The sequence below is a fragment of the Pedobacter sp. GW456-11-11-14-TSB4 genome (assembly GCF_059424425.1).
Map to the genome: position 1 here is coordinate 230,687 of NZ_JBWKZK010000004.1, position 57,671 is coordinate 288,357.

A 57,671-nucleotide genomic window follows, 5' to 3' on the forward strand; every position below is an offset into this window, starting at 1 on the left:
TAACTAGTCAGATTAAACGATCAACAAGTAGTATTGGCGACAATATATCTGAAGGTTCGGCCAGATTAATTGCCAAAAATAGAGCACATTTTTTTGTTATTGCTTATTCTAGCGCAATAGAAACTGTTAATCATTTAATTGGTGCCTTAGATTTAATGTATATTAAAGAACAAGATTATTAGCTTTAAGACTTAAATTAGAAGAAATTACAAATAAGATTAATTCACTTCATAAAGCTCAATTTAGAGCAAAATCTTAAGTTCTTACCAACTTACCACCACCCAACTAACCATAAATGTCAATTGCAATAAAAGTAGAAAACCTTTCAAAAGCTTACCAGTTAGGCCAAATTGGTACTGGAACTATCAGCAGAGATTTAGAGAGGTGGTATGCCCGCGTGCGTGGTAAAGAAGATCCCTTTTTAAGGATTGGTGAAAGTAATAACCAACACACCAAAAGTACTAGTGATATCGTATGGAGTTTAAAGGACATTAATTTTGAAATAGAACAAGGTGATGCAGTAGGCATTATTGGTAGAAATGGTGCTGGGAAAAGCACATTGCTTAAAATTTTAAGCAAAATTACATCGCCAACTACTGGAAAAATTACTGGAAATGGAAGAATTGCCAGTTTACTTGAAGTCGGTACAGGTTTTCATCCAGAATTAAGCGGACGTGAAAACATCTTTTTAAACGGAGCGATTTTGGGCATGCGTAAAAAAGAAATCCAGCGTAAATTGGATGAAATTGTTGATTTTGCTGGGATTGAACGCTATTTAGATACACCCGTAAAACGCTATAGCAGTGGCATGTATGTACGATTGGCTTTTGCTGTTGCTGCCCATTTAGAAAGTGAAATTTTAATAGTTGATGAAGTGTTGGCTGTGGGCGATGCAGAATTTCAAAAAAAGTGTTTAGGCAAGATGGGCGAAGTGAGTAAAGGTGAAGGTAGAACGGTATTGTTTGTGAGTCATAATATGACAGCTATTTTAGAGCTGTGTAAATATGGTTTAGTTTTAGAAAATGGCACTTTAGCTTTTAATGGTACAGTCCAATCATCAATAGATAATTATTTAAAAAATCAGAATTTTTTAAACAATTCATACTCTAATGAAAACAAAACTGATAAGCCTATTTTTACCAAAATTAATCTTAAAGTTTTAGGCAAACAACCGAAACAAATTTTAGTAATACAGTTCCAAATAAATAAGAGTAGTGCACCTCCTGCATTTGTTACCTTCGGGATAAAGAATAGTGCAGGTTCAACTATTACAGAAGCTTATCCATCTTCGATGCTTCCTTCAATCTCCTTTAATAACCCTGATAAAATTTACACGTGTGAAATTGAATTAAATAATTTTATTCCAGATCAATATGTTATATATGCATGGTTAGGACCAAATGCAAACGAAGAATATGATTTTTTAAAAGATCATTTGGGATTTGAACTATTTGACTCTCCCATGCCTAATAGAACGTTCCCGTTTTCGACTAGCCTTGGTTCTTTCATAGCAGATTCTAAATTTATAAATAGTGAAAATGACCTTAAAGACACTGATTAGAAACTCTATCGAACGAATATTGAATAAATACGGTTTTCGCCTCCAAAGAACAGGTATGGGATACTTTGAACCATCTGATGTTGTACCGAAAGCAGAGGAAATGAGTCTCAGCTTATGTGAGTATTTAGAACAAAACAATTTAGGAGGCGTTGGAGTTAGAAGAGACTATATTGTAAAAGAAATATTTGAAACTGTTCGTCTATATTCACCAAAAGTATTAGAAATTGGAACTGGAACAGGTATGTTCTTAGAAAAATTCGTTTCAAATTACAAACCAGAGAATTATGAAGTTTATGAAACCAACCTCAAATGGGTAGAATATCTGAAAAAAGAATATTCTTCAAAAAGTAAAATTAAATTTCATCATTCTGATGGATTCTCATTGCATCAATCAGCATCTAGCAGTGTTGATATCTTAACCATGCATGGGGTTACTGTATACATTCCGTTTATAAATTCAATTCATTATCTTAATGAAATGTATCGAGTTTGTAAAACTGATGGATTTATTATTTTTGATTGTTTCACCGATGAAAATTTTACGCTCAAAACTGTAAATAGGTGGCTTGAAGATGAGCATGAACATAGGTTTCCAGTTATTGTTCCCTTAAGAATACTAAACGAATTTTGTGAAAAAAATAAACTTAGACTTGTTAAAAAGTTTGATGTAAATTATCACGCCTCTAACTCTACATATTTTATATATAAAAAGCTGTAATGATTGAAAAAATAACTCATCTAGAACAGATTTTGGCCATTATTATTCGTGCTAATTACCATAAGGAAGGTATTTCTTTTTTTACCCCTGGAGATTTTTCGCAGCAGCTGGGTTACATGAATAGGCCTAAAGGTTATATCATTGATCCACATGTACATAATTTGGTAGAGCGCAAAGTAACCCTTACACAAGAAGTGCTCTACATCAAATGTGGCAAGGTAAGGGTAGATTTTTATGATGATGAGCGTAATTATTTAGAAAGTAGTACTGTATCTACGGGCGACGTGATTCTACTTGCCGCAGGGGGACATGGTTTTGAAATGATGGAGGAAACTCAAATGATTGAGATCAAACAAGGACCATACTGTGGAGATGAAGATAAGGTGAGATTTGAGCATCAACCAGGAGCCATTAAATTTAATACACATGAATAATTTTGAGTTGTATAGCCAATACTATGATTTGCTTTATCAGGATAAAAACTATGAGGCAGAGGCAAAATATATTGATGAGGTGATCAAAAGGGATCTGCCGAATGCTAAAAGCATTTTGGAGTTAGGCTCTGGAACTGGTAAACATGCATTTCTTTTGGCAGATTTGGGCTACGAAATCTTTGGTTTAGAGAGAAGTGAGGCTATGGTAAATTTAGCCAATAACAGGGCTCATGAAAATGTTAAGTTCAAGGTAGCCGATATTACCGACTTTAAGCTTGACCAGCGATTCGATGTGACAATCTCTCTATTCCATGTAATCAGCTATTTAACTGATACTAAAAGTTTAATTCAAGCTTTTAGCAACGTAAACCAACAATTAAATGCTGAGGGTTTATTTATTTTTGATGTATGGCACAGTCCTGCAGTATATGATCAAAAACCTGAAAAAAGAACAAAAAAACTAGAAAGTGAAACCTTAGCAATTGTTCGAGAAGCAGATCCAATTATACTGAGCGAAAAAAATGTTGTTGAAGTAAATTATACGATTAACATTACTCAGCTAAAAGACAATAGCAAAACTCAATTTTCGGAGAAACATCCTATGCGCCATTTTAGTAAACCAGAGCTAGAAATATTGGCTTCATCAACTGGTTTCGAAATACTTTATAGCGAAGAATTCGAAACAAAAAATAAACCTTCGTCAGCTACATGGGGTGTATGCTATGTATTGAGAAAAATAAAAGAATAATCTAGTATGACGAATATTCCTATTCCTGTAAATACCCCATTGCTAAATGGAAATGAACTGAAATACCTTACTGAATGTATTGAAACTGGTTGGATTAGTAGCGAAGGCCCATTTATCAAAAAATTTGAAGATCGTTTTAGTTCATATATTGGATGTAAATATGGAATAGCTGTAAGTAATGGATCAGCTGCATTAGATATTGCCATAAAAGCCTTAAATATTGGTGTAGGTGATGAAGTAATCATGCCTACATTTACCATCATCTCCCCTGCTCAATCTGTTATAACCGCAGGGGCAATTCCTGTTTTAATAGATAGTGAGCTTGATACTTGGAACATGGATATAAGTGAGATTGAGTCTAAGATCACTGCAAAAACGAAAGCCATTTTAGTGGTTCACATTTATGGCTTACCTGTAGATATGGATCCTGTATTAGAATTGGCAAAAAAATATAATTTAAAAATAATTGAGGATGCTGCAGAAATGCATGGGCAAACCTACAAGGGTAAAATGTGCGGAAGTTTTGGAGACATCAGCATTTTTAGTTTTTACCCAAATAAGCATATCACTACGGGTGAGGGTGGAATGATTTTAACAAACGATCAACTTCTTGCAGAGCGATGCCAAAAATTACGCAATCTATGTTTTGAGCCTAATGGACCACGTTTTGTGCATCATGAGTTGGGATGGAATTATCGAATGACAAATTTACAAGCCGCTTTAGGCTTGGCACAATTAGAGCAGATTGAAAATTTTATTATTATTAAGAGAAAAATGGGAGATGATTATCAAAATGGACTTCAATTCTTAAAAGATACAGGCTTTCAGTTACCCTTAGCTAAGACCGAATTTGCTTCAAACATTTACTGGGTTTTTGGTTTAGTTGCGCCAAGTGTAGCAAAAAAGGAAAAAATGGTTGCTCATTTAGCGGAAAATAAAATTGGAACACGACCTTTCTTTTGGTGCATGCATGAACAACCTGTGTTTAAAAAAATGGGGCTATTTGATAATGAAATTTATCCCGTAGCCGAGAAATTAGCCAGAAATGGGTTTTATTTACCTAGTGGGTTAGGTTTAACTGATGAAAATTTAGAGGTAATTGTAAATAAAATAAGTTTGCGATAGCTATGAGTAAAAAAATAGCTTATTTCACAAATTCAAAAACACTTTTCACAAATAATACTGTACTTGCTGTATTTAGAGAATTTCTTGACCAAGGAGTTGAAATTCATTTGATATGCCCAGATGGGAATATCAAATTACCTGATGACTTATCAAAAATTAAAAAACATAAAATTCCAAATCCCTTAATCATATTTCCAAAAAATCCTTTTAAAATAATTTCAGCAATAGCTGATTATATTTCTTTAACCAAATTTTTATATCAAGAAAAGGTAAAAACACTAATTGGACAAGATCATGTTGGGCTAATTATAGCTGGTCGACTGAACAAAATTTTAAAATGCAAAAAACTAGTTTATTTTTCGTTTGAAATCTATTTTCAAGATGAGCTTAATACATTACGGGACAAAAAATTAAAGGAAAAAGAATTAAAATATTCCCATCAGGTAACCGATATTCTAATACAAGATAAAGTGCGAATGTCTCTTTTAAAAACGGAGAACAATATTTCTGAAGACACTAAATGGCATCTTATTCCTGTTGCAACAACTTCAGATATATCTCATCTATCAAAATATGTAAAGTCATTAAAAAAGAAGCTCTCCATACAAGATCACTATAAATTAGCAATTCATTCTGGAAGTGTTGAGGCTTGGAGTGGTGCTCAATTATTTATAGATGCATTAAAAGAAGATTGGCCATCAGAAGTTTGGCTTGTAATTCATAGTTTCGAAGAGTTTTCTGATAATCACAAGGCACATTTCGAACTTAAAGAGCTACAGAAAAAAGGCATTAATGTTACATTATATCATCATATTTTTGAAAATGATGATGAGTATTTCGGATTTTTAGCATGCTTTGATGTTGGGTTTGCATTGTATGCTGCTCAGCCTCAAAATGGATTAGGAAAAAATATTGGAGAAATTGGGTTGGCTTCTGGTAAATTTTCTAATTTAATGATGCTCGGCATTCCAACAATTGTTACAAATAGCACTTTTTACCCTGAATTATTCGATAAATATTTAGCTGGAGAAGTAATAAAGGAATATTCGCAAATAAATACTGCACTTAGAAAAATTGTTAATGCTAATCAGGATAATTACGCTAAAGAGGCTAAAAAGCTTTACGACGAAGTATTAAATCCAAAAAGAACAATACAAGAAATGGTAACACTATTGGTTTGAAATATGTCGAAAAAATTTATTAAAATAAAATTTCAAAATGGATTGTCATTCAATGATTTCGTAAAAGAGGTTTTTGAAGTCAATAAAATTACAGATGAATTTGATTTTGAAGAATCTGATCAGCCAGACTTCATCGTTTTCGGCCCTTATGGCAATAATATTCCACCAATAGGAAATTATACAAGGATTGGCTATTTCTGTGAAAATATGACTCCAGATTTAACTACTTGCGAATACGCATTCGGTATCCCTCTGGAAAAGGAAATTAATAATCCTAATTATAAAAGAATTCAATGGCATGGTGTAAATCCTGAGCTATTTATAAAAAATTTTACAGATAATGATATTGATCGTATTGTTAATGAAAAAACATGCTTTTGTAATTTCTTGTATTCAAACAAAGTTCCATATAGAGAAGAATTCTTTAGGCAATTATCAAAGTATAAAAAAGTTGATGCTCCTGGCAAATCAATGAATAATACAGGCGCTATTGATAGTTTGTATAAAGGGAATACATGGGAAAGGAAACGCCAATTCCTTTCTAAATATAAGTTTACCATTGCATTTGAAAACTATGCATATCCTGGTTATCAAACTGAAAAACTATATGATGCTATTCAAGTAAATAGCTTACCTATTTACAGTGGAGATATAAATGTGAATGAAATTTTCAATGTGAAAAGCTTTTTAAACGCTAATGAATATATTAAAATTAAAAACAATGAAATCATCAGATCTTTAGAAGAATCTTCGCAACAAAACTTTGTCGATTTTCGACCTCAAGAATTTAGAAAACCTCAACATCATTTAAGTAGGAAATTAAAATCTTATGGTAGAATACTAAAGATGTATTTAAATTATAACAACTTAAATTTCGAACCATTAATAGAAAAAATCATCGAAATAGATAATAACAAAGATTTATATATTAATTATTTGAAAGAACCCTGGTTAAACAATAATCAAGTTCCATTAAATTCATATAGTAAAAACACGTGGCTAAAAATATTTAATGCAGGAAAATCATAAAGGATTTATTCAAAGCATTCAGTTTTTAAGAGGTTTTGCTGCATTAGCTGTGGTATTATGTCATTATGGATCTACTTTAATAGCCTATAAAACTTTATCAAAGGTTTTAAATTATGGACAATATGGTGTACATGTATTTTTTTTTGTAAGTGGTTATGTAATCTGCCTCGCTTTAATAAAGAATAATTATCATCCAAAACATTTTTTTAGTTTTTTATTAAAACGATCAATCAGAATAGACCCTGCTTATTTAACAACAATTATTTTAACATTGTTATCATTTTGGCTATTCACCTCCATCCCATCGTTTAGAGGGCACAGCATTCCATTTATTCCAGCGCAATTTTTAGCTCATGTTTTTTATATAGTGCCTTTCACAAATTTTGGTTTTTACAATCACGTTTTTTGGACGTTATGCGTTGAATTTCAATTTTATATTTTAATTGGAGGTTTATATTTCCTAAATACTAATCTCAAATATAGAATAGGTTTTCTGTTATTATTCTCATTAACTTCTTTCATTCCATTTGCAAATTCTGGTTATTTAGTTACTACCTATGCTCCTATTTTTGCTATGGGCATTGCAACTATGCATTATCATTCAACTAAAGAAAAAGAATATTTGATAGTTATTGCATTCAGCGCAGTAAGCATATTTTTAAATTTTAATATGGGTGTATTTCTGCTCATATTTGGCGTGGTACTTTTTGTTTCTTTTATAAAGAAAATCGCAAAAGTATTCGATTTTTTAGGCAAAATATCATATTCCTTATACATCATCCATCCATTAGTGCTAATTTATTTGCTTGGAATTTATAAAAAACTGTCAATACCGAAAAATTTAGAGCTTTTGACATTAACAAGTCAACTATTAATTGCGATAATTTGCGCTTATATATTTTACGTTTTAATTGAAAAACCTTCAATTAAATTATCCAAAAAAATCGCCTATAAAAACAAATGAAATCACCACTCGTTTCGATAATTATTCCATCTTATAATGCAGAAAATCATTTGGCGGAAGCGATAGAGTGTGTAATTAATCAAACTTGGCCAAATAAAGAAATTATTATTATTGATGACGGCTCTATTGACAATTCATATCAAATTGCTAAAAAATACAAGTCAGACAATATAAATGTTATAAAACAAGAAAATAAAGGTGCCAGTGCGGCCAGAAATGCCGGTTTAGCTATAGCAAAAGGAGACTATATTCAATTTTTAGATGCTGATGATCTAATAAATCCAGGAAAAATTGAACTCCAAGTCAAGTTATTAGAACAGAATGAAGGATACTTGAGCATTTGTTCAACCATTTACTTTAATGATGGAGACAATATACTTTTAAAAGAGCCAATAAAAACTTGGACTGATGGTTATTGTGGTGATAATCTAGACTTCGCAAATAAATTATATGCTGGAGAATTTATCGGAACCAACTATGGAGGAATGGTTACTATACACTCTTGGTTGTGTCCAAAATATATACTAGACAGCGTTGGGCCATGGAACGAAAGTTTAAGTATGGATGACGATGGAGAATATTTCTGCAGGGTAATTTTAGCATCAAAAGGCATTTGTTTTGCGCATGAAGCAGTTAGTTATTATCGGCAACATTCTAACAATAAAAACCTATCTGCCCAGCTAACCCATAAAGGCTATGAGTCTATGTATAAAGCTACTGAATTAAAATACATTCACTTAAAGGATAAGTTTCCTGCTGATATGCTTAATAAAATTTTTTCAGTCCATTATCAACAGATTGCAACAGCTAGTTATCCGAAATTTAAGGATATTTCTAAAAAAGCCGTTAATAAAGCAAAAGGAATTGGGCTAAAAAAAGTAAAGTATGTTGCTGGCCCCTTAAGTACATTGATAGGCAATTTTTTCGGTTGGAAAACTGTTAGACTCATAAATTATTGGCGTTTTAAATAATTATGTATCCGAATTAATAAAAACTTTATTCTACTATAATTTATAATGAAAAAACTGAATTTAGATTGGACTGGCGAAAGATTAGTAACAGAAGTTGAGGATGTTGATACTATCTATCACCTACATCGTTATGCAATTCCTTTAAATTATATAGCTGATAAAATTGTGGTAGATATTGCTTCAGGAGAGGGGTATGGATGCAATTTAATGGCTAAAACCGCCCAAAAAGTATATGGTGTTGATATTTCAAGTGATGCTATAGCGTTTGCCAGTTCAAAATATATAAAAACAAAAAATTTAAAATTTTTAGAAGGATCTGTAGATAAAATTCCTTTAGAAAATTCTTTTGCTGACGTTGTGGTAAGTTTTGAAACTTTAGAACACACAGACAAACATGAAGAAATGTTAATTGAAATAAAGAGGATTTTAAAACCTAATGGAATCCTTATCATTTCTTCGCCAGACAAAGCTAATTATTCAGATCGTTTTAACCGAATTAATGAGTTTCATATTAAAGAATTATATATGTACGAATTTAAGATGCTAATTAATAAACACTTTAAAAAAAGTTACTTTTATTATCAAGCATTTTTAACAGGATCTTTTATTGTGAAAGAGAATTTTTCAGCAAATAGTATTTGTGAATACAGTGGCGACTATACTAAAATTGATTCGAACACTAATATTCAATTTCCATTATTTAATATAGCGGTTGCCTGTAATGATGATTTTGTAGAACCTGAAGCAAGTTATTTTGAAGGTGGAGATATTGTGAGAAAAATGTATTTTAAATTAGTAATGAGTTTTACACCATATAGATTGGGTAATCTCATTCTTCGTCCTTTAAGGTTTTTTCTTAATAAAAAATGATCAGCATAGATATAATTATTCTGAGCTATGCTAAAAATGAAACTTTAAGAAAAGTTACTGAAACTGCAATACAAAGCTTATTAAATTCAGAAGATAGCAACACTATAACCTTTAACATCTTAATTATAGAAAGTGAAAGGAAAACCCCCAAGTATGAATTCCCTTTCGTAAATACAATTTATCCTAACTCGGCATTTAATTATAATAAATTTTTAAACATCGGGATTGAGAAAACCTCAAGTAAATACATCTGTTTTTGTAATAATGATTTATATTTTGAAAAGAATTGGGCATCGAAAATAATGCAAGCATTGATGAGCGATGACCAGATTGTTAGCGCTTCTCCTATTTGCCCTTTATTTCATCCTACATTAAACATAAACCCTAACACAGGGATTTATGAGGGTAAAGAAATAAGAAAAGCAATAGCAGGTTGGTGCTTTTTAATTAAGAGAGATATATTAGCGCTAATAGGTAATTTCGACGAGCGATTTAATTTTTGGTATGCAGATGCGGATTATTCTAGAACGCTTCAAAAATATAATTTAAAACATGTGCTAGTAACAGACTCTATAGTTAAGCATTTAGATAGCTTAACAACAAAAGAGTTAAGTGATAAAAAGAGGAAAGCGATGACGGTTGAACAAATTTGGCTGTTTCAATACAAATGGGAGCACAAAAATTATGCTCTTTATTGCTATCGTGTTTTAAGATCTAAAATGAGGATTTTATTTACATATTATAATGGAAAATAGGAGTATAACTTTAGTTATTTTTACTTGTGAAAATAGAGAACATCTTTTACTTAAAACATTTAACTCTTTTCTAGAGAATTGCAATTATACCTTTGATAAAATAATCATAGGGGTAGATGGAAAATTTAATTACGAAATTTTAAATCAAATTTCCCCACATATTATTGTACAGAATATAAACAGAGGTGGTTATGTAAATAACATAATAAACACTTTAAAAGTAATCAATACCCCTTACTTCTTTTGGTTAGAAGACGACTGGAAATTTCATACAGAACTTGATTTAAGTCCGCTCATATTTGCATTGCAATCTAACCCTAGCTGGAGTGAAATTGTACTTAGCAAAACTGGGCCATTAAATACGGACCAAAAAATCAAAAAAATTTCGCAAAACTTATACCAAACAACTTTTGGTTTTTCAGCTAATCCTAGTTTATGTAATACAGGTCTAATACAATCTGCTTTTGATGCACTAGAAAAAGCACCAAAAGGCAGTAAATTAGGTGAAGATGGTTTTGAAAATTTTCTAACAAAAAAATTTCACCAGGATAATATTAAATGTATTATTTTGGATCCTGTTGACCATTTACAAATTTCTCATGAAGGTTATTTGGAAAGTACGCCTCGAAACTTTCACATGACCAACTCTATTGAAAATATCACAAAAGAGCATCTATTTATTTTCCCTGTTCCTTCTTTTTCTAGACGCTTATTAATGATTATCAAACTATTTACTACGTTAATAACTTTGGCTTTTAAGCAATTTACTAGTAATAAAGTATATGAATATTGTTTCAGAGTGGTTACCGGATATCAAACACTTAAATAATTCAAATGAAATCAGCTTCAGATAATTATAAGTATCCTATATTTTGTGAGTTGGCCTCCGATCAAGAAGAAGTATTTACTAATTTTAGAAAAAACGAACATTATCAAGAAATTTTAGAGCATTTTAGTTTTGAAAACGGGCTGCATAATATTTCTGTAATCAAATCTGAAAATCCCCATTTGTTAAATCAAATAAAAGACTTTAAAACAAGTGGCAATTTCGGAGGTCCAGAACTTTTTGATTATGGTATATATGGGAAAATTAGTTCTTCAACATTACATTATATTAGGCAATTAAGCTATCTTGAAACATATTTTGGCGATTTAAGCAGCAAAGATTTAGTTGAAATTGGTGGGGGTTGTGGAGGTCTTGCCAAAGTAATCATGGATAGATTTAATATTGAAAATTATGCTATTTACGACCTGCCTGAAGTAAATAAACTAACAAAAAAGTATTTAGGTAAATTTGGTGACAAGTATTTAAGTAAAATTAAATTTGGTGACACAGACTGTACTTCACAAGTTAAATATGACATCTTAATCAGTAACTGTGCTTTCACTGAATGTGTACCTCAAGTATAAGACCAATATTTAGATAATGTTATCAGATATGCAAAACGTGGCTTTATGATTTATAATTTTAGAGCTGAGTCATACCTTCAAGTAATGTTGTTAACTAAGCTCGAAAGAGCGGGTTTAGAAAAGCTAGGAGCAACTTATGTGAAAAATACAGAACTATATTTCATTCTTGCGTGGAACAGTCAATTAAAATTAAAATCCTTACCCTATCGCAGGAGATTTTTTTATAAGATCTCACCAATCTTATATCATATCCTTTTAAAAACATTCAGATTATTTGCACGATAAGGGTGATTGTTAAACTTCAGATATCTTTTTTATTTTGCAACAAAATGTATTGACAATTGCCACAGGCAAGCCTGTATATCTAAGACTTGCAGAGAATATGGCAAGGTCATTTTATTATTGGAATAAAAACACCAACATAAAATTTTATTTAGCGACCGATCAGCCAGATCTTCTTTGTGAAGATGTAAAAAATTACATAAACATTATCCGCATAAAGAGTGGTGAATTTGGTTATGGGTTCTCTACTAAATTACACTTAGACTATATCGCTCCAGAAGGAAAAACTTTATTTATTGATAGTGACTGCTTGATATATGGTAATATTCAATGGATTTTTGATAAATTTAATGGACATTCTGTTTCGGTAGTAGGAAGTTATATTTCAGATGGAGAATGGTTTGGCAATATAAAGCAAATCTGCAAACAATTTAATATTGAAAGACTGCCAAAGTTTAATGGTGGGATATACTACTTGGAAAGCGGGAGGAACAGCAGTATAATCTATCAAACCGCGAGAGATTTAGAGAAGAAATATGATGAAATTGGTTTTTTAAGGCTAAGAAATACACCCAATGATGAAGTATTAATGGCAGTAGCGATTGCAATAAACAATCAGTCCATAATATATGATGATGGTAATATGATGAGTGATCCGCAAGCATGTCAGGGCAAGCATAAATTGGACATTTTAAAAGGTAAAACAAAAATGATCAATCCACCGTTCCCTAACCCATTACACCAAAGTTGGTATCCACATCATATTGTAAGACCAAGTATTATTCATTTTTTAGGTTCATATACAGAAAACCCGACCTACATATTAGAAGCCTATAAGCTAAAAAAAGCCCTAGAAGGCAAATCAATTTTTTTTTATTCTGTATGGGGTAATCTGAAAATTAAATATCCATATTTATTTAAGACTTTTTTCAAAAATGTATTTAGACCTTTATATCATTTGACCTTTGGTACGAGAAAAATTAAATCTTCACCTAGAATAAATTGAATGTGGCAAAGCTGGAATATATTAAAGAATTAGATGTTTTGCGTGCATTCGCAGTGCTTTTAGTACTAATACAACATTGGGGACCTTGGAATTTTAGCTCTCCATTTTTTTCAAGTATACTACACATATTTCTACCTAATGGACTTTTTGGAGTAGATCTATTCTTCGTAATCAGCGGATATTTGATTACAAGGATTTTGTTGAATGCAAAAATTGAAAATGGTTTAACTTCAAACACACATATAATAAAGGCTTTTTATGTTAGGAGATTATTAAGAATATTCCCAGGTTATTACATTTTAATAATCATATTCATAATTTTGAATGTAGCATATGTTAGAGAGAATTTATCATACTATATCACATACACTTCAAATTTTTTAGCTTTAAAGAAAGGCGGAATGGATAACACAGATCACACATGGTCTTTAGCCGTAGAAGAACAATTTTATTTAATTTGGCCCTGGGTGATTTTATATTCTCCGAAAAAAAATGTTTTCAAGATAATCGCTATATTTTTTATTATAGGTGTTTTAAGCAGTTTTATATTTCATGCACTATTTGGCATTGTTTTCTATACTATTACTATAACCTGCTTCATTGCATTTTCGTTAGGTTCATTATTTGCATTCATTCAAATTGAAAAAGATAACTATAAAAAATTTGCCAAAATTTTAAAAATAGCTTTATTAATATGTGTCCCGATTTTCTTAATAAATCAACTAAATCCACAAAACATACTAATTAGACTTGTTAATTCAGTCATTGCTTTGAGCCTAATTGTTTATGTTGTCAACAAAAAGTATAATCTAATCACAGGCTTTATTCTTAAAAATCAATTCTTTATGCATATTGGAAAAATTAGTTATGGTATTTATTTATATCATTATTACATTCCATCTTATTATATGAAAATTTTAAACAAAGTTAGTTTACTTTTAGAATTTGATAATGCGACTGTTGATTTACTTAAATATCCTCCATTACGCTATGTCATATCATTATTATTCTTATTAATACTCTCCTATTTATCTTTTCATTATTTTGAGGCTGCTTTTATAAAATTAAAAAGTCGTTTCAATTATAATAAGTCTAAAAAGTTAACACTACAAAATGCTTGACGTAAGTATAATAATCCCAACTTATAATAGACTATGGTGCTTACCTGAAGCCATTTTGAGTTGTAGAACAACACAGTGCAAAGCTGAAATTATTGTTATTGATGATGGCAGCACTGATGGAACGTGGGAATGGTTACGAAGCCAAAAAGAAATAGTATCCTTAAGTCAAGAAAATTGGGGCAAATGCTGGGCTGTTAATAAAGGATTTGAAATAGCAAGGGGAAAATACATCAAGTTTTTAGACTCAGATGATATGTTAGGCAAAGGTTCTATTGATGAACAATTTGAATTAGCAGAAAAAGGTAATTTTGATATGGTTGTTAGTGGTTATAAGCTTGTAAGTGATAACGGAAAAGTACTAAAAGAACAATTATGGATCAATTCTGACGACATTATTGCTCAACAACTTGGTGAATCCGACTCATCTCACTATTCAGCTTATCTTTTTAAAAAGGAGTTCATTCAAGACATACCTCATCGACCAGACTATTCACTAAGAGATGATAGATTATTTGTGCTAGAGGCAGTTATAAAAAAACCAAATGTAGGTTTTCATTATGATTATGCACTATTGCATAGAATGCATAAAAATGAAAGATTACAATTCTCTTCAAATAAAATTCTTCAAAACATTCAGCATTTTAATATCTATAAAAAGATATTAAGTAAGTTGAATGATCAGGGAGAGCTAACTGAAAGAAGGAAAAAGGCAAGTATAAGTATATTATGGGAATTAGCACAGTGGATGTCAATAGATAGTATTAAACAGGCGATAGGTATTATTAATTATATTTTTTATTTAGATCCTGAATTCACTATACCTAAAAACGGGTTCAAAGGAATTTTATATCGGACAATTGGTTTTAAGAAAACTTCACAAATATTAAATATGCTACGTTTTATAAAATATAAATGAACATCTCAAAAAACTTATCTTCAAATCGCTATCAATGGGCTTCAAGCTTAATTAACAGCATGAATGAAGATTCTATTAAAGTATTTGACATTGGTGCAAGAGACGGTATAATTTTTAATCTGATTCAAAAAAAGATAGAGTATACCGCTTTTGATTTAGATCCTAAAGATAAATATATAATTCCTTGGGATCTAAATTCAAAGCCTCCTGAAGGAATACGTAAATGCAACGTGATTCTTTTTTTAGATGTACTTGAACATCTAAATAATCCATGGATTTGCATTAAAAACCTTGTAAGCACTTTAGAAGTTGGTGGAAAGTTAATTTTAACTACGCCAAACCCTTTTCATAGTGAAGCAAGGTTTACACTTTTCGCAAAGGGCTGGATGCCTTGCTTTTCAGAAAATGATTTACTTTTAAATCATCACGTTTTTACGCCATGGCCACATATTGTTAAGCAACTTTTGGAAGATAATGGTTTGGTATTAGAAGAAATTTTAACGCTAGATGGCAAGACTATTATTTTTGATAAGAAATTGCTAAATAATCCCTTTAGGATTTTAAAAAGATTGATAAAGTGGAAAATGGAAAAAAAAAATAAATTTGCAGGAGGGATGAGTATAGGTATAATTGCAAAGAAGGTTAATGAATAAACTCAATCTTTTTTACGAAGAACCAAATCCAGATCGTTGGTTTAAGTATGATCGTTACTTAAGGAAAATTATTCGTCGAATAATCCGTGGCCCTGAAAAAATCGGTGGAGTACATCTAGTTGCCTTGGCATTAATGAAAGGGTTAGATAATCTAGGTATAGCATATCGATTTAATGATTATGCCTACGCTAAGAAAAATCCAAATGAATTAATAGGTGTTATTGGTAAGCCTCATTTAATTTTTGATAGGCGATTCAAAAATCCAATTCTTTTTGGAGCAGGGGTATTTTCTCACCCCATAGAATGTCCGAATTTATTTAGTATTTATCCTAACGTGAAAAAGATGTTGGTTCCAGGGAAATGGATGGAGAAGATGTGTAAGCCATATTATGGAGATAGTGTTACTACTTGGGCAGTTGGCATTGATACTAACATCTGGAACGAAGATTTAAAAAATGAACAACCTAATATCGATTTTCTAATTTATGATAAAATTAGATGGGAACATGATTTTTATGAGAAGGAGTTGATTTTGCCAATCATTTGCTACTTAGAAAGTCAAAATTTAACTTATGAGACTATAAAATATGGCCATTATAACCATGAAGAATTAAAACAAGGATTAGCTCGTTGTAAGGCAGTTATTTTCTTATGTGAACATGAGACACAAGGACAAGCCTATCAACAAATATTATCAACAAACACGCCAATATTTGCTTGGGAAAGAGGAGGCTTTTGGCAAGATCCATCATTTTATCCCGCAATAAAGTTTGAACCAGTAAGTGCTGTTCCATATTGGGACAATAGGTGTGGATTGAAATTTGAACATCAAGCAGATTTCAAGGTTAAACTGTTAAATTTTATAAATGCTCAAAACACAAATCAGTTCTTTCCGCGGCAGTACATTTTAGAAAATTTAACACTTGAAATTTGTGCACGAAAATATGTTGAAACATATCATTCACTTATTAAATGAAAATACTTCAAATACTTAACCCCGTAATACCGTTACCCGTAAAAACTATAGGAGGGACTGAACGAGTTGTAGAATCTTTAATTGAAGAGCTTCTAAAGGATGGACACCAAATTACAGTTATGGGTCATAAAGACAGCAAAGTTCCAGAGAATGTTAAATTCATTCCAATAGGTGAATACTTAGATCAAAAAAACACTACAAAAATAATTTGGAAACATCTGATATTTAATACTTATGATGTCATCCATAATCATGGTCGTCTGATTTATTTCTTGCCCAATATTTGGGGTAGTACAAAAAAAATTCATACTTTCCATATGGTTAATTTAGCGACAAAATCTTTTTTCAGATTTTTACAGCTAAAACCTAGAAACCTAATTTTGAGCCCATGTGCAAAATGGATACAGGAAAAATATGTTAACCTACCAGGCAATTGGAAATATGTTAATAATGGCATTCCATTATCAAAATACCAGTTCAAACACAGCCAAATCAATGAATCCTCACCTATGGTAATAATTTGTAGGATCGCAGAACCCAAAGGAGTATTAGATGCCATTGAAATAGCTAAAAAATCAAAAAAGAATTTGGTAATAGCTGGTATTGGAGGAGATTACCCTCACGAGGTTGAATGGTTTAATAACGTTTTTTTGAAATTATGTGATGGGAAACAGATAAAATATTTTGGACCAGCAAATGATGTCCAAAAACAGGAATTGTTGGAAAACGCTTGTTGCCTCCTAATGTTAACGATTGAGACAGAAGCATTTAATTTAACAATGTTAGAAGCTAATGCTTGTGGATGCCCTGTTATAAGTTATAATCGCTATTTTGCTCCTCATTTTATTAAAGAGAATGTTAATGGTTTTATCGGTGAAACACAGCAAGATCTTATTGAAAAAGTAAAACTGATACCTCAAATTAATCGTGATAATTGCCGCAGAGAATTTGAAAAACAGTATACTTCAAAGATCATGGCAGATTGCTATATGGAATTGTATAAAAGCTAAATTAATTTAAAATTTAAAATAGATGAAAATAGCAATAATTGCAGATCCATTTATTCCAATACCTCCTATAAATTATGGTGGAATTGAGCGTATTATTCATTTTTTAATTGTTGGGCTTAAAGAAAGAGGGCATCAAGTAATTTTAATTGCCCATGCGGATTCTAAGGTAGATGTCCCTTTAATCAAATATAAAAATCAAAACACAAGGCTGTCAACAATCCATAATATACTAACCATAAATAAGTTAAAGAGTTACAAACCAGATATTATTCATAGTTTTGGTCGGTTGATAAATCTTTTACCATTTTTAAGTTCAAGTATACCTAAGATAATGTCCTATCAGCGGGAACCAACTTTATCGCAAATTAAAAAAGCGGTGTTGTTAAGCAAAAAACAGACGTTAAGTTTTACAGGATGTAGCGATTACATCTCTAATAAAATTAAACCTTTCGCAGTTGCTGAAACCGTTTATAATGGTTTTCCTGTACATACTTATGATCCAAAATTTGATGTTAAGGAAGATGCCCCCTTAGTTTTTTTAGGTAGAATAGAATTTATAAAAGGAACACATATTGCAATTGAAATCGCTAAAAAAACAAATAAAAAATTAATTATTGCTGGTAATATTCCACCAGATGGAGAAGAGTATTTTAATGAAAAAGTTAAACCTTTTCTTTCAGGAGAAATTGAATATATCGGTCCAGTGGATGATATAGAAAAAAACACTTTATTAGGTAATGCATTAGCATTTTTAATGCCTGTTCAATGGAATGAGCCTTTTGGTATTGTAATGGCAGAAGCTATGGCATGCGGTACACCAGTAATAGGATTTTCTCGAGGATCTGTTCCAGAAGTGGTGAAGGATAATCTTACGGGCTTTGTTTGTAATACAACTGATGAAATGGTTCTTGCGATTTGCAAATTAGATGCTATTAACAGAGAAACTGTTTGGAAAACAGCTATGCGTAGATTTAGTAGTGATAGCATTGTTTCTGAATATCTAAAACTATATGAAGCACGGATTAATAAAAATTAATTTACAACACAACTTAAGTGTCTAAAACTGTTATTCTTATCACATCCGGCCAACCCTCTTTAAACCCACGGCTGGTAAAAGAGTCAGATGCATTAGTTCAAGCGGGATATAACGTTTGTGTTATTTATCAATATTGGAATACTTGGGCAACGAATTTAGATGAAAAATTACTCCCTCAAAAAAAGTGGAAAGCAATAAGAATTGGCGGCGATCCTTTAAAAGAAAAAGCAGTCTATTGGCGAACACGTATTACTTTAAAAATTGCTCGAAAACTAGCTAAATTATTTGGTTTTAGTGGTAATTTAGCCGAATTGGCTATAGGTCGGTGTACTTTTCAGTTAACTAAAAAAGCAAAGAATACACCTGGAGATCTTTATATTGCCCATAATTTAGCAGCATTACCTGCCGCAGTTTTAGCTGCAAAATACAACAATGCTAAATGTGGTTTTGATGCGGAAGATTTACATCGTTATGAAATGAGCGATGATGATTTTAACGACGATGTTCGCTTAAAAAAATACCTTGAGGAAAAATATTTTCCTTTAGTTGATTATTTAACGGCAAGCAGCCCGGAGATTGCAAAAAAATATGAAGTATTTTTTCCATCTCTAAAATTCAACACGTTATTAAATGTTTTTCCGAAAAACGAAAGAGAATTAATTACGAAGAATGATGAAGAATCATTGAAGTTATTCTGGTTCTCACAAAACGTTGGATTATCTAGAGGTTTGCAAGATGTTTTAGGTGCCTTAAAAATAATAGAAAATAAAAAAGTTGAATTTCATATACTTGGGTTTTTAAGTCTACAAGTTAAAACGGAATTAGAGCATATCATACAAAATCTCAATTTTATTCATTCTCCTAAAATTATATTTCATACACCTATTGAATCTACAGAACTAACCAAATTTGCAAGCAAATTTGATATAGGTTTAGCTACTGAACCTGGATTTTCTATCAATAATGACGTCGCTCTGAGTAATAAAATTTTCACCTATGCGCAAGCTGGTTTGGCTATTATTGCATCTAATACAACTGCTCAAAAACAGTTCATGGAGGCATATCCCAATATGGGAACTACTTATGAAAAGAATAATTCAGATAGCCTAGCTTCAATTTTAAAAAACTACATTGAACACAAAAAACTGTTAACTCTACATCAAGCTCAGTCTTCTTTGTACGCAAAAGAAAAATTAAATTGGGAATTCGAAAAAGAAAAATTCTTAAAAGTTGTATCTAAAACCCTTAGTCAGTCTTAATTGAAACGTCTACTCATCATTTCTCCTCATTTTGCTCCTTCCAATACTGCAGACATGCAAAGAATTAGAATGAGCTTACCCTATTTTGCAGATTTTGGCTGGGAGGTAGAAGTCATCAGCGTATGTGCAGGTTATGACGATGTAGTAAAAGATGACTTGTTACTAAAATCAATTCCTTCTGGAATTAGTGTACATTACACTAAAGCGCTTTCAAAAAAATGGACTAGCAAATTGGGTTTGGGTAGTTTAGCACTAAGGTCGCTCTTGTTCTTAAAAAGAAAAGGAAACCAATTGTTAGAGGAAAAAAAGTTTGATCTCATTTATTTTTCTACTACTGAGTTTCCAGTTTGCATTTTGGGCAGTTATTGGAAAAAGAAATTCGGAATACCTTATGTGATTGATATGCAAGATCCATGGCATAGCGATTTTTATAAAAACAAACCAAAAAATGAACGCCCTAAAAAGTATTGGTTTTCTTACCGGCTACATAAATATTTAGAACCCATTGCCATGAAAGATGTGGCAGGCTTAATTAGTGTATCAAATAGTTATATTGAGAATTTACATCAAAGGTATCCCGCTCTAAAGCAACGGCCATCTGCTACAATTACTTTTGGTGCTTTTGATCTAGATCTAAAAATAACTCAACAAAATACACATCTATTTAAAACAACTTTTGAAAATAAAAAGGGTCAACTTAATTTAGTTTATGTTGGAAGAGGTGGATTTGACATGCATAATGCGATTGAAACTTTATTTAATGGATTTAAACATGGCTTAAAATATGACCACTCCTTATTTAGCACTGTAAAAATGCATTTTATTGGCACCAGTTATGCCCCAAGCGGCAAAGGTGTTGCTACCATTAAACCAGTAGCAGAGGCAATGGGTATAGGTGAATATGTTATTGAATATACCGATAGGATAGGTTTCTATGAAAGTTTAAATAATTTAAATAATGCCGATGGCCTTATTATTATTGGATCAAATGAAGCCGCTTATACAGCCTCTAAGATATATCCATATATATTATGTTCGAAACCTTTATTGGCTATACTACATCCAGAAAGCAGTGCTTCATATATCATTAAAGAATGCAGAGCCGGAGATTTGATTAACATTGGAGAACCAATTATGGAGAGTTATTTTAAATTAAAAAATTACTTAGAAAATATTCAAGCATCATCTGTTCCTCGTATAAATTGGCAAATTTTTGAGCAATATACTGCTAAACATTTGACCGGAAAACAAGTGGAATTATTTAACGAGGTTTTAGCCCAAGAAATAAAATGATCATCCACCACATTTTTAGATTTTTATTAAGAAGACCTTCATTCAGAGGTCAGGATAGATTATTTAATTATCTGTTTACGCATGAGAAACTGATAAAAGATGATTTAATTGTTGAGCCGCTAAATGGTAACTTTAAGATTAAATGCAAGCCAACTACCTGGATTGGTGCTAAGGTAATTTACACTGGCGATTATGAACCTGAACTTAAAAAAGTATTCAAATCAGTAATTCGAAAAGGTGACAGTATCTTAGATATTGGCGCCAACATAGGATTTCATACCTTATACTTTGCAGATTTAAGCGGAGCGAATGGCAAAGTGACTGCTTTTGAGCCAGTGCCGAGTAATTTTGATTTATTAATATCTAATATCAAGCTAAATCAATTCCAAAACATTTATCCAAAAAATATTGCGCTAAGTAATAAAAATGAGGTTATTACTATTGCTGCAGATGTTAACAGTTCCAATCCTGGAGCTTATCACCTATTTGATCAGAGTGGTGATATTCCCATTGAATGTAAAATTGGTGATGATGTGATTGCTGATAAAAAGATTGATTTCATTAAAATTGATGTGGAGGGGTTTGAAAGCTTTGTGATTGATGGCTTATTAAAATGCATCAAAGGTAACCAACCAAAAATCGTTTTCGAATACGATCAATTTTATCATCAAAAAACCGGCAGAGCCGAAGATTACATTTTCACTTTGCTTTCTTCTTTAGGTTATCAACTGTATCTTGTAAGCAAAGATGGTCCTCAGCTAATTACAAATTTTAAAAACTTAAAATCTGGTAATATTTTAGCTTTACCCAATGCCTAAAAAATTAGCAATTATTAGCACTCATCCTATTCAGTACTATGCTCCTATTTTCAGATTGTTAGCAAAGCATATAGACATAAAGGTTTTTTATACTTTAGGTAATGCAAAGATTGATCAATATGATTATGGGTTCAATCAAAAAATAAGCTGGGATATTCCTTTGTTAGAAGGGTATCATTATGAGTTTTTGAATAATACGGCCAAAAAAGTGGGTAGCCATCATTTTAGCGGCATTGCGAATCCTGATGCTATGAATAGAATTAAAAGCTATCAACCAGATGCAATTTTAATTTATGGTTGGGCATACTCCAGTCACCTTAAAATCATCAAATACTTTAGTAAGAAATTGCCTGTTTATTTTAGAGGAGACTCTACCCTACTTAATGAAAAATCTGGATTAAAAAGTTTTCTTAAATCTATTTTCTTAAAATGGGTTTATCAAAGTGTGGATTCATCATTTTATGTTGGTTCTAAAAATAAGTCTTATTTTAAAAAATATGGCCTAAGAGAAGAACAATTGATATTTGCTCCACATGCCATAGATAACAACAGATTTGCTGAAAATCGATTAACTGAAGCACAACAATTAAAAGATCAATTAGGGATTAGACCATCTGATGTTGTCATTTTATTTGCTGGAAAATTAATCGCTGTCAAAAACCCAACATTGTTATTGAGAGCTTTTCAAGAATTGAGTATACCAGGGGCACATTTGCTTTTCGTAGGAAATGGAAATCTGGAAGCGGAACTTAAAAAAATGAGCGATACTTCTAGTACAATCACCACGACAAAAATTCATTTTATGGATTTTCAAAATCAGACACAAATGCCTGTTATTTATCAAGCCTGCGATTTGTTTTGTTTACCTTCTGTGAGTGAGACCTGGGGATTGGGTGTTAATGAGGCTATGGCAGCGGGCAAGGCAATTTTAGTTTCTGATCAAGTTGGATGTGCAAGTGATTTAGTATCTGAGGACAATGGTGCTATTTTTAAAAGTGGAAATTTAACCGATCTAAAGCAGAAATTATTAGCTTTAAGCATTAATAAAGCTGAACTAAAAAAAATGGGTGAAAAATCAAAAAAAATAATAAAAAACTGGAGTTTCGAGCAACAAGTAGCCGCTATTCTGAATTATGTTAACAGATAAAGACCCTAATTTTTCTCGCCAAAAAGTTTTAATACTAGTGTACTTGCCTTGGGTGATTTCGATTATGACCCAATTAGATCCAATCATATCTTATTTTGTGGCTTGGCTAGGTTCATTTTTTATTTTTTATTGGACTTTACTTTCACGAGTTAAATTTGTTCCTCATGATATTCCTCTGAGCAAAATGGTAATGCGACCGATTGTTTTGGTACAGCTAATTTTTGCGGGATTTATGTGCTGTACTTCTATCTTCTATTTCTTGGATCATATGGGTTATGAATATTTTAACAAGACCTCAGTTATTCCATTTGTAGAAAATGAGCAGACTTATCTTATTGCCAAATGCCAAAGAATGGCTGTATTGGCTCATGCCGCATTGGTAACTGGCATGATTGTACAAATCAAACAATTCCCGCTAATTAAACATAAACTGAATGTAAATTTAGATTTCTTTCTGATTTGGTTATGCGTAGTTTGTTATATTGTTGGTGTGGGTACTTCGCAGATTAAAAGTATCGTTCAGTTCTCTTTTGGCTTAATCAACATCTCCATCACCTGCAGTGCTTTAGTATTTGTGAGAGGGATTGTACAAAGAAAAACTGGTTATACTATTTTCGGCGGCGGTTTGTTTTTATTCAATTTCTTGGCATCAACGCTCACCGGTTATAAAGAAAGTATCATTATCAATGTAATCATCATCAGTTTTTTATTGTATCCCTATTATAAACGCTTGATTTTAACTGTAGCAATACCTACCATTTATATTTTGATTTACGTATTACCTACTTTTGCCACAATCATTAGAGGTCAATCCTGGAGCGGAGAAAAATCTGCATCTGAAGCAAGGGCAGTCGCGATAGAAGCTTTGGTGAATAAGGATGAAAGTGAAATTGATCAAACCAATTGGGGATTCCTTACCCTAAGAATCAGTGAAATATCCATGTTTACCCAATTTGCAAAACATATTCCAGAGGAACATCCTTATTATGGATTAGAAATTCTTGAGAACTCAATTTTGGCAATTATACCAAGAGCAATATGGCCAAATAAATTTATCACTGAAAAGGTTTCTATGGAGCGAGTTTACGAAGCTGGCGTTGCTAACCAAGCTTCAACAGTTTCTGCAAAGACCAGACCTGTTGTTGATGGTTATGTTAGTGCTGGCTTTATTGGAGTTTTAGTCTCCATGTTTTTATACGGTTGGATTACCCAGTGGATGTGTAATAAAGCTGAAGAATGGTTTGGTGGATATGAATTGGGTTGTATTGTGATGTTTAATGCCATTTTTCAACAATTATGGAGAGGTAATAATTTTGAATTTTTGCTCAATAACATCTTTTATGGTTATATATCTATGTATGCCATTTACTGGATTTTAAAACGTTCAAATACCTTGATAGAATTGCAGGTTTACGAAGAAACTGGGAAAGAGGGTTTGGAGGCTTAAGTGTGGATGGTGTTGTTAAATTGGAGAGTGTGGTTGGTTTGACTAGAGGTTTGGAGCTTAGAGTTTAGTTTTGTCGATCAATAAATTGAAAATCGTTCATATCACCGCTGCATACAAGCCTGCATACATTTATGGTGGACCCACTATGTCTGTTGCTAAATTGTGTGAGTGCCTAGAGAGTTGGAAAGTTGGAAAGTCGGAGAGTTGGGAAAGTATTGAATTGGGAAGTGGAGAAGAAAAATTAGACATTGAGGTTTTTACAACCACAGCTAATGGCAAAGATGAACTTCAAGTTGAAACTAACCAACGCGCTATTGTAGATGGAGTTAATGTTACTTATTTTAAAAGACTAACGAAAGACCATAGCCATTTTTCACCAGATTTGTTGAGTGAGTTGAAGAACGTGCTTCGACAAGCTCAGTATCACAATGCGGGATTAAAGACAAACAAGGAACGAACAAGAAAAAACGAATTAATTATTCATATCCATGCTTGGTGGAATTTGGTTTCTGTATTAAGCTGCTTTATAGCCAAGTGGTACCGAATTCCAGTGTTGTTATCTCCACGGGGAATGTTAACTAGTTATACCCAAAGTAATAGAAATTCATTTGCTAAAAAATTAATACATTTAATAATTGGCAAGAATTTACTTAGTTATTGTCATATACACGCTACTAGCGAACAGGAAAAACAAGATATCTTAAATATCATCCAACCAAAAAGTATTAGTATAATCTCTAATTTAGTAGAGATAAGTGAAGCTGCAAAATTAAATACTGATGCGCAAGGCATTGGTATTTTCCAAGAAGTAAATGATAGGAAAAAACCATTTAAACTCATCTTTCTTTCACGCATTGAAGAAAAAAAAGGTTTAGATATTCTGTTTGATGCTTTAGCGATACTAGAATTTGACTTTAGTTTAAGTATAGCTGGTTCTGGAGATGAGAATTATGTAAATAGCTTGAAAGCCAAAGCCATAGATTTAAAAATCAATGATCAAATTACTTGGCTCGGACAGGTTAAAAATGTGGATAAGTTTGCAACGCTTCAGCAAAACGATATGATGGTATTGTGTTCTTACAATGAGAATTTTGCAAATGTTGTGGTAGAGAGTTTAAGCGTTGGCACTCCTGTTCTATTGTCAGATCAAGTTGGCTTATCTACCTATGTGATGGAAAATGATTTAGGTTGGGTTACTCCACTAAATGTGAATGACATCGCCAAAAACTTAAAAATTGCTTATCTTGATGTTGATAAGCGAAATAAAATCAGGAAATTGGCACCATCGTTTGTTGCCAAGGATTTCAACGACAAAACATTAGCTCAAAAATACATCACGCTTTATTCAAATATTGCAAATGGCAGATTATAAAGATTACGGTTATCACAATGCTTTACCTACACATGCTCATCAATATATTGTTGATCCTATAGTTAAGCTCTTAGACAAACAAAATCAGACTATATTAGATTTAGGTTGTGGTAATGGTGCTTTAGTTAATCTGTTGGTTCAAAAAGGATTTAATGCCTATGGTACAGATGCTTCTGAAAAAGGAATTGCAATTGCAAAAAAAAGCTTAGCAGATCGATTTGCTTTGCAAGATTTGTCTACAGATGATTTGCCTGAAAGTTTGAGTAATTTGAATTTTGACACGATCATATCTACAGAAGTAATTGAACATTTATACGATCCAAGAAAATTTATTGCCTTTTGCAAAAAGATTTTGCTTAAAAATGGCGGTGGTGAATTAATCTTAAGTACTCCTTACCATGGCTATATTAAAAATCTAATTTTAGCTTTAGCCGGGAAATGGGATTCACATGCTAATCCATTATGGGATGGCGGCCACATTAAATTATGGTCGAGAAGAACACTAAGCAATTTATTAACAGAGCAAGGTTTTACAGTAACCGACTTTGTTGGATGTGGCAGAGTACCTTATGTATGGAAATCAATGGTAATAAAGGCGAAGATATGATGAGATCCTTCGACAAGCTCAGGATGACAAGTTTCGTGCTTGGTATGAAAAGAAAGTGATGATAGATTTCAGCTTTATCATTCTTACCTATAATGAAGAGGTTCATTTGCCTCGATTGTTAAATTCGATTAAGGATTTGAATGCACCAATCTATATACTAGATTCTGGTAGTACAGATGCTACTTTGCAAATCGCTCAAGATTTTGGAGCGGAAATAAAAATCAACCCATTTGAGAACCACCCCAAACAGTGGGATTTTGCACTCCAAAATTTCGATGTTACTACTCCTTGGATTATCGGACTAGATGCTGATCAAATTGTAACACCTAGCCTATTTACTCATCTAGAAAAGTTTAAGGATTCAAATTATACTGGCATCAATGGTATTTATTTTAATCGCAAAAATTACTTTAAAGGTAGTTGGATTAAATATGGTGGTTTTTACCCTAAATATTTGCTTAAAATGTTTCGGAACGGCATTGGCTATTCTGATTTAAATGAAAATATGGATCATCGCTTTATTGTTAATGGTGAGACCATGATTTGGGATAATGGCCATCTCATCGAGGAAAATCTTAAGGAAAATCAGATTAGTTTCTGGATCAATAAGCATAATCGATACAGCGATTTAATTGCAGAAGAAGAGGTTGAACGTATGAATAACTTGAGAAGTCAAAGTAATCGAGCAGATTTTTTTGGCAACCCTGATGAACGCAATGCTTATTTAAAAAAACTTTGGTGGAAACTGCCTTTAGGATTAAGGCCATTTTTATATTTTGGCTATAGAATATTTTTTAAATTGGGCATATTAGATGGCTCCACAGGCATCTTATTTCATTTTTTACAAGGCTTTTGGTTTAGGCTAATCGTAGATGTAAAAATCAAAGAAATACTAAAATCAAAAGATGTAAATTCGCTTAACCAATAAATTATGCTCAACTAAAATGGAACAAACATTAAATCAAAAGAAAAATGCCAATAAAGCTGCTATACTATTCGTCGTAAAATTGCTCTTTCTTTATCTGATATTTAGTCAGGGTAACCTATTCATGAACAGTGTAATTAGTGAAGGGGCAAAATATTACAACGAATTTATCTCTCAAAACTTCAATTATATTCAAGGAGTAAGAACTATATTAATTACACCTGCAGTATGGATTATTAAACTTTTTGGCTTTTATGCCATATCCAATGAAATGGATGTAATGGTAGTTGAAGGACCATTATTAAGGGTGAATTATTCTTGTTTAGGTTTGGGTGTAATGAGTTTTTTTACTGCGTTTGTTATTTCTTTTCCAGCAAAGCTGAAATCAAAAATCAGACTATTTGTTATTGGTACAATTATGATTTACTTGTTAAATGTTGGCAGAATTGCTGGATTAGGGGTATTGTTAGGTTTTTTTAAATCTCAGCGACAAAATTTCACTTACCATCACGAAATTTTTAATATAATTGTTTATCTCTGCATATTTCTTTTATTGTATTTGTACATAAAAAAAAATACCAGCATTATTGCTACACCCAAAACAAATTCATCAATTGAAAAATCAGACGAGGCTTAGAAAAGATTTTGATAAAAAGGATTTTGATGCAGGAGCTTCAAGCATTAAAATTTTTTGCTGGTACTTTACCAGTATGATTTTTTTTCGCTCTGGGTTAATGCCAGCCAGTTCTATTTTAGTTTGGATCTTACGTTTATTTGGCGCTAAAATTGGCAAAGAAGTTCGCATTAAACCTAATATCTATATTCATTATCCTTGGAAACTAATTATTGGCGACTACGCCTGGCTTGCCGAATGTAGAATTGAAAATTTGGCACAAGTTACTATTGGTAATCATGTTTGCGTTTCACAAAAAGCAATGCTTTTAACAGGCAATCACGATTATAAAAAGGTAGAATTTGATCTTATTATAAAACCCATTGTTTTAGCAGATGGTGTATGGATTGGGGCAAATGCGGTTGTTTGCCCGGGTGTTAGTGCAGCTTCTCATTCCGTTTTAACTGTAGGTTCTATAGCTACAAAAGATTTAGAAGCTTATGCTATTTACCAAGGCAATCCTGCAATCAAGGTTAAAAAGAGGATTATTGAGTAAATACATCCCACTTATTTTGCTTCACAACTTTGCATTTGAATTTCTCTCTATTAAAAGAAATTGATAATATAAACAAATGCAGAAATGAGCCTCCCATTTAATTATAACTTATTGACTAACTATTGATTAAATTAATTGATATCTTTATACAAAATTTTTAAACAAAAATGCGCCATCTAAAATTATTTATTCTCTCCATATTATTTACTACACTTTTAATTGGCATATCAAAAGCAGATGTTGGTTGTGCGCTGAATTATAACAATGCTAGTTCTGAAGTAATTTACTTTACACCAATTGGTACAATTGGTGGGGCAACAAATTATGGAGGGCCTGTTACATACAACAATATTGGTTTTCCTACTGCATGTCCAAGATATACTTATTCAACAGCACTAGCTACATCTGGAACGTGTTGTGTTTTAGGAAATTGTTCAGGTACTACTCGCACACTAGTAAATTTTACACCCATTCCTTGCCCAATTGATGATTATACACCTATGGCAATGCTCCTGGTTGGTTCTGCAGGTATGTTTTTTGTGAGGAGAAGAGCCTTTAAATTTAATATAGTAAGCTAGCTATTGAATTTCGGTTTTACTAACCAAGAAAATTAATTAATTTTCTTCATTAATCGCTTTCCAAAGCATATCCTTAAGTTCGGTAATACCTTGCTGAGCAACTGACGAAATAAAAATGGAAGGAATATTTGGTAAATCTTGGCTCATTTCTGCTTTCAATTCATCATCTAGCATATCAGATTTAGTGATAGCCAATAAATGTGGCTTTTGCATCAACTCCGGATTATACTCCTGCAATTCGTTCAATAATATCTCGTATTCATCTTTTATAGTTCTACTCGTATCAGCCGGAACCATAAAGAGCAATACCGAATTACGCTCTATATGACGTAAAAATCTAAATCCTAATCCTTTTCCTTTTGATGCTCCTTCAATAATTCCAGGAATATCTGCCATTACAAATGACTTTCCATTACGGTAAGATACAATCCCTAAATTCGGCACCAAAGTAGTAAACGGATAATCAGCGATTTCTGGTTTAGCTGCAGACAAAACAGACAATAAAGTTGATTTACCAGCATTCGGAAAGCCTACTAAACCAACATCTGCCAAAACCTTCAATTCTAAAACCATCCACTCCTCTTTACCAGCTTCACCTGGTTGCGCAAAACGTGGGGTTTGTAAAGTTGGTGTTTTAAAATGCCAATTTCCTAATCCGCCTCTACCACCTGGAGTTAAAATTTTAGTTTCTCCATCTTCAGTAATTTCGAATAAAACATGTCCAGTTTCAGCATCACGAGCTATTGTACCCAGTGGCACCTCTAAAATTTCGTCTTTACCAGTTTTACCTGTTTTCTGGCTGCTTCCGCCACTTAAACCATCTTCTGCAATAATATGCTTACGGTACTTTAAATGCAGCAACGTCCAAAATTGTGAGTTCCCCTTTAAAATCACGTGGCCACCTCTACCCCCATCGCCACCATCTGGGCCACCAGTTGAAGTTAATTTATCACGGTGCAAATGTGCAGAACCAGCCCCTCCCTTGCCAGATCGGCAACATATCTTTACGTAATCTACAAAATTTGATCCCTGTGACATATTAATTTTAGATTTTATATTTACGGCTTTAAAATATAAAACCGTTTTGCTCTTAAACAGAAATGAGTATTAAGCACTAAGTCTCAATACTCATCTCCGCATATTCAATACTATTTAATAACTATCAATAACGGTGCAAAGGTTAGTGAAGATCTCTTCAATCTCGCCTATACCATTAATTTTAGTTAGTTTCTTTTGTTCATCGTAATAAGGTAAAACCAAAATGATTTTATTGAAATACTCATCAATTCTTTTTTGAGATTTCTCTGCTTGGTCATCTAATCTACCTGTTTCTTTTTGGCGTAAAGCCACACGTTTTACCAGTTCATCTTTATCAACATCTAAGGCAATAACACCTGCAATGCTACTTCCTTTACTTGCTAAAAACTTATCTAGCTCTACAGCTTGAGGAATAGTTCTCGGAAAACCATCAAAAACAAATCCTTTTGCAGTTGGATTTTTATCAATTTCTTCCTCTAACATTTCAATCGTAATCTGATCAGGCACCAACTCACCATCCGCAATCAATTGACTAACTTTTTGTCCTAAAGCGGTTTGATTTTTAATGTGTGCTCTAAAAAGATCTCCTGTAGAAATATGCACTAACTGATATTTGTTAATCAGTTTTTCAGATTGGGTGCCTTTGCCTGCACCTGGAGGGCCAAAGAGAACTAAATTCAGCATTAAGGTTGTCTTTTAAAGTGAAAAAGCCTCACCGCCTGTGGGCAGCAAGGCTCTTAGAGTTTGTGCACTTGTAGGGATTCGAACCCCAAACCTTCTCATCCGTAGTGAGATGCTCTATCCAGTTGAGCTACAAATGCAATTCCGTATGTTTAACGGACTGCAAAAGTAATGTTTCAAAATTAATTTCGCAATTTTTATTGTAAATAATTAAAAAAGGATTGTTGTTATGCTGCTAATAATTTGAAAATCAGTTGCAATGCTACTATAAATGTTAGTCCCGCTAACGGCTCATGCTCCTGCAGTCCTTAGCGCCACATGGCCGATATCCCTGCCTGCGGCAGGCAGGCGCCTGTATCGGGTTTAGCAAGTAAGTTTTGTGCAATACATAAAGTTTCCTAAACCCGATTGGAGTGTAAATACTTTTTGTCAATCCTACGCTTGGCGAAGGACAAAAAGATTGAAACGGAAAGCGGGATTGCCTTTAAATAGTAGCAGTAACCTTGCTTTTCAAATTATATCAACAATTTTATTAAGCAACAACAGCTTTTATTTTTTCAAAATCTGGCAAATCGCCTGCATTTTCTAAAACTTCAGCAAAAATAATTTTACCTTCTTCATCTATCACAAAAGCAGCACGTTTGGCAACACCCGTCATTCCTAAAAAATCTTCATACAATGCGCCATAAGCTGCAGCTGCTTCTTTATTAAAATCAGACAACAAAGGAAATTGATAAGCTTGTTCTTCCTTAAATTTTGCCAAAGCAAACGGTGAATCTACAGACACACCCAAAACTTGTGCATTTAAGCCATCATAATAGCCAAAGCTATCTCTCATGGTGCAAAGTTGTGTGGTACAAACACCTGTAAATGCCAAGGGGAAAAAGTGTAAAACAACTTTTTTTCCGGTAAAATCGGCTAATGATACTTCTTTAAGTTCGGTACTTTTTAATTTAAAATCTGGGGCTTTATCGCCTACTTGTAAACTCATATTTTTAAATGTTGTAAAGTTATGATGTTGGAATGTTGTAAAGTTTTGAAATTGATTAGCTTGTTAGATGGTTAGCTGATATCTAAAATTTACCAACTTACCTCCTTCTCGACTCTACCAATTTCATCTGTTGATCAACTATCGCTAATCCTTCTTCAAAGCTATGCGGATGATAGTTTAATTCAGTCATTGATTTGTCTAAAATAAAACCAGTTTTTTTTGGTCGTTTTGCTGCTTGATTTAAAGTTGCTGCACTTATTTCGTTAATTAAACTTTTGTCTAATTTCCAATAATCAGCAACTTTGGCCACCAGTTCAGAAATACTCATTAAATCTTTACCAGATGCATTAAAAACACCTTGTGCATCATGCTCAACTGCTAATAAACAAATATCAGCCAAATCTTCGGCCAAGGTTGGCATGCGCCATTGATCGTTTACTATATTTAAAGGATTGCCTTTTTCTAATGCTCCTTTAGCCCAAAGCACAATATTGCTCCTGCTCATATCGCTAACTATACCGTATACGATTATGGTACGTAATATTGCCCATTTAGCCTTAGAGTTTTTAAGTAACTCTTCGGCTTTCAATTTGGTTTCGCCATAATAACTTAAAGGATTTGGTGCTGCTAGTTCATCGTAAGGGCCATCTTCTCCGTCAAAAATAAAATCGGTTGATAAATGTACCAATTGGATATGATGCTCTTCGCATATTGAAACCAAAGTAGCTACAGCGGTAACATTTAGCGCATAAGCCAATTCTTTTTGTTCTTCGCAGGTATCTACATTGGTCATAGCCGCAGTATGTATAATAGCATCGGGTTGGTATTGCTCTACTACAGTTTTAACTTCATCAGGATTTAAGATATCCATAGAAGCATACCGATAACCTTCTTTAACCGGATAACGGTTTGCTCCCACAGATGTGGCTACTAAATTAACGCCGCCTTCCTTTAAAATTTTCTCCGTTAATTTCTGCCCTAAAAGCCCATTGCTGCCTGTTACTAATACTGTTTTCATAGTCGCTAAATTATCAATAAAAAAACTGTGGAAAAACTTTTAATTTATATATAAAATTTTAACAGAAAACTCTTAGCTTTGCAGACCGAAATACAAGCGTTTAAAAGCGCCTTTAACATTTTGATTTTTATAATTTTATCAAAAACAATATATGCCTAACATTGGAAAAATAGCGCAGATCATAGGACCGGTAGTTGACGTAAGTTTTGCTAACGATGCCCATTTACCTAAAATTTTCTCTGCTCTAGAGATTACTAAAGAAAACGGACAAAAGATCGTTCTTGAAGTTCAACAACACCTTGGTGAAGACCGTGTACGTGCCATCTCGATGGACTCTACTGATGGTTTGGTACGTGGTATGGCTGCATTAGATACTGGTGCACCTATTAAAATGCCTGTTGGAGATCAAATTAAAGGTCGTTTATTTAACGTAGTTGGTGATGCCATTGATGGTATCACAGCAGTTGATAAAACTGGTGGTCGCCCTATTCACAATGCTCCTCCTCGTTTCGAAGATTTATCTACAGAAACTGAAGTACTTTTTACAGGGATCAAAGTAATCGATTTGTTAGAACCATATGCAAAAGGTGGTAAAATCGGTTTGTTCGGTGGTGCTGGTGTAGGTAAAACGGTATTGATCATGGAGTTAGTAAACAACATCGCTAAAGCTTATGCTGGTTTATCAGTATTCGCAGGTGTGGGTGAGCGTACTCGTGAGGGTAACGATTTACTACGTGAGTTTATCGAATCAGGCGTTATTAACTATGGTGATGAATTCTTACACTCAATGGAAAAAGGTGGATGGGATTTGAAATCAGTTGATACTGAAAAATTAAAAGAATCTAAAGCAACATTGGTATTCGGTCAAATGAACGAGCCTCCTGGCGCACGTGCACGTGTAGCATTATCAGGATTAACAGTTGCAGAATATTTCCGTGATGGTGATGGCGAAGGCGCTGGAAAGGATATCCTTTTCTTCGTTGATAACATCTTCCGTTTTACTCAGGCAGGTTCTGAGGTATCGGCGCTATTAGGTCGTATGCCATCTGCTGTAGGTTACCAACCAACATTGGCAACTGAGATGGGTTTAATGCAAGAGCGTATTACTTCAACAAAACGTGGTTCAATTACTTCTGTACAGGCAGTATATGTACCTGCAGATGATTTAACTGACCCTGCACCGGCTACAACTTTCGCCCACTTAGATGCAACTACAGTACTTTCACGTAAAATTGCCGAGCTAGGTATTTATCCAGCGGTGGATCCTCTAGATTCTACTTCTCGTATCTTAAACCCAGCAGTTTTAGGCGATGAGCATTACAACACTGCTCAACGTGTTAAAGAAACTTTACAACGTTATAAAGAATTACAAGATATCATCGCGATTTTAGGTATGGACGAATTATCTGAGGAAGATAAATTGGTAGTATCTAGAGCTCGTCGTGTACAACGTTTCTTATCTCAACCTTTCCACGTAGCTGAGCAATTTACAGGCTTAAAAGGTGTGTTGGTTGATATTAAAGACACCATCAAAGGATTTAACATGATCATGGATGGTGAAGTTGACGAATATCCAGAAGCCGCATTTAACTTAGTTGGTAGCATTGATGAGGCTATCGAAAAAGGTAAAAAATTATTGGCAGAATCTAACTAGTATCAAGATTTGAGTATCGAGTATCAAGACAACAATACATCTTGATACTTGATACTAACTACTTGCTACTCAAATCTAACAAGAATGACTTTAGAAATATTAACTCCAGATAAAAAAGTTTTCGAAGGCGATGTAACTGCGGTTACCGTTCCAGGAACTTTAGGTTCTTTTCAGATTTTGAAAGACCACGCTCCTATTATCTCTACTTTAGAAGATGGTCCGGTAATTATTAAAGCAAGCACCGGCGAAGAAACTTTTAACATTAAAGGTGGCGTAGTTGAAGTTCTGGACAATAAAATAATTGTACTAGCAGAAGCTGTTGTAGCTTAAGTTAATTACAAAATAACATTAAAGCCTTTTCGATTAATTTCGGAAAGGCTTTTTTTTTACCTCACCCTTTGAACGATTGTGCTTTGCCTACTGCCTCTTCAGGCCCTCTCCTTAAGGAGAGGGAAACAGAGAAACTGCGTTTAACCATCAACTTTAATAGGGTGAGGTTATAGTTTTAAACCACCTTAAGTTCATTGGAGCTCGACCTTGTATTTTCTTATATGAGTTGTATGGTTATGATTTTCTGAAAAGCAAAAACAGCATTTCATTTTAAAGTTAGTCCTGCTTTTCCCTTTAGCCCTCGTGAAAAACTCGGGGCTGTCGGTTCAATCATGTTTATATTAAAAGCTTTGTGCTGCTATTTTAGTTCTTCTTGCACCGTCTTAAATTATTTAGCCCTGACAGTAACGAGCATCCCGATTTTTCATCGGGATAAAGTGAATGGCAGGACTAACGATAATTATAGCAGAAATTTGCGCTTCCAATTGTCATAAGATTCATCAGTTTTTGAAGCGAACATGAAATTTTAAGCAGAAAAATGACAATTTGCAATGCAAGCATAATAAATAGACCGAATACCGTTTCTGCATTTAGTCTACACCTTGTAAGGTATTACTCTGTAATTAACCTATTATTCGATATTATATTTTGATTAATACAAAATATCAGAATATAATATTTTTTCATTTATTTTTTCATATCCCTTGCTTGTTTCTGAACTAAAAACTAAATTGGTTTTTATAAAACAAAGACAATGTACAACCCAAATAATTTTAGTTTAAGTAGCACAAATAGAGTGGTTTTCGAACCCACTTTGTTAGTCATTCTTATTGCTAACATTATTCTGCTACTTCGTAAGCAGCAAGGGTCGCTATAAAATGAATTAATACTCAACCTACCTAAAGCGTCCCGAATACAAACGGGACGCTTTTTTTAAATATCAAAATTGAAATGCAATACTACAACTCAAACACGGTAATTTATTTAAATGGAGCTTTTGTAAAAGCTGCCGAAGCAAAAACGGATTTGTACGGACAATCGCTACATTACGGTTTAGCTGCGTTTGAAGGTATTAGAGCTTACAAAACACATAATGCAACTCGTGTTTTTAAAATAAAGGAGCATTTCGAACGCTTAAAAAAATCTTGCGAATTAGTAGGTATACCTTATCTATGGGACAATAAAGATTTGATTAAAAAAACTTATCGCTTGCTAGAAAAAAACAATTTGAAAGATGCGTATATCCGCCCTATTGTTTACAGCGAGCCTCAAATGACTTTAATTGCACCAGAAAAAGTAAACATTATGATATGTGCTTGGGAATGGGGAGCTTATTTAGGAGACAAGCAATTAAAAGTTTGCGTTTCTCCTTTCCAACGCCCAAATCCTAAATCAACTTTTGTTGAAGCAAAAATAAGCGGACATTACGTAAACTCGATTTTAGCTACCACAGACGCCAAAAAAAGAGGTTTCGATGAAGCTTTGCTTTTGGATATGAATGAAAATGTTGCTGAAGGATCTGGAGCAAACATTTTCATAGAAAAAGGTGGCAAACTATATACCCCATCATTAGGAAATATTTTAGCAGGTATTACACGGGCAACAGTTATTGAGCTTTGCAAAATGCTAGATATTGAAGTGATTGAAAAACAAATCAGTGTAGAAGAACTAAAAAATGCAGATAGCGCTTTCTTCTGCGGTACAGCAGCAGAAGTAATTGGTATACATACCATTGATGATACTGTTTACAGACAAAGGTGGAGCGATAGCATTGGCTACGTAATGCAAAGAGCTTATAAGAACCTAGTACTAGAAAAAGTGAATTATGAAGTGATTATCTAAGAGATTTTAGAAGTTAGATATGAGATTTGAGATAAAAAGTAACATCTAGCGAGTATCAAGACCAGTGAACGATTGAACTAATGAACTAATGAACCAAACAATGAACGAAATCAATAAATACAGTAAAACATTTACACAAGATCCAACACAACCAGCAGCTCAAGCAATGCTTTACGGAATTGGTTTAACCGATGCCGATATGGCAAAAGCGCAAGTAGGCATCGCAAGCATGGGTTATGATGGCAATACCTGCAATATGCACCTTAATGATTTAGCAAAGGATGTTAAAGCTGGGGTTTGGAAAAATGATTTGGTAGGCTTGGTTTTTAATACCATTGGTGTTAGCGATGGCATGAGCAACGGAACGGATGGCATGCGTTTTTCTTTAGTTAGTAGAGATGTAATTGCAGATAGTATTGAAACCATTTGCGGTGGGCAATATTATGATGGCATTATCTCGATACCAGGTTGCGATAAAAATATGCCAGGCGCAATTATGGCAATGGCTCGTTTAGATCGTCCATCAATTATGGTTTATGGTGGAACAATTGCACCGGGACATTACAAAGGAGAAGAATTAAATATTGTTTCAGCATTTGAGGCTCTAGGCCAAAAAATATGTGGTAATTTATCAGAAGATGATTATCAGGGTATCATAAAACATACTTGTCCGGGTGCTGGAGCTTGCGGTGGAATGTACACTGCAAATACGATGGCATCTGCAATTGAGGCTTTGGGGATGAGTTTGCCTTATTCTTCATCGAACCCAGCAATTAGTGCAGAGAAAAAACAAGAATGCTTAGATGCTGGTAAGTACATCAAAATCTTATTAGAAAAAGATATCAAACCATCAGATATTATGACGAGGAAAGCATTTGAAAATGCAATTCGCTCAATCATTATTTTAGGTGGTAGCACCAACGCTGTATTACACTTTATTGCCATGGGCAAAGCCATTGGCGTAGAAATTACACAAGATGATTTCCAACGCATGAGTGATGTAACTCCAGTTTTAGCTGATTTTAAGCCTAGTGGGAAATACTTAATGCAAGATTTACATCAGTATGGCGGCATACCAGGGGTAATGAAATATTTATTGGATGAAGGTTTATTACATGGAGATTGTTTAACCGTTACAGGTAGAACAGTAGCAGAAAACTTAGCTGATGTAAAATCTATAATGGATTATGATCAGAAAATCATTCACAAATTAAGCGACCCTTTGAAAACAACAGGGCACTTGCAAATTCTTTACGGAAATTTAGCTGAGAAGGGTTCTGTTGCAAAAATCAGCGGAAAAGAAGGTGAGAAATTTGAAGGACCGGCACGTGTATTTGATGGCGAAAAAGATTTAGTTGCAGGTATTTCGTCTGGAAGAATTAAACCAGGCGATGTAGTAGTAATTAAAAACGAAGGCCCAGTTGGTGCTCCAGGTATGCCAGAAATGTTAAAACCAACATCGTTAATTATTGGTGCTGGTTTAGGTAAATCGATCGCACTAATTACTGATGGTCGTTTTTCTGGTGGCACGCATGGTTTTGTGGTTGGTCACATTACACCAGAAGCTTATAAAGGCGGTTTAATTGGTTTAGTTCAAGATGATGACTTGATTGAGATTGATGCGGTAAATAACACCATCAACTTAAAAGTTAGTGAGGAAGTGATTGCTGAGCGAAGAAAAAATTATGTACAGCCAGCGCTTAAAGTGACCAAAGGAGTTTTATATAAATATGCTAAAACAGTTTCAGATGCAGCAAGTGGCTGTGTAACTGATGAATATTAAATACTAAATATGGTTCGTGGAGATACGAACCATGGCGATAGTCATCCCGACAAAAATTATATGTTAAATGAATTACGATGCAAATCATCAACAGTATTCAGAGTAGAATTTATGAAATTCGGGGTGAAAGAGTAATGTTAGATTTCGATTTGGCATCACTTTATGAAGTTGAAACAAAGGTTTTAAATCAAGCTGTAAAACGAAATTTAGATCGTTTTCCAGATGATTTTATGTTCAGGCTTTCTATAAATGAATGGGAAAGTATGCGGTCACAAATTGTGACCGCATGCCAAGAAACACCTGGCATGTCATCACAAATTGTCATGACCAGCCAAAATAAAAGAAATACAAGCATCACGCCCTTCGCTTTTACTGAGCAAGGTGTAGCTATGCTTAGTGGAGTTTTGAGAAGTGAAAAGGCAATTAATATGAATATTGCCATAATGAGGGCTTTTGTTGATGTAAGAAAAATCTTACTCAAACAAAGTAACTTAAATGAGCAGCTTCTGGAAATTAAAGAGCGGCTTGGAGAACATGATGTTCAACTGAATGAATTATATGATGCAATGGACAATCTTTTAGATGAGAAAATTGCACAATTGAAATGGAAAGACAGAGAACGGATTGGGTTTAAAATAAAAGAATAACAGAACCACAAAAATATAATTATGGAAACTGCACAAGATATAATACAGATGGAGGCAAAAGCAGAAACCTCAAAAAAATTATTTAAAGGGACGGGGTCACAAGTTCTTTTAAATGGATTAATTGAAGAAGGAGTAACCACCATTTTCGGTTATCCTGGTGGAGCAATTATGCCTATTTACGATGCACTATACGATTACGCAGATAAATTGGAGCATATTTTAGTTCGTCATGAACAAGGTGGTATACATGCTGCACAAGGTTTTGCCCGTACAAGCGGCAAAGTTGGTGTTTGTTTCGCAACCAGCGGACCAGGAGCTACCAATTTAGTGACTGGTTTGGCCGATGCACAGATTGACAGTACTCCCCTAGTTTGTATCACAGGGCAGGTTTTCGCACATTTATTAGGAACTGATGCTTTTCAAGAAACAGATGTAATTAATATTACTACACCTGTTACCAAATGGAATTATCAGGTTACCGATGCAAAGGAAATACCAGAGGTTTTGGCGAAAGCATTTTACATTGCTAAAAGCGGCAGGCCAGGCCCAGTATTAATTGACATTACAAAAAACGCTCAATTACAGGTTGATGAATTTCCTGAATATATTAAATGTAACCACATCCGCTCTTATCGCCCAAAACCAAAAGTAAGGATTGAATATATTGAACAAGCTGCAACATTAATCAACCAGGCTAAAAAACCATTTGTGTTATTTGGACAGGGTGTAATTTTAGGTAGTGCAGAAGCAGAATTCAAAGCATTTATTGAGAAAAGTGGTATTCCTGCTGCATGGACTATTATGGGCGAAGGTGCAATTCCGACTTCACACCCATTAAATGTAGGTATGTTGGGGATGCATGGCAACTACGGACCAAACGTTTTGACCAACGAATGTGATGTTTTAATTGCTATCGGCATGCGCTTTGATGACCGTGTGACTGGCCGTTTAGATAAATACGCAAAGCAAGCGAAAGTTATTCATTTAGATATTGATCCGGCTGAAATTGATAAAAATGTTAAGGCTGAAATTGGTGTTTGGGGCGATTGCAAAGAAACTTTACCGCTACTAACCAATTTGGTTAACGAAAATAAACATGAAGATTGGTTAGCTAAATTTAGAGATTATAACCAACAAGAGATAGACCAAGTAATTACTCCAGAATTATACCCTACCGGAGATGATATGACGATGGGCGAAGTTTTGCGCAATATCAACGAAATTTGTGGCGGCGATGCAGTAATTGTTACAGATGTTGGTCAGCACCAAATGGTGGCTTGCCGTTATGCAAAATTTAACAACTCCCGTAGTAACATTACTTCTGGTGGTTTGGGCACCATGGGATTTGGTTTGCCAGCAGCAATTGGTGCTAAATATGGTGCACCAAGCAAAACGGTTATCGCAATTATTGGCGATGGAGGTTTCCAGATGACACCACAAGAATTGGGTACGATTATGCAATTTGGTGCAGCCGTAAAAATCCTGATTTTAAATAATCGTTTCTTAGGCATGGTTCGCCAATGGCAACAATTGTTTCATGATAAACGCTACTCTTTTGTGAACATTACCAGCCCTGATTTTGTGGCTTTAGCAAAAGCTTATTATATCGAAGCAGATAAAGTGGAGGAGAGAGCTAACTTAAGACAAGCATTAGAAACGATGATAAATCACGAAGGATCTTATTTACTTGAAGTAATGGTGGGGAGAGAAAATAACGTTTTCCCAATGGTACCACAAGGATGCAGCGTTAGCGAAATTAGATTGAAATAAACCCCTAACCCCTAAAGGGGAGTAAAATAATTTATTATGAGTACTGAAGATACTATAAAATACCAGCCGGCAAAAGCTGATTACGAGGGTAAGCAAGAATATAACATTATTGTTTATGCCGAAAACCGCATTGGTTTGCTTAACCGTATTGCCATCATTTTCTCTAAAAGGAAGATTAATATCGAAAGTTTAAATACTTCTCCTTCTGAAATTGAAGGTATACACCGTTTCAATATTGTAATTACTGAAAGTTATGAGGTGGTTCGCAAGTTAGCTCGCCAGATTGAAAAACAGGTTGAAGTGTTGAAGGTGTATTTTAACACTAACGATGAAATTATTTGGCAAGAATTGGCGCTTTATAAAGTACCAACCGAAGAGATCACGGAAAAAGTAACAGTTGAACGCTTACTGAGACAATATGGTGCAAGTGCAGTGGTAATTCGTAAAGATTACACTGTTTTTGCTGTAACAGGCCATAGGGAAGAAACAGATGCTTTGGTGAAAGCTTTGGAGCCTTATGAACTTATAGAATTTGTGCGTTCGGCAAGGGTTGCTATTATTAAGGATAGCGCAAGTTTCCATGAAAAACTGAAAGAGTTTGAAGCTTTTGAACCGGGAGAAGAATTAGTAGAAAATGAATTCTTAGAAAAAGGAGATAAGATTTTTACCATGTAAGGTGGAGGGCTGGAAGGTAGAAGGCGGATGGTTTTAGAATACTGCTCTGAAACTTTGAGGGGTGTTGGCTTTGGAGGTGGTTTGGGGGAAGATTTTTCCAAGAACTACAAACCCAAGTTATTTAAACCTGATAGCAGTGAAAAATTATTGTCATCTGAGCTTGTTGAAGGACAAAAATTTGAAACGGATAGCAGGACTGAATAAGCCAAGAACTACTTACATTCATTTTCTGAAAAAGAGAACAGAACAAATAAAAATACAAAAAATGGTTCGTGATGACACGAACCATGGCAATTAAAAAAACCAAACAATAAAAATAAAACAAAGCGAAAACAGCAAGGAGATTGCTTCGTGCCTCGCAATAACGATTAAACTTAAATCAACCAATATAAAATAAAAACGATGTCAAATTATTTCAACACATTACCTCTTAGAGAAAAATTAAATCAACTTGGTGTTTGCGATTTCATGGATAGCAACGAATTTCTAGATGGCGTAAGTGCACTAAAAGGCAAAAAACTTGTAATTGTAGGTTGCGGTGCACAAGGCTTAAATCAAGGTTTAAACCTAAGAGATAGTGGTTTAGATGTGAGCTATACCTTGCGTGAAGCAGCGATTGAAGGTAAAAGAGATAGTTGGAAAAATGCAACAGAAAACAACTTCACAGTTGGTACTTATGAAGAATTAATCCCTTCGGCTGATGTGGTAATTAACCTTACACCAGATAAACAACACACTGCTGTAGTAAATGCAATTATGCCTTTGATGAAAGAAGGCGCTACTTTATTGTATTCTCATGGTTTCAATATCGTAGAAGAAGGCATGCAAATTCGGAAGGATTTAACTGTGATTATGGTGGCTCCAAAATGCCCTGGTAGTGAAGTTAGGGCAGAATATGTACGTGGTTTTGGTGTACCAACTTTAATTGCTGTGCATCCAGAAAATGACCCACAAGGCAAAGGCTTAGCACAAGCTAAGGCATATTGCGTAGGTACTGGTGGCCACAGAGCTGGTGTTTTAAAATCATCTTTCGTAGCTGAGGTTAAATCTGATTTAATGGGTGAGCAAACCATTCTTTGTGGTTTGTTGCAAACAGGTTCTATCCTATCTTTCGATAAAATGATAGAAAAAGGAATTGATGCGGGTTACGCATCTAAACTGGTTCAATATGGTGTAGAGGTAATTACCGAAGCCTTAAAACAAGGTGGTATTACCGCAATGATGGACCGTTTAAGCAATGTAGCAAAAATTAAAGCTTTCGAAATTTCTGAAGAATTGAAAGACATTATGCGTCCGTTGTTCCAAAAACACCAAGATGACATTATGAGTGGTGAATTTAGTAGCACAATGATGGAAGATTGGGCGAATGGCGATAAAAATTTGTTGAAGTGGAGAGCTGAAACTGGTGAAACTGCTTTTGAAAAAACGCCTGCTGGAGATGTGAAAATTGGCGAACAAGAATATTTTGACAACTACACTTTAATGGTTGCTTTTGTACGTGCAGGTGTAGAATTGGCTTTCGAAACTATGGTACAAGCTGGTATTAAACCAGAAAGTGCCTACTATGAAAGTTTGCATGAAACACCATTAATTGCTAATACCATTGCACGTAAAAAGTTGTTCGAAATGAACCGTGTAATTTCTGATACTGCAGAGTATGGTTGCTACTTATTTGACCAAGCTTGTAAACCTTTATTGGCAGATTTCATGAAAAAAGTAGATACCGATTTAGTGGGTAAAAACTTTAATGAAGGTAAAGATGGTGCAGTTGATAACAGAAAATTAATTGAGGTAAACGAGGCTATCCGCACACATGAGGTGGAGCAAATTGGGGCAGTTTTGCGCAAAGCGATGACTGCGATGAAGGCGATTAAAACTGCTTAATCCCCAAACCCCCAGAGAGGGCTTTTAAAAATAGAAAACGAAAAATTAACAGAAAATGTTACCACAATCAACAGAAGGTCATTCAGCCCCCTCTCCTGTGGAGAGGGCTGGGGTGAGGACATTAGTAGAAAAAATTTGGGATGCACACGTTGTAAAAAGCGAAGAAGGATTTCCTGATATTTTATATATTGATACACACTTGATACATGAGGTAACCTCTCCGCAAGCTTTTGATGGCTTGCGAAAAAGAGGTTTACCAGTGTTTCGTCCGCAGCAAACAGTGGCAACTGCCGACCATAACGTACCAACTTTAAACCAGTTGCAACCTATTAAAGAGGAGCTATCTCGCTATCAAGTAGATATGCTTACTAAAAACTGTGCTGAATTTGGCATCGAGCTTTATGGGTTGGGTCACCCATTTCAAGGAATTGTACATGTAATTGGCCCAGAATTGGGCATTACCTTACCAGGAAAAACGATGGTCTGTGGCGATAGTCACACTTCTACGCATGGTGCTTTCGGGGCTATTGCTTTCGGTATCGGAACATCACAAGTTGAGCAGGTTTTCGCAACACAATGTTTATTGCAATCGAAGCCCAAAACCATGAAGATTGAAGTAAATGGCGAGTTGGGCAAAGGTGTTGGCGCAAAAGATATTATTCTTTACATTATCTCGCAGATTTCTGCCGCTGGGGGAACAGGATATTTTATTGAATATGCAGGTTCGGCTATTGAGGCTTTAAGTATGGAAGCTCGTATGACGATTTGCAACATGAGTATAGAAATGGGTGCGAGAGGTGGCTTAATTGCGCCAGACCAGACTACATTCGACTACATTAAAGGCAGGGAATTTGCACCAAAAGGCGAAGAATGGGATAAAGCTTTAGCATATTGGAAAACTTTGTACAGTGATGCTGATGCGAAGTTTGATAGTGTTTTAACTTTCGATGCCGCAGCTATTGCACCAATGATTACTTATGGAACCAACCCAGGAATGGGAATGGGCATTCAAGAAAATATTCCGGCAACTCATGCGCAACCAGAAAAGGAAAAACTTTCTTATCAAAAAGCATTGGACTATATGGGTTTTGATGACGATGCCTCTTTAATAGGCAAACCTGTTGATTACGTGTTCATTGGAAGTTGTACCAACTCTCGTATTGAGGATTTACGTGAAGTGGCTGATTTTGTAAAGGATAAACGCAAGGCGGATAATGTAACGGTTTGGATTGTGCCAGGTTCGAAACAAGTAGAACAACAGGCCAAAAATGAAGGTTTAGATAAAATTTTTGAGAATGCAGGCTTCCAGTTACGTGAGCCAGGTTGTAGCGCTTGTTTAGGAATGAATGAGGATAAAATTCCAGCAGGTAAATATTGTGTATCAACATCAAATAGAAATTTTGAAGGTAGGCAAGGGCAAAATGCTAGAACGTTATTGGCTAGTCCGTTAACTGCCGCAGCTGCTGCCGTTGCTGGAGTAATAACTGATGTGAGGGAAATGTTGGAAAAGGTGGAAGGTTAAAAGGCGGAAGTTTTTTGCGACGTGTTTGACCAGCTCGTCATGCTGAATTTATTTCAGCATCTTTCCTGCTAAACCTCCTTGCTATTAAGACCCTGAAATAAATTCAGGGTGACGAACAAAACCTTAGGTTCTAAGGCGGTAAAAAATAAAATAAAAGGTTATGCCAGAAATAGTTTGGGATAGTAAATTATACGATAAACAACATCAATTCGTATCTGATTACGGTGCAGATGTTTTGCAATGGCTCGCTCCTAAACCTGGAGAAGATATTTTGGATGTGGGTTGTGGAACTGGTCAGTTGGCGGCTCAAATTGCAGAAAGTGGAGCTGAAGTTTTTGGAACAGATGCTTCTCCTGATATGATTGAGGCTGCAAAAGCAAGTTATCCTGAAATTGGTTTTGAAGTGGTTGATGCTACAAAATTGCCATACCACCAAATATTCGATGCCATTTTTAGTAACGCTACCTTCCATTGGATTGAAAACCAACCTGCATTAATTGAAGGTTTATTTAATAGTTTAAAACAAGGTGGAAGATTAGTGGCCGAATTTGGCGGAAAAGGCAATGTTAAAAGTATAACTGATGCCATTACAAGTGCTGCAAAAAATTTGGGTCTTGCGGATAAAGTGATTAGTAACTTTTGGTACTTCCCTTCTATTGCAACTTATACCAATTTGTTAGAAAAGCAGGGTTTTGAAGTTGAGCAGGCTTGGTTATTCGACAGACCGACAAAATTGTCTGAGAAAGATGGAATGTTAAAATGGTTAAACCAATTTGCAACCCACGCCTTTAAAAAATTAACAGCAGACGAAGCTGAGGCAATTAAAAGTTTAGCTATAGAAATCCTTAAACCAGTTTATTTTAGAAACGGTGAATGGACGGCGGATTATAGAAGACTGAGAATTAAAGCCTTTAAGCCGAAGGCTTAAAGCTAAAAGACCAAAGCATAAAGACTAAAGCGTAGCAAGTCTTGATACTTGATACTCACTACTTGATACTATTTGAAATGAAAAAATTCACAAAATTAACATCGGCAGTTGTGCCGTTAAATATTGAAAACATTGATACCGACCAGATTATTCCGGCTAGGTTTCTAAAAGCGACTACTCGTGAGGGATTTGGCGAAAATTTGTTTCGCGATTGGCGTTATGAGAACGACAACAGTCCGAAAGCAGATTTCGTGCTAAATGACCCAACCTATAGCGGACAAATTTTGGTTGCTGGCAAAAACTTTGGTTGTGGTAGCAGTAGAGAACATGCGGCTTGGGCTATTCAAGATGCAGGTTTTGATGTTGTCATCAGCAGTTTCTTTGCCGATATTTTTAAAGGAAATGCCTTAAACAATGGTTTATTACCTATTCAAGTAAGCGAAGAATTTTTAGCACAAGTTTTTGAAGCTGTTGATGTTGATGCAAAATCTGCTTTGGAAGTGGATTTAGAAAATCAAACTGTAACCATTTTAGCTAATGGTATGAAAGAGAGTTTTGAAATTAATGCATATAAAAAATCTTGTTTAATTAATGGATACGATGATATTGATTTCATTTTGGCGCAAAAAGATTTGATTGAGGAGTTTGAAAAGAGGTAGTTGAAAGCCAGAACGTCACCCTGAGTTTATTTCAGGGTCTGGGTTACAAGCGCAAGTGCATAACAGATGCTGAAATAAATTCAGCATGACGAGCGCCATACAACCTATATAATAACCAAAAAGAAACCATGAAAGAAAGTATAGTCAACATTCAAAACCTAAACCTAAAATACCAGCAAAAGCAGGTGTTAGTGGATTTGAATTGGACTATCTCTTATGGTGAAAGCTGGATTTTAAGCGGTGCTAGTGGCAGTGGAAAAACATCATTAGCTAAAATTATTGCAGGCCAGTTGAGTGCAAGCGGAGATGTAAACACCAAGTTCAAGGCAGACAGTAATTTACCTGCCGAAGTTTTATTTGTAGAAAGTTGGTATCAATTTAAAAATGTAGAAGGCGTTGCCAATTTCTATTACCAGCAAAGATACACTAGTCAGCAGGCTAAAGATACTTTAACCGTACACGCAGAATTGGTAAGTTATGGGAAAGAAAAAGGTCTTCATTTACATAAAGTTGAACCTATTTTAGAAGCACTAAACTTCTCAAATTTTGCAAGTTCGCAATTAATAGAATTATCTAGCGGCGAACATAAAAAACTGCAATTGGTTAAAGCCTTGTGGTTAAAACCTCAGTTGCTTATCATAGACCAACCATATACTGGCCTAGATGTATCATCACGCAAAAACTTAAATATTTTACTTAATAATGCAGTGGCAGAAGGTGTTCAGTTAATTTTGATTAGCAACGACGTAGAAATACCTTCATCAATTAATCGCTTTGCAGAAATAAAAGATGGTTTGTTAGTGGAAGTTAATGATTTAAACCAACCGTTACCACAAGCCAAATTACACCAAAAACATATACCAGATTTTTTAAAGCTATCGCCTATATTCTCCTCAAATAACATCGCTAAAATGGTTGATGTAAATATCAGCTATGGCGATAAACAGGTGTTAAAAAATATTAATTGGGAAATAAAGGCGGGCGAAAAATGGTTATTGCAAGGCCACAATGGTTCTGGTAAATCAACTTTGTTAAGTTTAATTAATGGCGATCATCCACAATCTTATGCCAATGAACTTTACTTATTTGGTAACAAAAGAGGAAGTGGAGAAAGCATTTGGGACATTAAACAGCATATCGGTTTAATTTCTCCAGAATTTCACTGGTATTTTGATGCCAACGCTACTGTTTGGCAAAGTATCGCATCTGGCTTTTATGATACAGTAGGCTTATTTCAGCAACTGCCATATAGCAAAGCTACCCAGGTTGATGAACTAATTGAATATTTTGGATTAACCGAACACAAAAACGAACTGTTAAATCATCTCCCCCTGGGCAAACAAAGATTGGTTTTATTGGCAAGAACCATCATTAAAAACCCAGAACTATTGATTTTAGATGAACCTTGCCAAGGTTTAGATCAACAACAAACACAACATTTTAACCAACTGGTTGATGAATTATGTGCAAACGGCATGACCATAATTTACGTTGGCCATTTTGAAGCACAATTACCAAAAAGCCTTACACACAAATTAGTTTTGAGCCAAGGTGAAATTATAGAAAATACAAAAGCATATACAATACATAAAGAATTAGCATGAAGAAGCATATTTTAGTTATTCCTGGAGATGGAATTGGACCAGAGGTTACCCAATGGGGAAAAGCAGCATTAGAGAAAATTGCCGAAATATTTGGCCATGATTTTACTTTTGATGAGGCACTGATGGGACACGCTGCAATAGAAGTTACAGGGAATCCGCTGCCTGATGAAACTTTAGATAAAGCTAAACAAAGTGATGCCATTTTATTTGGCGCTATTGGCCATGCTAAATATGATAATGATCCATCGTTAAAAGTTAGACCAGAACAAGGTTTATTAAAAATTAGAAAAGAGCTGGGTTTATATGCTAACCTCCGCCCTATTTTATTGTTTGATGAACTTTTGCAAGCATCAAGTATTAAACCAACCATTTTAAAAGGAACTGATATTTTATTCTTCCGTGAGCTAACAGGTGATGTTTATTTTGGAGAAAAAACTCGCTCTGAAGATAGAAATACAGCTTCTGACTTAATGATTTACCATAAATATGAGGTAGAGCGTATTGCACATAAAGCTTATGCAGCTGCTCGCCAACGTAGTGGTAAATTATGCTCGGTTGATAAGGCAAATGTTTTAGAAAGTTCTCGCTTATGGAGAGAAACCGTACAAGAAATTGCCAAGCAATATCCAGATGTAGAAACAAGTCACATGTTTATTGACAATGCTGCAATGCAGTTAATTAAAGATCCTAAACAATTTGATGTGGTTTTAACTGCCAATTTATTCGGAGACATTTTAACTGATGAAGCTTCGCAAATTGCAGGTTCAATGGGCATGTTGGCATCAGCTTCTGTAGGTGATGGAACAGGCTTTTTTGAGCCAATTCACGGTTCGGCACATGACATTACTGGTAAAGATTTGGCAAATCCACTGGCCTCTATCCTATCTGCAGCGCTCATGTTAGAAATTAGTTTCGGACTAAAAGAAGAAGCTAAAACATTAGTTGATACCATAGACAAAGTCTTAAAAGAAGGTTTTAGAACCAATGATATTGCCGATAGCACTACCAACAGATACAAAGTATTAGGCACCCAAGAGATGGGTAAATTAGTAATTAAATTTTTAACACAAACCGTTAACACAAATTCATAACAGCATGTTACACGATCCAAATAGAGTTTTTGTTTTTGATACAACTTTACGCGATGGCGAGCAAGTTCCTGGTTGCCAATTGTCTACTCCAGAAAAGATAGAAATTGCCAAAGCACTAGAATTACTTGGCGTTGATGTAATTGAAGCTGGTTTTCCAATTTCTAGTCCGGGCGATTTTCAAAGTGTGGTAGAACTCTCAAAAGCAGTTAGCGAGCCTATCATTTGTGCTTTAACGAGAGCAAATAAAGGTGATATCGATTCAGCAGCAGCGGCACTACAGTTTGCCAAACATCCAAGGATCCATACGGGGATTGGTGCGTCTGATATGCACATCAAATACAAGTTTAACAGCACACGCGAGCAAATTTTAGAACGTGCCGTTGATGCAGTAAAATATGCCAAGAAATTTGTAGAAGACATTGAGTTTTACGCTGAAGATGCTGGCAGAGCAGACAATGTTTTTTTAGCTCAAATGGTTGAAGCGGTTATTGCAGCTGGTGCAACGGTGGTAAATATTCCAGATACCAATGGTTATTGTTTGCCAGAACAGTATGGTGCTAAGATTAAGTTTTTGAAAGAAAACGTTAAAAATATTGATCAAGCAATTATCTCTGTACATTGCCACAACGATTTAGGTTTAGCAACTGCCAATACCGTAGCCGGAATTATAAATGGAGCTCGCCAAATTGAATGTACGATAAATGGTATAGGCGAAAGAGCTGGAAATACAGCTTTAGAAGAGGTAGCGATGATTTTAAAAACGCATCATGCTTTAAATTTACATACCAACATTAACAGTAAACATTTTACTGAAATTAGTAACATGGTGAGCCGTATGATGCGCATGCCAGTACAACCTAACAAAGCAATTATTGGTAAAAATGCATTTGCACATAGTTCTGGTATCCACCAAGATGGATTTTTGAAACATCGTGAGAATTATGAAATTATGAACCCTGAAGATGTGGGTTTAAATGAAGCAGGCATTATTTTAACGGCACGTAGTGGAAGACATGCTTTGAAACACCATTTAGAACGTTTAGGATACGATAACGAAAAATTGAATTTAGATGATGTTTACCAACGTTTCTTGGTTTTAGCTGATGAGAAAAAAGAAATTTCTGATGATGATTTGTTATTCTTGATGAGTGATGGCGATGAAAGCGCTTACAAAAATGGTTATAAATTAAGCTTATTACATGTAGTTTGTGGCGATAACCAAAGTCCGACGGCAAATATTAAATTACAATATAACGGAGAAGAAAAAGATGCAACCGCTATTGGAAATGGCCCGGTTAATGCAACTGTAAATGCAATTACAAGTGTTATCGGCAAAAAAATTGATTTAAAAGAATTTACCATACAAGCCATGCATGGCGGAAGCGATGATGTGAGTAAGGTAAATATGCGTGTAAGTTATGAAGGTAAATCTTACCAGGGTTATGGCTTTAGCACCGACATTGTAAAAGCATCTGCTAATGCGTATTTAGATGCGATTAATAAGTTTTTGTGAGAAGGCTGAAGGTAGAGGGCTGGAAAGGGGAAGGTTAAAAAACTAAAGACCAAAAAGGAAATAAACAATTAAACACCCCGTCTGCGAAGAGCAGACACTCCTCTGGAAGAAGGGAATTGCGATACGCATAAAAAACTGTGAGGGGTGTCCCCCTTTGGAGGGGGTTAGGGGGAGGATTTTATTTTTTTTGCACTACCCTTAGTTTTCTAAACCCGATTGAAGTGGAAATACTTTTTGATGCAGGTCTTCGACAAGCTCAGACTGACAATCGCAAAAAGATTGAAACAAAGAGCGGGAATGCATTAACCGATAAGCACAAAACTGCTTTTCAAAAAAATAGAAATAAGTATCAAGCCTTGATACCTGATACTTAATACTTAACACTAAGAATATGAACAATACAATAGCAAATACTTTCGATTTTGAAACCGCATTTAAAACTTTAGCTGGGGTGGTTAAACGCACTCCATTGGAGTATAATGAAGGATTATCGTTAAAATACAATGCAAATATTTATCTTAAAAGAGAAGATTTACAAATTGTACGTTCGTATAAATTGCGTGGAGCTTATAATAAAATAAGTACGCTAGATCCATCTGCTTTAAAAAACGGGATTGTTTGCGCTAGTGCTGGCAACCATGCGCAGGGTGTAGCATTTTCTTGTAAAAGACTGAACATTAAAGGTGTGATTTTTATGCCAGAAATTACCCCTAAGCAAAAGATTAAGCAGGTAAACATGTTTGGTGGCGACAACATTGAGATTATTTTGGTTGGCGATACCTTTGATGATTGTTTAAAAGAGGCATTATTATATTGCGAAGAAAAGTCATCGACATTTATACCTCCTTTTGATGATGAAAAAGTTATTGAAGGACAGGCTACAGTTGCGATGGAAATTTTTCAGGATTTACCAGATTTAGATGCCATAGTTGTGCCTGTTGGCGGCGGCGGATTGGCGTCTGGAGTTAGTGCATATTTGCAAACTGTAAAACCTGATGTTAAAATTTTTGGTGTTGAACCTATGGGTGCGCCATCGCTGAGTGAAGCACTTAAAAATGGCGGACCGATTACGGTTGAAAATATTGAACGTTTTGTAGACGGTGCAGCGGTAAAAAGAATGGGCTGGATTACTTACAAGTATTGCAAAGAACTGCTTAGCTCTACTTATTTAATACCTGAAGGGCAAATTTGTACCACAATTTTAAAGCTTTATAATGAAGATGCCATAGTTGTAGAACCCGCTGGCGCATTATCTGTTGCTGCTTTAGACCAAGTAAAAGATCAAATTGTAGGCAAGAATATAGTTTGTGTGATAAGTGGCGGAAACAATGATATTGAACGCATGCAAGAAATTAAAGAAAAGTCGTTACTTTTTGAAGGTTTAAAGCATTATTTTATTGTTCGTTTTCCGCAGCGCCCAGGAGCTTTAAAATTATTTGTTAACGAAGTTTTAGGTCCGCAAGATGACATTACCCGCTTTGAATTTATTAAGAAAACAAATAAAGAAAACGGGCCTGCATTAGTGGGTATCGAACTTTCTGACAGAAATGATTATGCAAGTTTATTGCAGCGAATGAAGGATTTTAAATTTGAAATTATTGAGTTAAATCAAGATCAAACTTTGTTTGAGTATTTAGTTTAATTAAGGTTGAGGGTTAAATTTATATACTTTGACAATCTTCCTTTAGATTGTCAAAGTTTGAAAATCTATTCGTAAGAAAAAACTTTGTCAATCTTTAAAAGATTGACAAAGTAGTCATACCAGATAAAATTAATCGAAATATACTTTAACATTTTTAAACCCTAGTCCTTCTATAATTGGTTTTAAAACACTTAGTGCATTGGTTTTGGTTTGAGCTAAAATATTTGATTTTTTAACCTCTGCTGTTACTTTTCTTTCTGCTTCTTTGTAAGCAGCATCAACCAAATTAGCTTCTCTAAAAAAAGCCATTTTTGTATCGTAAACTCTAGAGTTTTTGTGATCTATTTTAACATAGCAAATTTCTGGATTTGGCAGTTTTACTATAGCAGTATCGCCTTCAAAGGAAATATCATCTTTGGTCAATTTTGTTAAATCTACACAACCTACAGCGTCGGCTTTAACAATAAGCAAAACACTTGCTTCGGGCAAAAAATCTGTTTTTACTTTGTGCTCCAAAACATCACTAATCTGATATCTTACTAACTCCAGTTTACCGATAGCTTCAATTTTTTCTACCAATAGCTGATGTCTATTCTCTACAGCTGTATTGATACTGAAAGTTTTGGTAAAAAATAAATAAGCGGCCACTACAATTAATAGCCAAGGTAAAATCTGAAATAATCTTTTCATTTATAAATTTTGATATCCATATACATACAATTATTACACCAAGATATTAGTTTAGAAATACATTATGATTTGATTTGTGACAACTGATATTTTGTACTGTTAAAGTAGAGATTTTTAATGGATGATTTGATAAATATGGTTCAAAAATATTGGCAATAGTTTTGCATTATAAATTGCAAAACACACACAAACATGAAAAAGCTCACCTTAATCCTACTTTGCATCGCCACACTAGGTCTGGCGTCTTGCAAAAAAGACACTATTGTACAAAATGGTGCAAACAACCTCACAATCATTAAATACATTGAGCCAAGCGCTTGGCAATCAAGTAGCGACGGGTTTACCTTAACTGCCTCATTAGCTGATAGCAGAATTGATGCTAGAACTTTTGAAGATGACGCTATCTTGGTTTATATTTCAAGAGGTGATGGTAATTTTTATGAACAGCTGCCATTTGTATATGATGTGCAAGCTTACAGCTATACTGTAAGCCAAGGGCGAATTGATATTGACATACAATCTTCAGATTTTCAATCAGCTATACCTAATAGGCCAACAACTAGAACCCGAGTTAAAATTGTTCTTATAGAATCGTTTCAAGACTAAATAATACCAATCTCCAAAAAACGACCAATGTTCTGTAGAACTTGGTCGTTTTTTTTATGCATTAACTTTTATTAATCCTTGATTTTTAAAAGTTAACAGTGTTTTAAAATGCATTAAATAACGTTAATGATGATTTTATTTATTTTATGAAAGCTATAGTTTTTAATAATCAAACGTTTGCGCATAGGTATTCAACTTATTGCAACTCAGAAATTGTTTTCTTTCCTTCCTAATCTCTTTCTATCCCAAATCCATCATTAATTCTAATTGACATCGCCTTTTCAATGTCCAAATCATTGCTTGTTTAACAAACGTTTGCGTTGTGTTAGCTTGTAAACAGTGATACTGTTATGGCTACATTAGTTCAATCCAAATATTAAACAAATATGAATGAAGTAAACTTTTACCAAATCAACCCACCATTGCAAAAAGCAATTTAAATGCTTTGTTAACAACTATTTAAATCTAAATTTTTTAGTTCAAATGAAAAAAATTAACCAAAAGAACAAATTTCAATTTATGCATGCAAAAGGGAAAAAACCTCTTATCATCTTCTCTACAACGATAAAGATGATTGCCATTTTAACAATGTGTAACGCAACGTTTGCCAATGCGAACGTTAATTATTTTAAAAAGGAGATTAACTCCTCAATTATTAACTTGGATCCTATTTCTGGTACAATAAAGGATCAAAAAGGAGGTCCAATTCCAGGTGTGATGGTAAAAGTTAAAGGTACAACCCGAGCGGCATCAACAGATGGAGACGGCAAGTTTACTATTGATGCAAAACCAGGTGACATTTTAATTATTAGTTCAATCGGTTTTACCGCAAAAGAAGTTACAGTAGGTGGCAGTAGTTTAGGCAACATTGTACTTTCAGAATCTGTGGAATCATTAAATGAACTTGTGGTTGTAGGTTACAGTGTTCAGAAAAAAGAAAGCTTAACAGGTGCTTTGAGTACAATTAAAGGTACTGATTTAACAACTGTTACTTCACCAAACGTACAAAACATGTTAGCTGGTAAAGCACCAGGCTTATTTGTGGCACCAGGATCGGGCAGACCAGGATCAACTGGTGCAGTTATCATTAGAGGGCAGGCTACTTTAAGTGGTACAACCAGTCCGCTTTGGGTAATAGATGGAGTAATTATTGGTTCTAGTCCAGGAGATTTAAATCCAGATGACATCGAAAGTCTTACTGTATTGAAAGATGCAGCATCAACTGCAATTTACGGCTCTCAAGGTGCAAATGGTGTAATTATAGCAACTACTAAACGAGCAAAATCAGGTCAGATGACAATTGATGTTTCCTCAAAAGCTGGTTTTACCACCTTAACAAATGGAAATTTACAAGTAATGGATGGCGCTCAATTATATGATTACTTTTCGTCGTTTGCCAATGCAAATACCATTAGTTTTCCGCGTTGGAACCCAGATTTAAGAAACAGTAATTTCAGTTGGTGGGATTTAGCCACAAAAGAAGGATTTAACCAAAATCATAATGTTTCTATACAGGGCGGAAATGAGAAATTACAATCATTTTTATCTGTGGGCTATTATGATGAATCGGGCGCTATTAAAGGTTACGACTACGAACGTTACAATTTTAGATTAAATACAGTTTACAAACCTTTAAGTTGGTTAACCGTTAAACCAGCTATCGTAGGCTCCCGTCGTGCTGTTGATGATCGTCAGTATTCAGTGACTTCAATGTATTCGAACCTTCCTTGGGACAGTGCATTTGATGCCAACGGAAACCTAGTTGGTCACCGTTCAAGCTTATGGGTTAACAGTGTTTCAACCAATTATTTATACGACTTGCAATGGAACAAATCCAAAAATAACAATTATGAGTTGATGGGTAATTTAGATTTTGATATCAACATTACTAAAAACTTCACCTTTTCTTCTGTTAACAACTATAGATTCAATACTTATAGTGCAAGTGGTTATACAGATCCTCGATCAAGTGCTGGCGAAAGTGTAACTGGTCGTATTACAGAATACAGATCTGAGTATACCCGTCGTTATACCAACCAAATGTTGCGCTATAATAATAATTGGGGTAAACATAGCCTTAATGCTTTGGCAGCATATGAGTTTAATGATTATCAAGCAAAAACATTAGATGTATACGGAACAGGTTTATTGCCAGGATTTGAAGTGCTTGATGTGGTTTCAAAACCTGAAAGAACCAAAGGAGGAATAAGTGAGTGGGCAGTACAATCTTTACTTGTTAATTCTAACTATGCATATGATGGCAAGTATTTAGCGCAGGTATCTTTCCGTAGAGATGGTGCTTCTAATTTTGGAAAAAAGTATGGTAACTTTTTCTCTGTTAGTGGCGGATGGAATATCAACAGAGAAAGCTGGTTTAAAACAAATTTAATAAATAACCTAAAGTTACGTGCTGCTTACGGTACTGTGGGTAACCGCCCAAGTTCATTGTATCCGCAATACGATTTATATTCTGTAAATCCGGCAGCTGGTTACAACAGCGTACCAGGATTACTGATTAGTCAAATTGGCAACAAAGATCTTACTTGGGAAGAAACCTATACAAGCGGAGTTGGTTTAGACCTTGCTGCTTTTAACAATAGGTTAAGATTAACAGTAGATTATTATATTAAAAATACCGATAACATTTTATATAGTGTTCCAATTTCTGGCTTAACAGGTGTAACAAGCATTTGGCAAAATGTGGGCAAAATGCAAAACAGGGGTATTGAAATAGCTCTTGGTGGCGATATTATTCGCAATGATAATTTAACTTGGAGCTTAGATGTAAATATGGGTACCAATGTAAATAAGCTAACTGATATTTATAAAACAAGAAATCCAGATGGTACTTACACTGCCAAACCAATTATTAGAAGTGATGGATTGGGAATTGCAGGCTCGGCCAATAGAATTTTAGAAATTGGTTTACCTGTAGATACTTATTACATGCCAGAATGGGCAGGTGTAAATCCAGAAAATGGATTGCCAATGTGGTACAGAGTAACTAGAGATGCAAATGGCAATGAAACTGCTAGAACTACCACATCTAATTATGCCCAAGCAACGCAAGAAAAATTAGGGAAAGCTGCCCCAGATTTATTTGGTGGAATTACTACTGCATTAAAATGGAAAAACCTTGATTTAAATGCTGTTTTTGGATATTCAATTGGTGGCAAAATATATAACTATTCTCGTCAGGAATATGATTCTGATGGAACATATACTGATAGAAACCAAATGCAATTAATGGAAGGATGGAATAGATGGCAAAAACCGGGAGATATTGCTACTCATCCAATTGCTAGATACAATAATCAAGACAAAGGAAATTCTACATCTTCGCGTTATTTAGAGAGCAACGATTTCTTCAGAATGCGTTCTTTGGCTATAGGCTATAACTTTGATTTGCAAAAATATAAGGTTAGAAATTTAAGGGTTTATCTAGCTGGAGAGAATTTATTTGTGCTGACAAAATATTCAGGTGTGGATCCAGAAATACCTGCAGATGGTGAATCGATCTTGTTTTCTACAGGCCCATCTGTATACCCTATGACTAGAAAATTTATGTTAGGCGTTAATGTTTCATTCTAAAAAGAATAAAAAATGAAAAAGATATTATTTATCATATTTGCTACAATTGCACTATCATCTTGTGAGATTGAAAGAGAACCATACGGATCAATGGAATCTGAGCGAATTAACCAAAATCCAGAAGAATCTAT

General features: G+C 34.3%; 57 protein-coding genes and 1 tRNA gene (2 of these 58 running past the window's edge). 52 read left to right on the forward strand and 6 right to left on the reverse strand.

The features are described 5' to 3' along the window. The 32 genes from AC07XU_RS14855 to AC07XU_RS15010 all read left to right on the forward strand — a co-directional run. Positions 1-182: the 3' portion of a four helix bundle protein gene (locus AC07XU_RS14855; protein WP_494944425.1), read on the forward strand. 109 nt of this gene lie to the left of the window's left edge; the window shows 182 of its 291 coding nt (coding positions 110-291); its start codon lies off the left edge, out of view; its stop codon occupies positions 180-182. A gap of 113 nt (positions 183-295) precedes the next feature. Continuing rightward, entirely contained in the window at positions 296-1,561 is a 1,266-nt protein-coding gene (locus AC07XU_RS14860; RefSeq protein ID WP_494944426.1) for an ABC transporter ATP-binding protein, read from the forward strand. Positions 1,562-1,580: 19 nt separating this feature from the next. Then, positions 1,581-2,279, forward strand: a complete 699-nt coding sequence (locus tag AC07XU_RS14865) for a class I SAM-dependent methyltransferase (protein ID WP_494944427.1) — start codon at positions 1,581-1,583, stop codon at positions 2,277-2,279. Next, a complete protein-coding gene (locus tag AC07XU_RS14870) occupies positions 2,279-2,713 on the forward strand; it encodes a hypothetical protein (protein WP_494944428.1) in 435 nt (144 codons plus the stop codon). The genes AC07XU_RS14865 and AC07XU_RS14870 overlap by 1 nt, the downstream gene beginning before the upstream one ends. Next, the gene (locus AC07XU_RS14875; RefSeq protein ID WP_494944429.1) at positions 2,706-3,461 is read left to right on the forward strand and encodes a class I SAM-dependent DNA methyltransferase; all 756 of its coding nucleotides are present in this window, start codon (positions 2,706-2,708) and stop codon (positions 3,459-3,461) included. The genes AC07XU_RS14870 and AC07XU_RS14875 overlap by 8 nt, the downstream gene beginning before the upstream one ends. 6 nt (positions 3,462-3,467) lie before the next feature. Continuing rightward, positions 3,468-4,586, forward strand: a complete 1,119-nt coding sequence (locus AC07XU_RS14880; protein WP_494944430.1) for a DegT/DnrJ/EryC1/StrS family aminotransferase — start codon at positions 3,468-3,470, stop codon at positions 4,584-4,586. Between the two features lie 2 nt (positions 4,587-4,588). Beyond that, entirely contained in the window at positions 4,589-5,767 is a 1,179-nt protein-coding gene (locus AC07XU_RS14885; protein WP_494944431.1) for a glycosyltransferase, read from the forward strand. A 3-nt stretch (positions 5,768-5,770) separates the two neighbouring features. Then, positions 5,771-6,796 (forward strand): glycosyltransferase family 10 domain-containing protein, encoded by a 1,026-nt coding sequence (locus AC07XU_RS14890; RefSeq protein WP_494944432.1) that lies wholly within the window; start codon positions 5,771-5,773, stop codon positions 6,794-6,796. Further along, positions 6,780-7,760 carry an acyltransferase family protein gene (locus tag AC07XU_RS14895; protein WP_494944433.1) on the forward strand — a complete coding sequence of 327 codons (981 nt, stop codon included), beginning with the start codon at positions 6,780-6,782 and terminating at the stop codon, positions 7,758-7,760. Before AC07XU_RS14890 ends, AC07XU_RS14895 begins: the two co-directional genes overlap by 17 nt. Next, complete coding sequence (locus tag AC07XU_RS14900; protein WP_494944434.1) at positions 7,757-8,731, forward strand: glycosyltransferase family 2 protein; 975 nt, start codon at positions 7,757-7,759, stop codon at positions 8,729-8,731. Before AC07XU_RS14895 ends, AC07XU_RS14900 begins: the two co-directional genes overlap by 4 nt. 45 nt (positions 8,732-8,776) lie before the next feature. Further along, positions 8,777-9,601 carry a class I SAM-dependent methyltransferase gene (locus AC07XU_RS14905; RefSeq protein ID WP_494944435.1) on the forward strand — a complete coding sequence of 275 codons (825 nt, stop codon included), beginning with the start codon at positions 8,777-8,779 and terminating at the stop codon, positions 9,599-9,601. Continuing rightward, positions 9,598-10,356: a glycosyltransferase family 2 protein gene (locus AC07XU_RS14910; protein ID WP_494944436.1), complete on the forward strand. Its 759-nt coding sequence runs from the start codon at positions 9,598-9,600 to the stop codon at positions 10,354-10,356. Before AC07XU_RS14905 ends, AC07XU_RS14910 begins: the two co-directional genes overlap by 4 nt. After that, positions 10,346-11,185 (forward strand): glycosyltransferase, encoded by an 840-nt coding sequence (locus AC07XU_RS14915; protein ID WP_494944437.1) that lies wholly within the window; start codon positions 10,346-10,348, stop codon positions 11,183-11,185. The genes AC07XU_RS14910 and AC07XU_RS14915 overlap by 11 nt, the downstream gene beginning before the upstream one ends. A 5-nt stretch (positions 11,186-11,190) precedes the next feature. Then, positions 11,191-11,766 carry a putative sugar O-methyltransferase gene (locus AC07XU_RS14920; protein WP_494944438.1) on the forward strand — a complete coding sequence of 192 codons (576 nt, stop codon included), beginning with the start codon at positions 11,191-11,193 and terminating at the stop codon, positions 11,764-11,766. 334 nt (positions 11,767-12,100) lie between these two features. After that, positions 12,101-13,054 (forward strand): PIN domain-containing protein, encoded by a 954-nt coding sequence (locus tag AC07XU_RS14925; protein ID WP_494944439.1) that lies wholly within the window; start codon positions 12,101-12,103, stop codon positions 13,052-13,054. Positions 13,055-13,056: 2 nt separating this feature from the next. Continuing rightward, positions 13,057-14,175: an acyltransferase family protein gene (locus tag AC07XU_RS14930; protein WP_494944440.1), complete on the forward strand. Its 1,119-nt coding sequence runs from the start codon at positions 13,057-13,059 to the stop codon at positions 14,173-14,175. Beyond that, positions 14,168-15,091 (forward strand): glycosyltransferase family 2 protein, encoded by a 924-nt coding sequence (locus AC07XU_RS14935; RefSeq protein ID WP_494944441.1) that lies wholly within the window; start codon positions 14,168-14,170, stop codon positions 15,089-15,091. The genes AC07XU_RS14930 and AC07XU_RS14935 overlap by 8 nt, the downstream gene beginning before the upstream one ends. Further along, positions 15,088-15,744, forward strand: a complete 657-nt coding sequence (locus AC07XU_RS14940) for a class I SAM-dependent methyltransferase (protein WP_494944442.1) — start codon at positions 15,088-15,090, stop codon at positions 15,742-15,744. The genes AC07XU_RS14935 and AC07XU_RS14940 overlap by 4 nt, the downstream gene beginning before the upstream one ends. After that, positions 15,737-16,720: a hypothetical protein gene (locus tag AC07XU_RS14945; protein WP_494944443.1), complete on the forward strand. Its 984-nt coding sequence runs from the start codon at positions 15,737-15,739 to the stop codon at positions 16,718-16,720. Before AC07XU_RS14940 ends, AC07XU_RS14945 begins: the two co-directional genes overlap by 8 nt. Further along, entirely contained in the window at positions 16,717-17,730 is a 1,014-nt protein-coding gene (locus tag AC07XU_RS14950; RefSeq protein ID WP_494944444.1) for a glycosyltransferase, read from the forward strand. Before AC07XU_RS14945 ends, AC07XU_RS14950 begins: the two co-directional genes overlap by 4 nt. Positions 17,731-17,752: 22 nt before the next feature. Continuing rightward, a complete protein-coding gene (locus AC07XU_RS14955) occupies positions 17,753-18,766 on the forward strand; it encodes a glycosyltransferase family 4 protein (protein ID WP_494944445.1) in 1,014 nt (337 codons plus the stop codon). 17 nt (positions 18,767-18,783) lie between these two features. Continuing rightward, on the forward strand, positions 18,784-20,025 hold the full coding sequence (locus AC07XU_RS14960; protein ID WP_494944446.1) for a glycosyltransferase family protein: 1,242 nt from the start codon (positions 18,784-18,786) through the stop codon (positions 20,023-20,025). Continuing rightward, positions 20,026-21,318, forward strand: a complete 1,293-nt coding sequence (locus tag AC07XU_RS14965; protein ID WP_494944447.1) for a glycosyltransferase family protein — start codon at positions 20,026-20,028, stop codon at positions 21,316-21,318. Next, positions 21,315-22,136, forward strand: a complete 822-nt coding sequence (locus AC07XU_RS14970) for an FkbM family methyltransferase (RefSeq protein ID WP_494944448.1) — start codon at positions 21,315-21,317, stop codon at positions 22,134-22,136. The genes AC07XU_RS14965 and AC07XU_RS14970 overlap by 4 nt, the downstream gene beginning before the upstream one ends. Beyond that, entirely contained in the window at positions 22,129-23,283 is a 1,155-nt protein-coding gene (locus tag AC07XU_RS14975; protein WP_494944449.1) for a glycosyltransferase family 4 protein, read from the forward strand. The genes AC07XU_RS14970 and AC07XU_RS14975 overlap by 8 nt, the downstream gene beginning before the upstream one ends. Further along, complete coding sequence (locus tag AC07XU_RS14980; RefSeq protein ID WP_494944450.1) at positions 23,270-24,730, forward strand: exosortase Y-associated Wzy-like protein; 1,461 nt, start codon at positions 23,270-23,272, stop codon at positions 24,728-24,730. The genes AC07XU_RS14975 and AC07XU_RS14980 overlap by 14 nt, the downstream gene beginning before the upstream one ends. Positions 24,731-24,815: 85 nt before the next feature. Continuing rightward, positions 24,816-26,102 (forward strand): XrtY-associated glycosyltransferase XYAG1, encoded by a 1,287-nt coding sequence (locus AC07XU_RS14985; protein WP_494944451.1) that lies wholly within the window; start codon positions 24,816-24,818, stop codon positions 26,100-26,102. Then, positions 26,089-26,709, forward strand: coding sequence for a class I SAM-dependent methyltransferase (locus AC07XU_RS14990; RefSeq protein ID WP_494944452.1), 621 nt, complete (start codon positions 26,089-26,091; stop codon positions 26,707-26,709). The genes AC07XU_RS14985 and AC07XU_RS14990 overlap by 14 nt, the downstream gene beginning before the upstream one ends. A 58-nt stretch (positions 26,710-26,767) precedes the next feature. Beyond that, positions 26,768-27,637 carry a glycosyltransferase family 2 protein gene (locus AC07XU_RS14995; protein WP_494944453.1) on the forward strand — a complete coding sequence of 290 codons (870 nt, stop codon included), beginning with the start codon at positions 26,768-26,770 and terminating at the stop codon, positions 27,635-27,637. Between the two features lie 16 nt (positions 27,638-27,653). Beyond that, positions 27,654-28,271 carry an exosortase Y gene (xrtY, locus tag AC07XU_RS15000; RefSeq protein WP_494944454.1) on the forward strand — a complete coding sequence of 206 codons (618 nt, stop codon included), beginning with the start codon at positions 27,654-27,656 and terminating at the stop codon, positions 28,269-28,271. After that, positions 28,249-28,803 carry a WcaF family extracellular polysaccharide biosynthesis acetyltransferase gene (locus AC07XU_RS15005; protein ID WP_494944455.1) on the forward strand — a complete coding sequence of 185 codons (555 nt, stop codon included), beginning with the start codon at positions 28,249-28,251 and terminating at the stop codon, positions 28,801-28,803. The genes xrtY and AC07XU_RS15005 overlap by 23 nt, the downstream gene beginning before the upstream one ends. A gap of 167 nt (positions 28,804-28,970) precedes the next feature. After that, on the forward strand, positions 28,971-29,381 hold the full coding sequence (locus AC07XU_RS15010) for a hypothetical protein (protein ID WP_494944456.1): 411 nt from the start codon (positions 28,971-28,973) through the stop codon (positions 29,379-29,381). A 36-nt stretch (positions 29,382-29,417) separates the two neighbouring features. On the opposite strand, the gene obgE is transcribed toward AC07XU_RS15010, so the two are convergent. The 5 genes from obgE to AC07XU_RS15035 all read right to left on the reverse strand — a co-directional run bounded on the left by obgE (position 29,418) and on the right by AC07XU_RS15035 (position 33,109). Then, positions 29,418-30,419 (reverse strand): GTPase ObgE, encoded by a 1,002-nt coding sequence (obgE, locus tag AC07XU_RS15015; RefSeq protein ID WP_494944457.1) that lies wholly within the window; start codon positions 30,417-30,419, stop codon positions 29,418-29,420. A 114-nt stretch (positions 30,420-30,533) separates the two neighbouring features. Then, entirely contained in the window at positions 30,534-31,103 is a 570-nt protein-coding gene (locus tag AC07XU_RS15020; protein ID WP_494944458.1) for an adenylate kinase, read from the reverse strand. A gap of 63 nt (positions 31,104-31,166) precedes the next feature. Further along, positions 31,167-31,240 (reverse strand) — tRNA-Arg (locus AC07XU_RS15025). Between the two features lie 392 nt (positions 31,241-31,632). Next, positions 31,633-32,091: a redoxin domain-containing protein gene (locus tag AC07XU_RS15030; protein WP_494944459.1), complete on the reverse strand. Its 459-nt coding sequence runs from the start codon at positions 32,089-32,091 to the stop codon at positions 31,633-31,635. Between the two features lie 97 nt (positions 32,092-32,188). Further along, positions 32,189-33,109 carry an SDR family oxidoreductase gene (locus tag AC07XU_RS15035; protein ID WP_494944460.1) on the reverse strand — a complete coding sequence of 307 codons (921 nt, stop codon included), beginning with the start codon at positions 33,107-33,109 and terminating at the stop codon, positions 32,189-32,191. A 151-nt stretch (positions 33,110-33,260) separates the two neighbouring features. Here AC07XU_RS15035 and atpD point away from each other — a divergent pair, with 151 nt between their 5' ends. The 17 genes from atpD to ilvA all read left to right on the forward strand — a co-directional run bounded on the left by atpD (position 33,261) and on the right by ilvA (position 52,653). Next, positions 33,261-34,763: a F0F1 ATP synthase subunit beta gene (gene atpD, locus AC07XU_RS15040; protein WP_494944461.1), complete on the forward strand. Its 1,503-nt coding sequence runs from the start codon at positions 33,261-33,263 to the stop codon at positions 34,761-34,763. An 84-nt stretch (positions 34,764-34,847) separates the two neighbouring features. After that, on the forward strand, positions 34,848-35,093 hold the full coding sequence (gene atpC / locus AC07XU_RS15045; protein WP_494944462.1) for an ATP synthase F1 subunit epsilon: 246 nt from the start codon (positions 34,848-34,850) through the stop codon (positions 35,091-35,093). 951 nt (positions 35,094-36,044) lie between these two features. Beyond that, positions 36,045-36,935 carry a branched-chain amino acid transaminase gene (locus AC07XU_RS15050; RefSeq protein WP_494944463.1) on the forward strand — a complete coding sequence of 297 codons (891 nt, stop codon included), beginning with the start codon at positions 36,045-36,047 and terminating at the stop codon, positions 36,933-36,935. Positions 36,936-37,035: 100 nt separating this feature from the next. After that, the gene (ilvD, locus tag AC07XU_RS15055; protein ID WP_494944464.1) at positions 37,036-38,718 is read left to right on the forward strand and encodes a dihydroxy-acid dehydratase; all 1,683 of its coding nucleotides are present in this window, start codon (positions 37,036-37,038) and stop codon (positions 38,716-38,718) included. A 77-nt stretch (positions 38,719-38,795) separates the two neighbouring features. Further along, positions 38,796-39,365 (forward strand): ORF6N domain-containing protein, encoded by a 570-nt coding sequence (locus tag AC07XU_RS15060; protein WP_494944465.1) that lies wholly within the window; start codon positions 38,796-38,798, stop codon positions 39,363-39,365. A gap of 21 nt (positions 39,366-39,386) precedes the next feature. Next, positions 39,387-41,135 carry a biosynthetic-type acetolactate synthase large subunit gene (gene ilvB / locus AC07XU_RS15065; protein WP_494944466.1) on the forward strand — a complete coding sequence of 583 codons (1,749 nt, stop codon included), beginning with the start codon at positions 39,387-39,389 and terminating at the stop codon, positions 41,133-41,135. Positions 41,136-41,171: 36 nt separating this feature from the next. After that, complete coding sequence (gene ilvN / locus AC07XU_RS15070) at positions 41,172-41,810, forward strand: acetolactate synthase small subunit (protein ID WP_494944467.1); 639 nt, start codon at positions 41,172-41,174, stop codon at positions 41,808-41,810. A gap of 27 nt (positions 41,811-41,837) precedes the next feature. Then, positions 41,838-42,014 carry a hypothetical protein gene (locus tag AC07XU_RS15075; RefSeq protein WP_494944468.1) on the forward strand — a complete coding sequence of 59 codons (177 nt, stop codon included), beginning with the start codon at positions 41,838-41,840 and terminating at the stop codon, positions 42,012-42,014. Positions 42,015-42,212: 198 nt separating this feature from the next. After that, positions 42,213-43,694 (forward strand): ketol-acid reductoisomerase, encoded by a 1,482-nt coding sequence (gene ilvC, locus AC07XU_RS15080; protein ID WP_494944469.1) that lies wholly within the window; start codon positions 42,213-42,215, stop codon positions 43,692-43,694. A 55-nt stretch (positions 43,695-43,749) separates the two neighbouring features. Continuing rightward, complete coding sequence (gene leuC, locus AC07XU_RS15085) at positions 43,750-45,216, forward strand: 3-isopropylmalate dehydratase large subunit (protein WP_494944470.1); 1,467 nt, start codon at positions 43,750-43,752, stop codon at positions 45,214-45,216. 160 nt (positions 45,217-45,376) lie between these two features. Next, positions 45,377-46,144 carry a class I SAM-dependent methyltransferase gene (locus AC07XU_RS15090; protein WP_494944471.1) on the forward strand — a complete coding sequence of 256 codons (768 nt, stop codon included), beginning with the start codon at positions 45,377-45,379 and terminating at the stop codon, positions 46,142-46,144. A 77-nt stretch (positions 46,145-46,221) separates the two neighbouring features. Further along, positions 46,222-46,803, forward strand: a complete 582-nt coding sequence (gene leuD, locus AC07XU_RS15095; protein WP_494944472.1) for a 3-isopropylmalate dehydratase small subunit — start codon at positions 46,222-46,224, stop codon at positions 46,801-46,803. Positions 46,804-46,931: 128 nt separating this feature from the next. After that, positions 46,932-48,407: an ATP-binding cassette domain-containing protein gene (locus tag AC07XU_RS15100; RefSeq protein ID WP_494944473.1), complete on the forward strand. Its 1,476-nt coding sequence runs from the start codon at positions 46,932-46,934 to the stop codon at positions 48,405-48,407. After that, a complete protein-coding gene (gene leuB / locus AC07XU_RS15105) occupies positions 48,404-49,498 on the forward strand; it encodes a 3-isopropylmalate dehydrogenase (RefSeq protein ID WP_494944474.1) in 1,095 nt (364 codons plus the stop codon). Before AC07XU_RS15100 ends, leuB begins: the two co-directional genes overlap by 4 nt. Before the next feature lie 4 nt (positions 49,499-49,502). Next, the gene (locus AC07XU_RS15110) at positions 49,503-51,011 is read left to right on the forward strand and encodes a 2-isopropylmalate synthase (protein ID WP_494944475.1); all 1,509 of its coding nucleotides are present in this window, start codon (positions 49,503-49,505) and stop codon (positions 51,009-51,011) included. Positions 51,012-51,232: 221 nt separating this feature from the next. After that, a complete protein-coding gene (locus AC07XU_RS15115; protein ID WP_494944476.1) occupies positions 51,233-51,385 on the forward strand; it encodes a hypothetical protein in 153 nt (50 codons plus the stop codon). 17 nt (positions 51,386-51,402) lie between these two features. Further along, positions 51,403-52,653, forward strand: a complete 1,251-nt coding sequence (gene ilvA, locus AC07XU_RS15120; protein ID WP_494944477.1) for a threonine ammonia-lyase IlvA — start codon at positions 51,403-51,405, stop codon at positions 52,651-52,653. A gap of 129 nt (positions 52,654-52,782) precedes the next feature. Here the strand turns inward: ilvA and AC07XU_RS15125 are convergent, their stop codons facing one another. Then, positions 52,783-53,343, reverse strand: a complete 561-nt coding sequence (locus tag AC07XU_RS15125; protein ID WP_494944478.1) for a DUF4230 domain-containing protein — start codon at positions 53,341-53,343, stop codon at positions 52,783-52,785. A 192-nt stretch (positions 53,344-53,535) separates the two neighbouring features. Here AC07XU_RS15125 and AC07XU_RS15130 point away from each other — a divergent pair, with 192 nt between their 5' ends. From AC07XU_RS15130 to AC07XU_RS15140, 3 genes are all read left to right on the forward strand, one after another. Further along, a complete protein-coding gene (locus AC07XU_RS15130; protein ID WP_494944479.1) occupies positions 53,536-53,949 on the forward strand; it encodes a hypothetical protein in 414 nt (137 codons plus the stop codon). A 483-nt stretch (positions 53,950-54,432) separates the two neighbouring features. Continuing rightward, the gene (locus AC07XU_RS15135; RefSeq protein ID WP_494944480.1) at positions 54,433-57,540 is read left to right on the forward strand and encodes a SusC/RagA family TonB-linked outer membrane protein; all 3,108 of its coding nucleotides are present in this window, start codon (positions 54,433-54,435) and stop codon (positions 57,538-57,540) included. A gap of 12 nt (positions 57,541-57,552) precedes the next feature. Further along, a protein-coding gene (locus tag AC07XU_RS15140) for a RagB/SusD family nutrient uptake outer membrane protein (RefSeq protein ID WP_494944481.1) crosses the window boundary here: on the forward strand, positions 57,553-57,671 show its 5' portion. The gene runs 1,594 nt beyond the window's last position; 119 of the gene's 1,713 nt are visible here — the first part of the coding sequence; it begins with the start codon at positions 57,553-57,555; its stop codon lies beyond the right edge, outside the window.

What these genes read in the sequence shown, in the direction of transcription:
- AC07XU_RS14860 (WP_494944426.1), top strand. Translation starts at nt 296, where the DNA reads ATGTCAATTGCAATAAAAGTAGAAAACCTTTCAAAAGCTTACCAGTTA.
- AC07XU_RS14870 (WP_494944428.1), top strand. Translation starts at nt 2,279, where the DNA reads ATGATTGAAAAAATAACTCATCTAGAACAGATTTTGGCCATTATTATT.
- AC07XU_RS14875 (WP_494944429.1), top strand. Translation starts at nt 2,706, where the DNA reads ATGAATAATTTTGAGTTGTATAGCCAATACTATGATTTGCTTTATCAG.
- AC07XU_RS14880 (WP_494944430.1), top strand. Translation starts at nt 3,468, where the DNA reads ATGACGAATATTCCTATTCCTGTAAATACCCCATTGCTAAATGGAAAT.
- AC07XU_RS14885 (WP_494944431.1), top strand. Translation starts at nt 4,589, where the DNA reads ATGAGTAAAAAAATAGCTTATTTCACAAATTCAAAAACACTTTTCACA.
- AC07XU_RS14890 (WP_494944432.1), top strand. Translation starts at nt 5,771, where the DNA reads ATGTCGAAAAAATTTATTAAAATAAAATTTCAAAATGGATTGTCATTC.
- AC07XU_RS14895 (WP_494944433.1), top strand. Translation starts at nt 6,780, where the DNA reads ATGCAGGAAAATCATAAAGGATTTATTCAAAGCATTCAGTTTTTAAGA.
- AC07XU_RS14900 (WP_494944434.1), top strand. Translation starts at nt 7,757, where the DNA reads ATGAAATCACCACTCGTTTCGATAATTATTCCATCTTATAATGCAGAA.
- AC07XU_RS14905 (WP_494944435.1), top strand. Translation starts at nt 8,777, where the DNA reads ATGAAAAAACTGAATTTAGATTGGACTGGCGAAAGATTAGTAACAGAA.
- AC07XU_RS14910 (WP_494944436.1), top strand. Translation starts at nt 9,598, where the DNA reads ATGATCAGCATAGATATAATTATTCTGAGCTATGCTAAAAATGAAACT.
- AC07XU_RS14915 (WP_494944437.1), top strand. Translation starts at nt 10,346, where the DNA reads ATGGAAAATAGGAGTATAACTTTAGTTATTTTTACTTGTGAAAATAGA.
- AC07XU_RS14920 (WP_494944438.1), top strand. Translation starts at nt 11,191, where the DNA reads ATGAAATCAGCTTCAGATAATTATAAGTATCCTATATTTTGTGAGTTG.
- AC07XU_RS14935 (WP_494944441.1), top strand. Translation starts at nt 14,168, where the DNA reads ATGCTTGACGTAAGTATAATAATCCCAACTTATAATAGACTATGGTGC.
- AC07XU_RS14940 (WP_494944442.1), top strand. Translation starts at nt 15,088, where the DNA reads ATGAACATCTCAAAAAACTTATCTTCAAATCGCTATCAATGGGCTTCA.
- AC07XU_RS14945 (WP_494944443.1), top strand. Translation starts at nt 15,737, where the DNA reads ATGAATAAACTCAATCTTTTTTACGAAGAACCAAATCCAGATCGTTGG.
- AC07XU_RS14950 (WP_494944444.1), top strand. Translation starts at nt 16,717, where the DNA reads ATGAAAATACTTCAAATACTTAACCCCGTAATACCGTTACCCGTAAAA.
- AC07XU_RS14955 (WP_494944445.1), top strand. Translation starts at nt 17,753, where the DNA reads ATGAAAATAGCAATAATTGCAGATCCATTTATTCCAATACCTCCTATA.
- AC07XU_RS14970 (WP_494944448.1), top strand. Translation starts at nt 21,315, where the DNA reads ATGATCATCCACCACATTTTTAGATTTTTATTAAGAAGACCTTCATTC.
- AC07XU_RS14975 (WP_494944449.1), top strand. Translation starts at nt 22,129, where the DNA reads ATGCCTAAAAAATTAGCAATTATTAGCACTCATCCTATTCAGTACTAT.
- AC07XU_RS14980 (WP_494944450.1), top strand. Translation starts at nt 23,270, where the DNA reads ATGTTAACAGATAAAGACCCTAATTTTTCTCGCCAAAAAGTTTTAATA.
- AC07XU_RS14990 (WP_494944452.1), top strand. Translation starts at nt 26,089, where the DNA reads ATGGCAGATTATAAAGATTACGGTTATCACAATGCTTTACCTACACAT.
- AC07XU_RS14995 (WP_494944453.1), top strand. Translation starts at nt 26,768, where the DNA reads ATGATAGATTTCAGCTTTATCATTCTTACCTATAATGAAGAGGTTCAT.
- xrtY (WP_494944454.1), top strand. Translation starts at nt 27,654, where the DNA reads ATGGAACAAACATTAAATCAAAAGAAAAATGCCAATAAAGCTGCTATA.
- AC07XU_RS15010 (WP_494944456.1), top strand. Translation starts at nt 28,971, where the DNA reads ATGCGCCATCTAAAATTATTTATTCTCTCCATATTATTTACTACACTT.
- obgE (WP_494944457.1), bottom strand. Translation starts at nt 30,419, where the DNA reads ATGTCACAGGGATCAAATTTTGTAGATTACGTAAAGATATGTTGCCGA.
- AC07XU_RS15020 (WP_494944458.1), bottom strand. Translation starts at nt 31,103, where the DNA reads ATGCTGAATTTAGTTCTCTTTGGCCCTCCAGGTGCAGGCAAAGGCACC.
- AC07XU_RS15030 (WP_494944459.1), bottom strand. Translation starts at nt 32,091, where the DNA reads ATGAGTTTACAAGTAGGCGATAAAGCCCCAGATTTTAAATTAAAAAGT.
- AC07XU_RS15035 (WP_494944460.1), bottom strand. Translation starts at nt 33,109, where the DNA reads ATGAAAACAGTATTAGTAACAGGCAGCAATGGGCTTTTAGGGCAGAAA.
- atpD (WP_494944461.1), top strand. Translation starts at nt 33,261, where the DNA reads ATGCCTAACATTGGAAAAATAGCGCAGATCATAGGACCGGTAGTTGAC.
- atpC (WP_494944462.1), top strand. Translation starts at nt 34,848, where the DNA reads ATGACTTTAGAAATATTAACTCCAGATAAAAAAGTTTTCGAAGGCGAT.
- AC07XU_RS15050 (WP_494944463.1), top strand. Translation starts at nt 36,045, where the DNA reads ATGCAATACTACAACTCAAACACGGTAATTTATTTAAATGGAGCTTTT.
- ilvD (WP_494944464.1), top strand. Translation starts at nt 37,036, where the DNA reads ATGAACGAAATCAATAAATACAGTAAAACATTTACACAAGATCCAACA.
- AC07XU_RS15060 (WP_494944465.1), top strand. Translation starts at nt 38,796, where the DNA reads ATGCAAATCATCAACAGTATTCAGAGTAGAATTTATGAAATTCGGGGT.
- ilvB (WP_494944466.1), top strand. Translation starts at nt 39,387, where the DNA reads ATGGAAACTGCACAAGATATAATACAGATGGAGGCAAAAGCAGAAACC.
- ilvN (WP_494944467.1), top strand. Translation starts at nt 41,172, where the DNA reads ATGAGTACTGAAGATACTATAAAATACCAGCCGGCAAAAGCTGATTAC.
- AC07XU_RS15075 (WP_494944468.1), top strand. Translation starts at nt 41,838, where the DNA reads ATGGTTTTAGAATACTGCTCTGAAACTTTGAGGGGTGTTGGCTTTGGA.
- ilvC (WP_494944469.1), top strand. Translation starts at nt 42,213, where the DNA reads ATGTCAAATTATTTCAACACATTACCTCTTAGAGAAAAATTAAATCAA.
- leuC (WP_494944470.1), top strand. Translation starts at nt 43,750, where the DNA reads ATGTTACCACAATCAACAGAAGGTCATTCAGCCCCCTCTCCTGTGGAG.
- AC07XU_RS15090 (WP_494944471.1), top strand. Translation starts at nt 45,377, where the DNA reads ATGCCAGAAATAGTTTGGGATAGTAAATTATACGATAAACAACATCAA.
- leuD (WP_494944472.1), top strand. Translation starts at nt 46,222, where the DNA reads ATGAAAAAATTCACAAAATTAACATCGGCAGTTGTGCCGTTAAATATT.
- AC07XU_RS15100 (WP_494944473.1), top strand. Translation starts at nt 46,932, where the DNA reads ATGAAAGAAAGTATAGTCAACATTCAAAACCTAAACCTAAAATACCAG.
- leuB (WP_494944474.1), top strand. Translation starts at nt 48,404, where the DNA reads ATGAAGAAGCATATTTTAGTTATTCCTGGAGATGGAATTGGACCAGAG.
- AC07XU_RS15110 (WP_494944475.1), top strand. Translation starts at nt 49,503, where the DNA reads ATGTTACACGATCCAAATAGAGTTTTTGTTTTTGATACAACTTTACGC.
- ilvA (WP_494944477.1), top strand. Translation starts at nt 51,403, where the DNA reads ATGAACAATACAATAGCAAATACTTTCGATTTTGAAACCGCATTTAAA.
- AC07XU_RS15125 (WP_494944478.1), bottom strand. Translation starts at nt 53,343, where the DNA reads ATGAAAAGATTATTTCAGATTTTACCTTGGCTATTAATTGTAGTGGCC.
- AC07XU_RS15130 (WP_494944479.1), top strand. Translation starts at nt 53,536, where the DNA reads ATGAAAAAGCTCACCTTAATCCTACTTTGCATCGCCACACTAGGTCTG.
- AC07XU_RS15135 (WP_494944480.1), top strand. Translation starts at nt 54,433, where the DNA reads ATGAAAAAAATTAACCAAAAGAACAAATTTCAATTTATGCATGCAAAA.